The organism is Eubacteriaceae bacterium Marseille-Q4139 (genome assembly GCA_018223415.1).
Taxonomy (GTDB): Bacteria; Bacillota; Clostridia; order Lachnospirales; family Lachnospiraceae; genus CABSIM01.
This window is the reverse complement of sequence record JAGTTQ010000001.1, coordinates 2,751,177-2,808,044: the sequence shown is the minus strand read 5'-3', so window position 1 is coordinate 2,808,044 and position 56,868 is coordinate 2,751,177. Positions and strand designations below refer to the sequence as shown.

57 protein-coding genes (2 of these 57 running past the window's edge) are annotated in these 56,868 nt (G+C 52.5%); 8 read left to right on the top strand and 49 right to left on the bottom strand.

What is annotated here, in order from left to right; translation table 11 throughout:
• Positions 1 to 361, top strand: partial view of a flavodoxin gene (locus KE531_13270; protein MBR9954567.1) — the 3' portion only. The gene continues 140 nt to the left of window position 1, outside the view; only the last 361 of its 501 coding nucleotides appear in the window; the start codon falls outside the window, past its left edge; it ends in the stop codon at positions 359 to 361.
• A gap of 133 nt (positions 362 to 494) precedes the next feature.
• Here KE531_13270 and dcd read toward each other — a convergent pair whose 3' ends face one another.
• The 5 genes from dcd to KE531_13245 form a co-directional block, all read right to left on the bottom strand.
• Entirely contained in the window at positions 495 to 1,040 is a 546-nt protein-coding gene (gene dcd, locus KE531_13265; protein ID MBR9954566.1) for a dCTP deaminase, read from the bottom strand.
• Between the two features lie 107 nt (positions 1,041 to 1,147).
• Positions 1,148 to 1,324: a hypothetical protein gene (locus KE531_13260; protein MBR9954565.1), complete on the bottom strand. Its 177-nt coding sequence runs from the start codon at positions 1,322 to 1,324 to the stop codon at positions 1,148 to 1,150.
• 234 nt (positions 1,325 to 1,558) lie between these two features.
• The gene (locus KE531_13255; protein MBR9954564.1) at positions 1,559 to 1,978 is read right to left on the bottom strand and encodes a TIGR04076 family protein; all 420 of its coding nucleotides are present in this window, start codon (positions 1,976 to 1,978) and stop codon (positions 1,559 to 1,561) included.
• A 10-nt stretch (positions 1,979 to 1,988) separates the two neighbouring features.
• Positions 1,989 to 2,972, bottom strand: coding sequence for an NADH:flavin oxidoreductase (locus KE531_13250; GenBank protein MBR9954563.1), 984 nt, complete (start codon positions 2,970 to 2,972; stop codon positions 1,989 to 1,991).
• Entirely contained in the window at positions 2,969 to 3,511 is a 543-nt protein-coding gene (locus KE531_13245; GenBank protein ID MBR9954562.1) for a flavodoxin family protein, read from the bottom strand. Before KE531_13245 ends, KE531_13250 begins: the two co-directional genes overlap by 4 nt.
• 94 nt (positions 3,512 to 3,605) lie before the next feature.
• On the opposite strand from KE531_13245, the gene KE531_13240 reads away from it, so the two are divergent.
• Positions 3,606 to 4,277, top strand: coding sequence for a Crp/Fnr family transcriptional regulator (locus KE531_13240; GenBank protein ID MBR9954561.1), 672 nt, complete (start codon positions 3,606 to 3,608; stop codon positions 4,275 to 4,277).
• Between the two features lie 391 nt (positions 4,278 to 4,668).
• Here the strand turns inward: KE531_13240 and KE531_13235 are convergent, their stop codons facing one another.
• Both KE531_13235 and KE531_13230 read right to left on the bottom strand, forming a co-directional pair.
• Positions 4,669 to 5,163: a GNAT family N-acetyltransferase gene (locus KE531_13235; GenBank protein MBR9954560.1), complete on the bottom strand. Its 495-nt coding sequence runs from the start codon at positions 5,161 to 5,163 to the stop codon at positions 4,669 to 4,671.
• The gene (locus KE531_13230; GenBank protein ID MBR9954559.1) at positions 5,163 to 5,612 is read right to left on the bottom strand and encodes a winged helix-turn-helix transcriptional regulator; all 450 of its coding nucleotides are present in this window, start codon (positions 5,610 to 5,612) and stop codon (positions 5,163 to 5,165) included. Before KE531_13230 ends, KE531_13235 begins: the two co-directional genes overlap by 1 nt.
• 189 nt (positions 5,613 to 5,801) lie before the next feature.
• On the opposite strand from KE531_13230, the gene KE531_13225 reads away from it, so the two are divergent.
• Positions 5,802 to 6,974, top strand: a complete 1,173-nt coding sequence (locus KE531_13225; GenBank protein MBR9954558.1) for a class I SAM-dependent methyltransferase — start codon at positions 5,802 to 5,804, stop codon at positions 6,972 to 6,974.
• 92 nt (positions 6,975 to 7,066) lie between these two features.
• On the opposite strand, the gene glpK is transcribed toward KE531_13225, so the two are convergent.
• Genes glpK through trxB form a run of 6 tightly spaced genes read right to left on the bottom strand, consistent with a single transcriptional unit; the run spans position 7,067 to position 13,263 of the window.
• Complete coding sequence (gene glpK, locus KE531_13220) at positions 7,067 to 8,557, bottom strand: glycerol kinase GlpK (GenBank protein MBR9954557.1); 1,491 nt, start codon at positions 8,555 to 8,557, stop codon at positions 7,067 to 7,069.
• A 12-nt stretch (positions 8,558 to 8,569) separates the two neighbouring features.
• Complete coding sequence (locus KE531_13215) at positions 8,570 to 9,136, bottom strand: glycerol-3-phosphate responsive antiterminator (GenBank protein ID MBR9954556.1); 567 nt, start codon at positions 9,134 to 9,136, stop codon at positions 8,570 to 8,572.
• A 42-nt stretch (positions 9,137 to 9,178) separates the two neighbouring features.
• Positions 9,179 to 10,069, bottom strand: coding sequence for an L-serine ammonia-lyase, iron-sulfur-dependent, subunit alpha (gene sdaAA, locus KE531_13210; GenBank protein MBR9954555.1), 891 nt, complete (start codon positions 10,067 to 10,069; stop codon positions 9,179 to 9,181).
• Between the two features lie 13 nt (positions 10,070 to 10,082).
• Positions 10,083 to 10,763 carry an L-serine ammonia-lyase, iron-sulfur-dependent subunit beta gene (sdaAB, locus tag KE531_13205; protein MBR9954554.1) on the bottom strand — a complete coding sequence of 227 codons (681 nt, stop codon included), beginning with the start codon at positions 10,761 to 10,763 and terminating at the stop codon, positions 10,083 to 10,085.
• A 20-nt stretch (positions 10,764 to 10,783) separates the two neighbouring features.
• Positions 10,784 to 12,283 carry a C40 family peptidase gene (locus tag KE531_13200; GenBank protein MBR9954553.1) on the bottom strand — a complete coding sequence of 500 codons (1,500 nt, stop codon included), beginning with the start codon at positions 12,281 to 12,283 and terminating at the stop codon, positions 10,784 to 10,786.
• Between the two features lie 20 nt (positions 12,284 to 12,303).
• Complete coding sequence (gene trxB, locus KE531_13195) at positions 12,304 to 13,263, bottom strand: thioredoxin-disulfide reductase (GenBank protein MBR9954552.1); 960 nt, start codon at positions 13,261 to 13,263, stop codon at positions 12,304 to 12,306.
• Between the two features lie 261 nt (positions 13,264 to 13,524).
• On the opposite strand from trxB, the gene fabG reads away from it, so the two are divergent.
• Positions 13,525 to 14,253 (top strand): 3-oxoacyl-ACP reductase FabG, encoded by a 729-nt coding sequence (gene fabG / locus KE531_13190; GenBank protein MBR9954551.1) that lies wholly within the window; start codon positions 13,525 to 13,527, stop codon positions 14,251 to 14,253.
• 10 nt (positions 14,254 to 14,263) lie between these two features.
• Here the strand turns inward: fabG and KE531_13185 are convergent, their stop codons facing one another.
• A complete protein-coding gene (locus tag KE531_13185; protein MBR9954550.1) occupies positions 14,264 to 15,442 on the bottom strand; it encodes an AlkZ family DNA glycosylase in 1,179 nt (392 codons plus the stop codon).
• Positions 15,443 to 15,445: 3 nt separating this feature from the next.
• A complete protein-coding gene (locus tag KE531_13180; GenBank protein ID MBR9954549.1) occupies positions 15,446 to 16,819 on the bottom strand; it encodes an MATE family efflux transporter in 1,374 nt (457 codons plus the stop codon).
• A gap of 246 nt (positions 16,820 to 17,065) precedes the next feature.
• Between KE531_13180 and KE531_13175 the strand changes: the two genes are divergently transcribed.
• Positions 17,066 to 18,505: a D-alanyl-D-alanine carboxypeptidase gene (locus tag KE531_13175; protein ID MBR9954548.1), complete on the top strand. Its 1,440-nt coding sequence runs from the start codon at positions 17,066 to 17,068 to the stop codon at positions 18,503 to 18,505.
• Positions 18,506 to 18,562: 57 nt separating this feature from the next.
• On the opposite strand, the gene KE531_13170 is transcribed toward KE531_13175, so the two are convergent.
• The 5 genes from KE531_13170 to KE531_13150 form a co-directional block, all read right to left on the bottom strand.
• Positions 18,563 to 20,302 carry a recombinase family protein gene (locus tag KE531_13170; protein ID MBR9954547.1) on the bottom strand — a complete coding sequence of 580 codons (1,740 nt, stop codon included), beginning with the start codon at positions 20,300 to 20,302 and terminating at the stop codon, positions 18,563 to 18,565.
• Complete coding sequence (locus KE531_13165; protein MBR9954546.1) at positions 20,299 to 20,691, bottom strand: hypothetical protein; 393 nt, start codon at positions 20,689 to 20,691, stop codon at positions 20,299 to 20,301. Before KE531_13165 ends, KE531_13170 begins: the two co-directional genes overlap by 4 nt.
• A gap of 300 nt (positions 20,692 to 20,991) precedes the next feature.
• Positions 20,992 to 21,339, bottom strand: coding sequence for a plasmid mobilization relaxosome protein MobC (gene mobC, locus KE531_13160; protein MBR9954545.1), 348 nt, complete (start codon positions 21,337 to 21,339; stop codon positions 20,992 to 20,994).
• A 44-nt stretch (positions 21,340 to 21,383) separates the two neighbouring features.
• Positions 21,384 to 22,073, bottom strand: coding sequence for an HNH endonuclease (locus KE531_13155; protein ID MBR9954544.1), 690 nt, complete (start codon positions 22,071 to 22,073; stop codon positions 21,384 to 21,386).
• 197 nt (positions 22,074 to 22,270) lie between these two features.
• Positions 22,271 to 22,516, bottom strand: a complete 246-nt coding sequence (locus KE531_13150) for a hypothetical protein (protein MBR9954543.1) — start codon at positions 22,514 to 22,516, stop codon at positions 22,271 to 22,273.
• A 203-nt stretch (positions 22,517 to 22,719) separates the two neighbouring features.
• Here KE531_13150 and KE531_13145 point away from each other — a divergent pair, with 203 nt between their 5' ends.
• Positions 22,720 to 23,265, top strand: coding sequence for a rhomboid family intramembrane serine protease (locus KE531_13145; GenBank protein MBR9954542.1), 546 nt, complete (start codon positions 22,720 to 22,722; stop codon positions 23,263 to 23,265).
• A 39-nt stretch (positions 23,266 to 23,304) separates the two neighbouring features.
• Here KE531_13145 and KE531_13140 read toward each other — a convergent pair whose 3' ends face one another.
• The 18 genes from KE531_13140 to KE531_13055 all read right to left on the bottom strand — a co-directional run bounded on the left by KE531_13140 (position 23,305) and on the right by KE531_13055 (position 42,200).
• Positions 23,305 to 23,727, bottom strand: coding sequence for a TIGR04076 family protein (locus KE531_13140; GenBank protein ID MBR9954541.1), 423 nt, complete (start codon positions 23,725 to 23,727; stop codon positions 23,305 to 23,307).
• A 273-nt stretch (positions 23,728 to 24,000) separates the two neighbouring features.
• Positions 24,001 to 25,161, bottom strand: a complete 1,161-nt coding sequence (fliB, locus tag KE531_13135; protein ID MBR9954540.1) for a flagellin lysine-N-methylase — start codon at positions 25,159 to 25,161, stop codon at positions 24,001 to 24,003.
• 99 nt (positions 25,162 to 25,260) lie between these two features.
• The gene (locus KE531_13130; protein MBR9954539.1) at positions 25,261 to 28,380 is read right to left on the bottom strand and encodes a glycosyltransferase; all 3,120 of its coding nucleotides are present in this window, start codon (positions 28,378 to 28,380) and stop codon (positions 25,261 to 25,263) included.
• Positions 28,377 to 29,309, bottom strand: coding sequence for a hypothetical protein (locus KE531_13125; protein MBR9954538.1), 933 nt, complete (start codon positions 29,307 to 29,309; stop codon positions 28,377 to 28,379). Before KE531_13125 ends, KE531_13130 begins: the two co-directional genes overlap by 4 nt.
• On the bottom strand, positions 29,306 to 30,682 hold the full coding sequence (locus KE531_13120; protein ID MBR9954537.1) for an ABC transporter ATP-binding protein: 1,377 nt from the start codon (positions 30,680 to 30,682) through the stop codon (positions 29,306 to 29,308). The genes KE531_13125 and KE531_13120 overlap by 4 nt, the downstream gene beginning before the upstream one ends.
• An 8-nt stretch (positions 30,683 to 30,690) precedes the next feature.
• A complete protein-coding gene (locus KE531_13115; protein ID MBR9954536.1) occupies positions 30,691 to 31,509 on the bottom strand; it encodes an ABC transporter permease in 819 nt (272 codons plus the stop codon).
• A gap of 8 nt (positions 31,510 to 31,517) precedes the next feature.
• A complete protein-coding gene (gene rfbC / locus KE531_13110; protein MBR9954535.1) occupies positions 31,518 to 32,093 on the bottom strand; it encodes a dTDP-4-dehydrorhamnose 3,5-epimerase in 576 nt (191 codons plus the stop codon).
• An 81-nt stretch (positions 32,094 to 32,174) separates the two neighbouring features.
• Positions 32,175 to 33,641 (bottom strand): DUF2142 domain-containing protein, encoded by a 1,467-nt coding sequence (locus KE531_13105; protein ID MBR9954534.1) that lies wholly within the window; start codon positions 33,639 to 33,641, stop codon positions 32,175 to 32,177.
• A gap of 122 nt (positions 33,642 to 33,763) precedes the next feature.
• Positions 33,764 to 34,138: a DUF2304 domain-containing protein gene (locus tag KE531_13100; protein MBR9954533.1), complete on the bottom strand. Its 375-nt coding sequence runs from the start codon at positions 34,136 to 34,138 to the stop codon at positions 33,764 to 33,766.
• A gap of 19 nt (positions 34,139 to 34,157) precedes the next feature.
• Positions 34,158 to 34,850 carry a glycosyltransferase family 2 protein gene (locus tag KE531_13095; GenBank protein MBR9954532.1) on the bottom strand — a complete coding sequence of 231 codons (693 nt, stop codon included), beginning with the start codon at positions 34,848 to 34,850 and terminating at the stop codon, positions 34,158 to 34,160.
• Positions 34,843 to 35,799: a glycosyltransferase family 2 protein gene (locus tag KE531_13090; GenBank protein ID MBR9954531.1), complete on the bottom strand. Its 957-nt coding sequence runs from the start codon at positions 35,797 to 35,799 to the stop codon at positions 34,843 to 34,845. The genes KE531_13095 and KE531_13090 overlap by 8 nt, the downstream gene beginning before the upstream one ends.
• Positions 35,796 to 36,638 (bottom strand): glycosyltransferase family 2 protein, encoded by an 843-nt coding sequence (locus KE531_13085; GenBank protein ID MBR9954530.1) that lies wholly within the window; start codon positions 36,636 to 36,638, stop codon positions 35,796 to 35,798. The genes KE531_13090 and KE531_13085 overlap by 4 nt, the downstream gene beginning before the upstream one ends.
• Complete coding sequence (locus KE531_13080; protein MBR9954529.1) at positions 36,635 to 37,915, bottom strand: lipopolysaccharide biosynthesis protein; 1,281 nt, start codon at positions 37,913 to 37,915, stop codon at positions 36,635 to 36,637. The genes KE531_13085 and KE531_13080 overlap by 4 nt, the downstream gene beginning before the upstream one ends.
• Positions 37,881 to 38,639, bottom strand: coding sequence for a phosphocholine cytidylyltransferase family protein (locus tag KE531_13075; protein ID MBR9954528.1), 759 nt, complete (start codon positions 38,637 to 38,639; stop codon positions 37,881 to 37,883). The genes KE531_13080 and KE531_13075 overlap by 35 nt, the downstream gene beginning before the upstream one ends.
• Entirely contained in the window at positions 38,636 to 39,685 is a 1,050-nt protein-coding gene (locus KE531_13070) for a histidinol-phosphate aminotransferase family protein (GenBank protein MBR9954527.1), read from the bottom strand. Before KE531_13070 ends, KE531_13075 begins: the two co-directional genes overlap by 4 nt.
• A 21-nt stretch (positions 39,686 to 39,706) precedes the next feature.
• A complete protein-coding gene (locus KE531_13065) occupies positions 39,707 to 40,558 on the bottom strand; it encodes a LicD family protein (GenBank protein MBR9954526.1) in 852 nt (283 codons plus the stop codon).
• Positions 40,551 to 41,657 carry a UDP-galactopyranose mutase gene (glf, locus tag KE531_13060; protein ID MBR9954525.1) on the bottom strand — a complete coding sequence of 369 codons (1,107 nt, stop codon included), beginning with the start codon at positions 41,655 to 41,657 and terminating at the stop codon, positions 40,551 to 40,553. Before glf ends, KE531_13065 begins: the two co-directional genes overlap by 8 nt.
• Before the next feature lie 72 nt (positions 41,658 to 41,729).
• Entirely contained in the window at positions 41,730 to 42,200 is a 471-nt protein-coding gene (locus KE531_13055) for a signal peptidase II (GenBank protein ID MBR9954524.1), read from the bottom strand.
• 143 nt (positions 42,201 to 42,343) lie between these two features.
• On the opposite strand from KE531_13055, the gene KE531_13050 reads away from it, so the two are divergent.
• The gene (locus tag KE531_13050) at positions 42,344 to 44,053 is read left to right on the top strand and encodes a S8 family peptidase (protein MBR9954523.1); all 1,710 of its coding nucleotides are present in this window, start codon (positions 42,344 to 42,346) and stop codon (positions 44,051 to 44,053) included.
• Here KE531_13050 and clpX read toward each other — a convergent pair.
• The 5 genes from clpX to KE531_13025 form a co-directional block, all read right to left on the bottom strand.
• Positions 44,036 to 45,478 (bottom strand): ATP-dependent Clp protease ATP-binding subunit ClpX, encoded by a 1,443-nt coding sequence (gene clpX / locus KE531_13045; protein MBR9954522.1) that lies wholly within the window; start codon positions 45,476 to 45,478, stop codon positions 44,036 to 44,038. The genes KE531_13050 and clpX overlap by 18 nt on opposite strands.
• A gap of 441 nt (positions 45,479 to 45,919) precedes the next feature.
• On the bottom strand, positions 45,920 to 47,581 hold the full coding sequence (locus KE531_13040; protein MBR9954521.1) for a trypsin-like peptidase domain-containing protein: 1,662 nt from the start codon (positions 47,579 to 47,581) through the stop codon (positions 45,920 to 45,922).
• 149 nt (positions 47,582 to 47,730) lie between these two features.
• Positions 47,731 to 48,570, bottom strand: a complete 840-nt coding sequence (locus KE531_13035) for an undecaprenyl-diphosphate phosphatase (protein ID MBR9954520.1) — start codon at positions 48,568 to 48,570, stop codon at positions 47,731 to 47,733.
• 11 nt (positions 48,571 to 48,581) lie between these two features.
• Entirely contained in the window at positions 48,582 to 49,259 is a 678-nt protein-coding gene (locus KE531_13030) for a uracil-DNA glycosylase (GenBank protein MBR9954519.1), read from the bottom strand.
• 46 nt (positions 49,260 to 49,305) lie between these two features.
• Positions 49,306 to 49,824 (bottom strand): hypothetical protein, encoded by a 519-nt coding sequence (locus tag KE531_13025; protein ID MBR9954518.1) that lies wholly within the window; start codon positions 49,822 to 49,824, stop codon positions 49,306 to 49,308.
• A 480-nt stretch (positions 49,825 to 50,304) separates the two neighbouring features.
• Between KE531_13025 and KE531_13020 the strand changes: the two genes are divergently transcribed.
• The gene (locus KE531_13020) at positions 50,305 to 51,585 is read left to right on the top strand and encodes a glycosyltransferase family 2 protein (GenBank protein MBR9954517.1); all 1,281 of its coding nucleotides are present in this window, start codon (positions 50,305 to 50,307) and stop codon (positions 51,583 to 51,585) included.
• A 212-nt stretch (positions 51,586 to 51,797) separates the two neighbouring features.
• Here the strand turns inward: KE531_13020 and KE531_13015 are convergent, their stop codons facing one another.
• From KE531_13015 to KE531_12990, 6 genes are all read right to left on the bottom strand, one after another.
• A complete protein-coding gene (locus KE531_13015) occupies positions 51,798 to 52,439 on the bottom strand; it encodes an HD domain-containing protein (GenBank protein ID MBR9954516.1) in 642 nt (213 codons plus the stop codon).
• A 129-nt stretch (positions 52,440 to 52,568) separates the two neighbouring features.
• A complete protein-coding gene (locus KE531_13010) occupies positions 52,569 to 53,429 on the bottom strand; it encodes an AAA family ATPase (GenBank protein MBR9954515.1) in 861 nt (286 codons plus the stop codon).
• 7 nt (positions 53,430 to 53,436) lie between these two features.
• Entirely contained in the window at positions 53,437 to 53,799 is a 363-nt protein-coding gene (locus KE531_13005) for a YolD-like family protein (GenBank protein MBR9954514.1), read from the bottom strand.
• A gap of 37 nt (positions 53,800 to 53,836) precedes the next feature.
• On the bottom strand, positions 53,837 to 55,102 hold the full coding sequence (locus KE531_13000; protein ID MBR9954513.1) for a DNA repair protein: 1,266 nt from the start codon (positions 55,100 to 55,102) through the stop codon (positions 53,837 to 53,839).
• Between the two features lie 115 nt (positions 55,103 to 55,217).
• Positions 55,218 to 56,108, bottom strand: coding sequence for a haloacid dehalogenase-like hydrolase (locus tag KE531_12995; GenBank protein MBR9954512.1), 891 nt, complete (start codon positions 56,106 to 56,108; stop codon positions 55,218 to 55,220).
• Between the two features lie 254 nt (positions 56,109 to 56,362).
• Positions 56,363 to 56,868: the 3' portion of a GNAT family N-acetyltransferase gene (locus KE531_12990; protein ID MBR9954511.1), read on the bottom strand. The gene runs 25 nt beyond the window's last position; the window shows 506 of its 531 coding nt (coding positions 26-531); its start codon lies off the right edge, out of view; the stop codon is at positions 56,363 to 56,365.

Sequence of the window (56,868 nt, the reverse complement as noted above, 5' to 3'; positions counted from 1 at the left end):
CTACATAGCCGCCTTAAACGAATCCGTCGGCGTCCTGTTCGGAACGCCGGATTACTATGCTTCTGAGGCATGGCAGATGAAAAAATGGCTGGACACCTGCCCCTGCAAGATGGCCGGTAAGCTGGGCGGCGCTTTCGCAACGGCCAACATGCCCCAGGGCGGCCCGGTCATGACCATCGAGAGCATTCTCGTTCAGCTTCTCGTAAAAGGCATGCTCATCTACTCCGGCGGCACCAGCCTCGGAACCCCGTTCATCCACCTTGGCCCCGTCTGCTTCGGCCCGGAGATGACTGGAAAAGAGCTGTTCCCAATTTTCGGGACAAGATTTGCAGAGAAGGCGAAGGAGCTGTTTGGCCGGTAAACGGGATTCTGGCATTATAATAGGGAAGTGAAAAAGCCCACGCCTGCGTTTTTGCGGGTATGGGCTTTTTGCTGTGTTGATCGGTTCCGAATTCAGACGTTTTTCTGGTTCAGCATCAGATGGGGTGAGACGTTTACCTGTTTCCTGTGCTGTCGTTATCTAAGAATACCCTCGATCCTGTTGCGCCTCTTTGCCCCTGGTACTTCCCCTGATAGGGATTTAAGGCGTGATCGTCAAGCTGTGCAAATACCAGCTGCCCGATACGGCGCCCTGCCGTCAGTTCAATGGCACATCTGCTGGCATTAAACAGCTCCAGCGTGATTTCTCCCTTGAAACCAGGATCCACCCAACCGGCATTTTGAATGAACAATCCCAGGCGTCCGAGGGAACTGCGCCCCTCGACAAATGCTGTCAGATTATCGGGAAGTTCCACAAACTCCATTGTCGTAGCCAATACGAACTGCCCTGGAAGAAGGATATACTTGTCAGCAGTAATCTGCCTGTATGCGGCTTCTTCGCTTAAGCGTATGATCCCGGACGGGGAGTCCTCTGCAATGCTGTACGTGTTCCCGATCCGGATATCAATGCTGGCAGGCTGTATCTGTTCAGGTTCCAGAGGGCTGACAGAGAGCGTCCGCTCCTTAAGCATTTTTATCAGTGTCCTGTCTGAAAGTATCATGTTCTTCTCCTCCTGTTTTTTATCTTCCGGCACCATTTCTTTACCGTATAAATTTCACCATGATATCTTCTTAATGGGGTGTATATTGCACGGTCTCGATGCAAAATCTAATCTTTTTTCGCGGCCCCAATTGCTTCTTCCCCTAACTTGCCGGCTTCTAGTGCCTGATATTCCTGATTTAATTCCCGCAATAGTTCCTCCTCGCTCGGCAAATATAATTTATATTTTGAGGCAAAAATCTGTGTTTCATTTTCAGGCAATGTATATTTAACCACAGATTCCAATAAAAATTGCCGCCCTGCAAACCGGCGTAAACTTTAATTTTTATTACATCCCATGCCGCTACGCAAAAGTTGTTTTCATATGGAAAATTATTGTAGTTTTCGCGTGTAACAAGAAACGTTTGACCTTCTTGAAAAACAGGACACTTACCTGTTTGGGGATTTTCCAAAAAGCTCTCTACCAGTTCTTTTCATACCCGCGCTTTAGAACGGTAATTTTTATCTTTATGCTCATAGCTATTCCTCTACATCTATACGTTCGACTTTGAAAATGACCGGCCTGGTACCATCGTTGCAGCATGCAATCATAACTTTATCGTCATTTGTCCATCCACGCATAATTGCTCCGCCTTGTAACGCAGAATAAATATATCTGCTGATGGCGTCCCATGCTTCCGAACAAAACGGAACCCCCTGCGAGCCGCAGTGCATCGTCCCAGGGGATTGCAGTACGCCATCATCCGTTTTTCCGCTTTTTATAAGCGTACCCGCTCCCATGTGCCAAAAATCATCCCGTTCATCGTTGCGATAAAACAGAAACTCATCGCCCACATTATAGCAGGGGCATTTGCCACTATCCGGTACAGCGCAATACTGCGCCTGTAATTCAGGAAACAATTTTTTGTCTAATACAGTAACCTTTACTCTATGCTCCATTTTCTAATCCTCACCTTTCTTTACATGCGGGACACTTTCTACTATCCACATACCACATACATCTGCGGCAATTTCTACACAGCTTTGGCTGTTGGCCTGCAAACTCTTTATTGGCCCACGCGGGATCACATAAATGCCCCCGTCCTACGGCAATCATATCGGCATATCTCTTTTCCAAAATTTGTTCTGCCTGTTCTCCCGTAAAAATATTTCCGACACCAATCACGGGTATGCGCGCTTGTCGTTTCACAAGAGAAGCAGCATATATTTTTGCATCAAATCCAAAATCTGACGGAACGCCTTCATACCCTTTGCAGCCGGTAGAGACATCCAACAGGTCACCTCCTGCTTCTTCGATTGCAGCAGCGATTTGGAGCAATTCTTCATAATTTGGATTGCCAAATCGAACCGCAACGATGAAGTTTTTGCCGCAGAGCTCCTTGATTTCCTGTATCAGTTCTCGAATAATACGCACCCTGTTTGCAAAGCTACCACCGTATTCATCGGTACGGGAATTACGCTCTAAAATCTGATTTAAGTAAAAGCCGTGGGCAGCGTGTAACTCCACTCCAGCAAAGCCAGCTTTTTTGCAGCGTAGGGCGGCATCTATGAACATCTGCTTATACCGCAAGAAATCAATATGGCTGATTTGTGCGATTTCGTTCTCTTGCAAGATATATAGCCCGTCATGTAAGAGCTGTATCATCGGCACAGCGCCCGCAGAGGAAATGACTTCTGCCAATTTAGACATACCATCAATGCATGAGTCATCATAGACTGACAGAACATCAGGAACAGAAATCACTGTACAGGCTTCCACAATAACAAGCCCTGCGCCACCGGATGCATAAGCCCCATAGTATTGCAAATGCCCCGGTTTGACAAATCCATCTCCCGCCCGTAGGGCAAAGTTCGCCATAGGCGGAACAACAATTCTGTTTTTGATGATATGGCCGCAAACTTTTAATGGGGTTCCAAGATATTCAAGGCTCATTCTTCAAGGTTCCTCCCCATTTTATGTGCTTGTTCCGGATAATCCGTTTTTTCTATATCAGACCTCGTATTGCATCCAAGCGCAAGTAGCTGTCCGTCATCGCTCCATTTCAGATGCTTTAGCGTTCTTTTATGGCTGAGGATTGCTCCATCCGCAACACTGGGAGCTGCCGCAGCAGCAGTAAGAATAAGCATGGCTTTCTTGCTATGGTGCTGCAAATCAATTTCTATCCCATGGAATCGGTCGATTGCCATTTTTATTTGCGCAGACAAGGCATGATAATAAACAGGGGAAACAAACACCACCATATCGGCTTTTTTCAGCTCATCATATAATGGCATCATTCCGTCCTTAAAAACACAAGGCTTTTTTCCGCACTCGCAAGTTTCACAGCCAATGCAGGGGTGAACGCACTCAAATGCGGTATCAAAACGGTAGACACGGTGCCCAGCTTCTTCCGCACCACGTATGAACTCGTCCGCCAACAAAGCGGAGGTGCCTCTTTTGTGTGGGCTTCCGGTAATTACAACAATTCTCATAGGTATTTTCTCCTCGTATCTTGAATTGAAAAAGCTACCCATAATGGTACAATTATAGTGACAAAACCAAATTGGTAGATTGTGAGGTGATAAATTGCTAATACCACGCTATTTTTTCACAGATGACTTCCGGCAGTTCTATGAATACTTCCTTTCACAGCCCCATGCCACAAGGACTTTTCACAAAGGGGACTATCTGTGGAAACCCGGACAGCCCTACGAAAAAATCCACTATATCATTTCTGGGGCGGCCATTCATTTTGCAGACCATGAAAACGGACGCAGAAAAATAATCAGCTTTCACGGAGCCGGTACAGTATTTCCCGGTTATCGCCAGTATGACTATAGAATCGAGCTTTCATTGATTACAGCCGCCTTGTCCGATATGAAAGTTCTGGAATTTACGAAAGACCAATTTCAAAAAATGTTTGAAACGAATACTGCATTGAGCGAACAGGTCGTAAACTGGAACTCTATGTATATCAATCGTTTCCTTTTTGAAATCATCCATCAAGAGTACAATCCATCTTTCATAAAAATCTGCAATCTCCTTTATTTGCTTACTATCAATCAGCCCGCCTGTTCCGGCCTTGTGATTGATATGACGCAGGAAGAACTTGCGGAAATTCTCGGGCTTAGCCGTATCCAGCTTACCAGAGGTCTGGCTGACCTACGAAAACAGAACATTATTTCAACGACTCGCGGAAAAGTTCATGTAATCAATCTTCCAGATTTGGCAAAATTCTGTACATCAGAGATACTTTAAGCCATCCTCGTGATAAATTATACAGTTTCAGCCTGTACATCATCTGCTTCAAATGATATACAGGCTGAAATTTTTAGCGGAATAGTGGTCTGCTGTCTATCAAATTCTTTCACGTCACTTTATGGCACATGAGCATTGGTTTCAGGTATATTATAATGCGCTGCCGCAGAATATTCCATTACTATTTCATGTTTGCTTCAGACATAATCAGTCTGAGGGGAGCTGTTCTGCCAATACAGAAATCTGTCAGATATGATATCCTGTCCCCGATATATGATCCGTATAGGGCGGGGGCAGTTTATATCGAAATGATATGGAAGTCAGTTGCCGGAGGCAATTAGAACCGGAAATGTAAGCCTATACACACGAACAGCGTGTGCATAGGCTTATTTTATCCCTGCCCCAACTCACACTCCCATGTTTCATGGTACATCTCCCGGCTTTCATCCCACTCATTATAAGGTTCGCTCTCTGTCCTGTGAAAGCCGAATTTTCCATAAAGGTGCCGCGCCGGCTTTAAAATATCCAGCGTTCCAAGATAAAGATGGACATACCCCTTTTGGGCACAAAAGTCCATGGCGGTTTTTAAAAGCCGGTTTCCAAGGCCCTGCCCCTGCTCGTCTGTGTCGACGCCGAACCAGCGAAGCTGCGCCCGGTCATCGCCTCTTTTTATGACGGCAATATCTCCCACAATCCTGCCGTCTGCCTCTGCAATCCACATCTGGTTTCCTTCCGGGTCATCATAAATCTCCGCCATTCCGCCCAGCATTTCCTTTTCGTAAAGCCCATTGAAATGGTACTGCTTTTCATAGAGCCGATACTGGAACCAACATACTAGACTCGGGTCACCTGGCTCAAAGGTACGGATTATAATTTCATGTTTCATCACTTTTTTATCTCCTTCGCCTCATTTTCCCGCAGGGTCTTTTCAATAAATTCCATCGCCCTGCAAAGTTCCCGGCATGTTTCCGGGGTCATGTCCTTTAGCTTTCCGGCAATCTGGCAGTTTCCGCTCCGGTCGATCTGCTCCGCCGTCTTTATTCCGTCCTGCGTAAGATGCAGCCTCTTCTGGCCTCTCGTTCCCGGTATCAACTCACGCTCCAGCAGGCCTTGTTTTTCAAATTTAGCCAGGATCCTGCTGACATAGCTCTTGTCCATGCGAAGATGCCCGCACAGACCCGTTGCACTGATCTCCGGATACATATAAATTTCAAACAGTACCCGGGACTCCGGCCACGTCAGCTCTGTTCCCAGATATGCTTTGTTCATCACATCCAGCCAGGCCGTATAGTACCGGTTAAAGGACCGTATCTTCTGAATCCAATCGCTGTCCATGTTTTTCCCTCCTGCATATGAGTTGATTTTATCAACTCAATAATAGCTCTTTTGGTTGAATTTATCAACTCTTATTTCGCATAGTTCTCGCATGGGCTTGCATATTCCCGCAAAAATATGGAAAACTATCCATAAGTCCGGGACTTTCCGTTCCCGACATCATCTGCAAACCGGAAGGAGTCATGCTGAATGCTGGAAAAACTGGAAGAAAAAGCGATGGTACAGTTCCTGTCAAGATTTGACGAGTATCCATTCCTTGTAAAATTTAACGACAAGTCCTATCAGGTGGGCCGCGGCGCCCCGGTCTTCACTGTCCACTTTAAAAAGGCTCTGCCGGTACCGGAGCTTTTAACCAGCACCTCCCTTGCCCTGGGCGAAGCCTACATGGACGGCGATCTGGAAATCGAAGGCGATCTTTACGACGCCCTCGACCATTTTCTCGGGCAGATGGGGAAATTCTCCACAAACGAGCGGGCTTTAAAAAAACTGATCCACACGCCGGTCACGAAAAAAGTACAGGAGAAAGAAGTCACGAGCCATTATGACATCGGAAATGATTTTTACAAGCTCTGGCTGGACGATACCTTAAGTTATTCCTGCGCCTATTTTAAAAATCCCGATGACAGCCTTTACGCGGCACAGGTCAATAAAGTGGGGTATATTTTAGAAAAGCTTCATTTAAAGGAAGGCATGACCCTCTTAGACATCGGCTGCGGATGGGGCTTTCTCCTCATCGAGGCAGCGAAAAAATACAAGGTCAAAGGGACGGGCATTACCTTAAGCAGAGAGCAGCATGCGGAATTTCGGAAACGGATCAAAGAAGAAGGGCTCCAGGACATGCTTGATGTGAAACTCATGGATTACCGGGATCTCCCGAAGGAAGGACAGACCTACGACCGCGTCGTCTCCGTCGGCATGGTTGAGCATGTGGGACGGGAAAATTACCAGCTTTTCAACGACTGCGTCCGCGACGTCTTAAAGGACGGCGGACTGTTTCTCCTGCATTTTATCAGTGCATTAAAAGAATACCCGGGAGATGCATGGATTAAAAAATACATCTTCCCGGGCGGTGTCGTCCCAAGTCTCAGGGAAATGATCGCAGACATGGCAAACGACGGCTTCCATGTCCTCGACGTGGAAAACCTGCGGATGCACTACAATAAAACCCTGCTCTGCTGGGAAAACAATTATAAAAAGAACCTGGACGAGGTGAGGAAACGGTTCGACGAGCGGTTCGTCCGCATGTGGAACCTGTATCTTGCGGCCTGCGCGGCCACCTTCCACAACGGAATCATCGACCTGCACCAGATTCTCGCCACAAAGGGCGTCAACAACGAGCTGCCCCTCACCAGGTGGTACTAAGGCTTCCATCAAATGAAAAACAGCCGGGAAATCCCGCCGCGCCGCCGAACCTCTCCGGCGCCGCAGCGTGCATCTCTTCCCGGCCATTCTCTCTATTCGGCCCATCCAAAGGCATACTTGACCGCCTTTTTCCAGCCTCTTACCTTTTCATCTCTCTCCTCCTCGGAGATCTCCGGCAAAAATTCCCGGTCTACCGACCAGTTTTTCAGCACCTCGTCCTTGTTTTTCCAGTATCCGACTGCAAGCCCCGCAAGATACGCAGCTCCCATGGCCGTCGTCTCCACACAGCCGGGGCGCTTCACCGGGACACGGACAATATCCGCCTGCATCTGCATCAGAAGGTTGTTGGCGCTGGCGCCGCCATCCGCCTTTAAAGACGTAAGCTTCATGCCGGAATCCGCCTCCATGGCCCTTAAGACGTCGTTTGTCTGATACGCCAGGGATTCCAGAGTCGCCCGGATGATATGGTATTTATTGACGCCGCGGGTAATCCCGACAATGGTACCCCTGGCGTACTGATCCCAGTAAGGCGCGCCAAGGCCCGTAAACGCCGGCACCACATAGCAGCCGGCCGTGTCCTTCACCTTCCCGGCCATGTACTCCGAATCTGCCGCTGAGTCAATGAGCCGCATCTCGTCCCTCAGCCACTGGATCGCCGCACCGGCCACGAAAATCGAACCTTCCAGGGCATAATTCACTTTGCCGTCAAGCCCCCAGGCGATAGTCGTCACGAGGCCGTTTTCCGAAAACACCGGCGTCTCCCCCGTGTTCATCAGAAGAAAACAGCCTGTCCCATATGTATTTTTTGCATCCCCCGGCTCAAAGCAGGTCTGGCCAAACAGCGCCGCCTGCTGATCTCCGGCCGCGCCGCCGATGGGAATGGGGCCGCCGAAATAAGACGGATCCGTCTCCCCGTAAACCATGCTGGAGGGCTTCACCTCCGGAAGCATGGAAGCCGGAATGTCAAGGAGGGCAAGGATTTCCGGATCCCAGGAAAGCGTCCTGATGTTGAATAACATCGTCCGGGAGGCGTTGGAATAGTCGGTCACATGAACCTTTCCTTTTGTGAGCTTCCAGATGAGCCAGGTCTCCACAGTACCGAACAAAAGCTCGCCGTGTTCGGCCCGCTCCCTGGCTCCCGGCACATTGTCTAAGATCCATTTTAACTTTGTCCCCGAAAAGTATGCGTCGATCACGAGCCCTGTCTTCTTCCGGATCATATCCGTAAATCCCCTGGCCTTCAGTTCATCACAGTAAGCCGACGTCCGGCGGCACTGCCAGACGATGGCATGGCAGATGGGCTCGCCTGTCTTTTTATCCCAGACAACCGTCGTCTCCCGCTGGTTTGTGATCCCAATGGCCGCAATATCGGCGGCAGACGCCCCGGCCTTCGTCATGGCTTCCACTGCGACGCCAAGCTCTGTCGACCAGATTTCATCGGCGTCGTGCTCCACCCACCCCGGCTTTGGGAAATACTGGGTGAACTCCTTCTGGGCCACGCTTTTCATGGCCCCCGTCCTGTCAAACAAAATGCACCGGCTGCTGGTGGTACCGGCATCCAGAGCCATAATATACTTTCCCATGTTCCGCACCCCTTACATAAACCAGACTTCCTCGTCTGTGGTGGAGATGGAGACAGCCCCCGCCTCCAGCGCCGCCGTCACGTCGCTTTTCTCCGAAATCAGGCCGCCTGCAATGACCGGCACCGAAAGCTCCGAGGAAAGCCGCGCAATGATCTTCGGCATCAGCCCCGGCAGGATTTCCACCATATCGGGACGGCAGATGCCGCACTGTTTTCTGATATTCAAAAGGGCCATGGAATCAATGACGAAAAACCGGAATACCGCGTAAATCCCCAGCTCCTTCGCCCGGTGGATTAACGGAAGCTTCGTGGAAATAATCCCGTTCGCCCCGGCTTCTGTCTTTAAAAAGTCCACGGCCACCTCTTTCGGAGCCAGCCCGCCGATCAGATCCGCATGGACGATGGCCAGCTTTCCGGCCGCCTTCACTGTATCCACGATCTGCCGGATCGTACAGATATCGCCGTACAGGATAAATACGACGGAGCTCTCCGATTCCAGGCACCGCCTAAGGCCCCGGTCATCCTTTACGGCAGCGATGACCGGACAGCCCTCGGCGATTTCATATAATTCCTGCTTCATACTTTGCCTTCCGCCGCGCATATTTTATGCCGCGGCATCGTTTTAACTCTTCCCGTGCCGTTTCGCCGCGCATGCCATGCACGCCTCGCAGGCGCTCTTTGCCACGGCCATGCCGCCGAGGGACGTCTCACGAAGCTCCGACGGCAGGGATTTTCCGACTGCATACATGACGCCGACGGTCTCGTCGATGGGCGTAATGCTCTTAATTCCGGCAAGGGCCAGCTCGGCGCTGATTAACGCGTTGGAGGCGCCCATGGCATTCCGGTTCTGGCAGGGATTCTCCACAAGGCCGCCGATGGGGTCGCAGACGAGGCCCAGGATGTTGACGATTGCAAAGGACGCCGCATCCAGGCACTGCCTCGGACTTCCGCCCATGAGCTCTACGGCCGCAGACGCCGCCATGGCGCTGGCAGAGCCCACCTCGGCCTGACAGCCGCCCTCTGCTCCGGCCGTCGTGGCATTTCTCGTAATCAGGTAGCCGATGGCCGCCGCATTGAAAAGTACCTGGCAGATCTCCTCATCGGAAAATCCGTACTGCTCCTGAAGGGAACAGAGGACGCCCGGCAGGACGCCGGAGGAGCCGGCCGTCGGGGCCGCCACAATAAGGCCCATGGACGCGTTGACCTCCAGAACGCCGACCGCGTAGGCGATGGCCTTTGAAATCACGTCTCCGCAGATGTTTTTCCCGTCTTCCCGCAGGGTATGGAGCTTTTTGCTCTCCCCGCCGATCATGCCGCCCATGCTGACGATGTCTTCGTTCATGGGCTTTCTTGCCGCCGCCTTCATGATGGAGTATGCCTTTTCCATCCTGGCCCGTGTCCTGGCCGGATCCTGCTCCAAGTGGGTCGTTTCCCGCTCGAACATGGCGTCGGAAATCCTTTTATTTTCTTTTTCGCAGTATTCCAATAACTGTGCACCGTTTACAAAATTCATACCGTTCCCCTCATTACTCCAGTTTTATGGCCGGAACCAGAACCACGTTCCGAACAGCTTCAAACCCGCTCAGCGCGCTCACCACGGATTCCTTTACGTTTGTGTCCACCTCGATAATCGCATAGGCGATCTTTCCCTTGCTCTCCCTGTAAAGACGCAGGGAGCCGATGTTCAAGTCGTAGGCGCTTAAGACCGTCGTCACGAAGGCCAGCGTTCCCTTCTTGTCGATGTGCTCCACGATCATCGTCGTGTAGTTGCCGGACAGCTCCACATCCACGCCGTTGAGCTTCGTAATCACCGCGTTGCCGCCGCCGATGGATTTTCCCTGGAGCGACATGGTTGCGCCTTCCTCGTCGGTCACATAGATGTCCACGGTGTTCGGGTAGATTTCCTTGTCCTCGAAATCCTCGACAAATTCAAAGGACAGCCCGGCCTCTTTTGCATGGTCGAAGGAATCGCGGATCCTCTCATCGTCGGGATGGTACCCTAAAATTCCGCCCACCAGGGCCCTGTCCGTACCGTGGCCGTGGTACGTTCTTGCGAAGGAGCCGTAGAGGACAAATTTCACCTTCACCGGCTTTGCCTTCACCATTTTTCCTGCGATAAACGCAATTTTCAGCGCCCCGGCCGTGTGGGAGCTGGAGGGACCGATCATATTTGGCCCCAGGATGTCAAATGTTCCGATCTCATTCATTCCGATTTTCTCCTGCTATTTTAATTTAAAAATGTTACCGCCTTGCAAGGTGTCCTGTAATTGGACGAAGTAATGGTAATTCCTGTGGCCGGCGTGCTGGAGTGGATAACCTGACCGCCTCCGATGTACATGGCCACATGGTTGATATAGTCGTCGCTTCCATAGAACAAAAGGTCGCCCGGCTGCACGGAATCAATGGGAATTTCTTTTCCGTTGGCAGCCTGATCCCTGGAGGTCCGCCCGGTGTCGATGCCGAAATGTTCATAAATCCGCATCGTAAAGCCGGAGCAGTCTGCGCCGTTTGTCAGGCTTGTCCCTCCATATACATAGGGATTTCCAAGGAACTGCTTTGCATATGCAACAATCGCCGTCCTGGTTGCCGTCTCCACGGTGTTTCCGGAGCTGGTGCCGGTATTGGAGCCGCCCGGGCCCATGCTGCCGCCGGGGCCGATCTCCTGGTACGCGCTTAAGGTGCCCTCCGCCGCCGTCGTTGTCTCAGGCGCGGCTGTGGTTGTCTCAGGCGCTGCCGTCGTCGTTGGGGCCGCCGTGGTGGTTTCCTCCAACGGATTTCTTGCGATGGTGCCGATCTCTGCCGTCTGGGTTTCTGTTTCCGGCGCTTTGGTGGTTTCCGGCGTCTCCGTCTGGCTTTCGGTGCTCTGGCTTCCTTCGGTCACGGCTTCCGACGTCTGGCTCTGGCTTGCCTGGGCCTCAGCCTCTTTTTTCACCTGTTCCAGGTTTGCGATAGCGTCGGCCGCTTCCTTTTTAAGCCGCTCCTCTTCTTCCTTCTGCGCCTGCTCTTCCGCCAGGCTCACCGCCTGCTTGAATTCCACGCGAAGATTCACATAGTCTTTATGTACATAGCCGGTCAGGTCTGCGTCCACCTGGATTTTTACGAAATCCCCGGTTTCTTCCAATGCCACATACTCGGCGTCCTCGCTTAAAAGCGTCAGCGTCCGGCTTGTGAGATTTGGCTCCTCCCTGAGCCGCAGCGTGTCGGCGTTGGCGATTTTCGCGTACATGGTGCCCACCTGCTTTGCAATCTTCTCCGCGTCGGTGCCGGTGATGAAATACTCTGCCTTGATGTAGCCGTTTACGGTACCGGACTGGATCTGGTACCACTGGCCGTCTTCACCGTCAACCGTCGCCAGGATCGTCGCCGCACAGTTATTATAGATTTTTCCGACGATTTCGCTTGATGTATTGGGCTCTGTCCGCACGTTGACGTAATTGCTCACATGGGAAATCGCCACATTGGAGTAGGCCGAAGCCGTCGACATCACAAGGGGTGCGTCTTCCTTCGGGCTTGTGAAAACCTCGGCTTTAAAGACGCCGCTCTCCTCGATGGCCGACGCAAAGTCCTCCTCCGGCTTTAAGCTTGCCGCATAGTAGTTGTTCAGGGCAACGGCTGCGCCTGCCACCGATGAATCGGTTTCCCATGAGACAGAGGCGTATGCCGTGGACGGCAGGGCTGCCAGCGCGAGCAGGCAGCCGGCAGCCAGTATTTTTATGGTCTTCTTCATTTGGGTCCCTCTCTTTTTTGTCACTGTCCGTTCAAATACCGTTCCACGCCTGTCACACAGTTGGCGCCGTCGGCCACAGCCGTCACGATCTGGCGGAGCGCCTTGGTACGCACGTCGCCTGCCGCAAAAATTCCGGGAACCGAGGTTTTTCCGTCTTCCCCGGCCTCGATATAGCCGCCCTCATCCATGGAAACCGTTCCTTTGTATGCCTCGCTGTTGGGCGAAATTCCCACGGCGATAAACACGCCGTCCACGGAGAGTTCTTTTTTCTCTCCGCTCTTTTTATTCTGAAGTTTCAGGGACTCCACCTTTTCTTTTCCGTCGATGGACTCCACCACCGTATCCCAGAGGATTTCCACATTTTCCATGGCCATGAGCCGCTTCTGGAGGCTCTTCGCCCCGCGCAGCTCGTCACGCCTGTGGATCAGGTACACCTTTTCACAGAGCCTTGCTAAGAAAATGGCGTCCTCGATGGCAACATCGCCGCCGCCTACGACTGCCGTCGTCTTGTTCCGGAAAAATGCGCCGTCGCAGGTGGCGCAGTAGGAAACGCCCATGCCGGAAAATTCCTCTTCTCCAGGCGCCCCTAACTTCCTGTGATGGGCGCCTGTGGCGATGATGACGGCCTTTGTGAGATAGGAGCCGTTCTCTCCCACTACGTTTTTAAGCTTCCCGGAGAGTTCGGCGGCCTCTAAAAGCCCTTCCTTTCCTTCTGCCTCTTCGATGCGGACGACCGTATCTTCTGCGAACTGGGCGCCGAGCTTGTCGGCATGCTCCCGGAATTTCATGCCCAGGTCAAAGCCCCCGATGCCGGGAAGCCCGGCATAATTGTCGACCTCGTAGGTCGTAAGCACCTGGCCGCCGCTCATCATCTCCTTTTCGATGACAAGCGTCTTTAAATCAGCCCTCTGCGCGTATATGGCGGCCCCAAGCCCGGCCGGGCCGGAGCCGATAATTACAAGATCATATATCGTTTCCATAATTACCTCCTGAATCAGGTGAAAGACAGCCTCTGCCGCGGGGTTTGGGCGGCGGCGCGGGCGTAGTGTGGCCCCGCAGTGTGGCCCGATTCCGCTTCGCTCCATCGGGCTCACGCTGTTAACATTATACCATAACCGCCCGAAATAATACAGACGTTTTTCGGGATAAATTCCCGGCGTAAGAAAGTCTTAAGGAATCCAGGTTCCTGCTTTTAAAATCGGGCGTTTGATGATATACTTGGCGGGAAAGGAGAAATTCCCATGAATAAAACAGTGCTCATCACCGGCTCTTCCCGCGGAATCGGCCGTGCGGCGGCCCTTGCTTTCGGGGGAGCCGGTTACAACGTCGTAATAAATTGTATGTCGCAGACGGAAAAAATGCTGGAGCTGAAAAGAGAAATAGAAAAGACAGGTGCCGCCTGCCTGGCTGTACAGGCCGATGCAGGCGATCCGGACGGATGCGAACTGATTTTTTCTGAGGCAGAGGCCCGCTTCGGCTTCGTCGACGTCCTGATCAACAACGCCGGCATCGCCCACATCGGGCTTCTCCAGGACATGTCCATCGAGCAGTGGGACAGGCTTTTAAAGACCAACCTCACGGCAGTCTTTCTCTGCTGCCGCCGCGCCATCCCCGGCATGGTAAAAAAACAGGCCGGAAAGATTTTAAACATCTCCTCGGTCTGGGGCGTCTGCGGTGCTTCCTGTGAGGCGGCCTACTCGGCTTCCAAGGGCGGCGTCAACGCCATGACCCGTGCCCTCGCAAAGGAGCTGGCGCCGTCCCATATCCAGGTAAATGCCGTAGCCTGCGGCGCCATTGACACGGAAATGAACGGATTTTTAGATGCTGAAGAAAAAGAAATGTTATTGGAGGAGATCCCGGCAGGCCGCATGGGGACGCCAGAAGAGGCCGCCGCTCTCCTTCTTAAGCTGGCAGAGGCCCCGGAGTACCTGACGGGACAAGTCATCGGTCTTGACGGCGGCTGGATTTAGGGCGGTGCAATCAAAGTTCAAACGACGCCAGAGGTTCTCCCCGGAAGGCCGCGTATTCTTCGGCCAGCCGCAGAACCTCTTTTTTCTCCACCTCTTCGTTCCAGAGCTCGCCTTTTACTTCCAGGCCTTTCGCCGTCTTTTTCCCTGTCCAGACGCCGGCAGCCTCTCCGCGAAGCAAAATGACGCCGGGATTGAAGACGAATTTCCAGATTTTTTTATGGAGCGACTGATCCGGCTGGAGAACGAGCCGGTCCCTCTGATCGAGAAACGGGTCATGGCCGCCAAGAAGGACAAGCTCCCGCTCCGGAGACGGCGCAGAAACCAGCGCGTCCATGTCTTCTTCCAGGACATATTTCTTTTTCCCAAGGAAGGTGACGCTGCAAAGCCCGTCCGAAACAGTGCCCCACATGCGTCTTGCCTGCTTTCTGGAACAGCCCAGGAACGCCGCAAGCATGTCCGGCGATGCCGGGCCGTAGCAGTGCAGAAATTTCGTCACAAGATTTCGGACGGCGTCTTCGTCCGTCCTCATTTCATGGCCGAGCCAGCCTTTATACGACGTAAACGAGGGGCTCGTCTTTTCCCGCTCCCCGAACACCGCAAGTCCCAGAAACGAACAGGGTCGCAGCAGAAACGAGACGGCCGCGCCGCCAACCGTCTGCTTATCCGGGCTCCCGTACATGGACGGGCTGTCCCAGAGGGCTCTTTTTCCCTCCGGGATATACGGCCGCATCCAGCCGGCCAGCATCTGATCCAACGCTGCCTTGCTGACAACCGTCTTTCCGTCCAACCCGGTAATCACCTCTTTTAAGATTTCAAACACCTCTTCAAATGAAAGCCCCAGAAAATCCAGCGCCAGGCCGATCCCATCCGTATAAATCCACGGTTCTTCTCCCTGCGCCGCAAGGGCGCCGAGAAAGACGCTGCTCTCACCGGCAGGGAAAATGACGGGCAGGCCGCGGAAGCTCCATGCCTGAAGAAGCGTTTTCTCCCGGTACAAAAGCCGCTCCATCTCTTCTCTGCCGCACTCCGGGATCCGGTTATAAAGCGCCGTCTCCCAGGCCCCCGGCGGCGAATTCTGGAGACCGCAGGCGCCCGCCGCCCGGTAAACTTCTGTTTTCCCGTATTCCCGGTCAAGATGGTGGGCGCGCAGCCTGAAACTGCGTACCTGGTTCAGGGTGACTTCTGTCATTGGCTACTCCCTCTTTGCCATGGTTTTTTCTAATTTCTTAAACAGCCGCACAAGGACGATCACTGCCGCCGCAGACAGGATTAACTCTGCCGTAAGCTGTGCGTAGGCCAGGCCGTAAAGCGGGAACAACTGATTTAAGATATACAGGGCCGGAATTTCCAGCACAATTTTCCGGAGCACGGCAAACAGGAACGCATATTTTCCAAGGCCCGTCGCCTGGAACACGGCCACCGCGATAAAGTCCATGCACAGGAACGGAAGGCCCAGGCAGAAGCCTCTGAGGAACCGGCTCCCGTATGCGATGATGCTCTCGTTCTTCATGAACAGCCGCACCATCACGTCTGCGCCCAGGAAATAGCAGACGGAAACGGTCGTGATGAACGTAAGGGCAACCTTGATGGAGAAGGTCAGCGTCCCTTTCATGCGCTTAATGTTTCCGCTGGCGTAGTTATAGCTGATGAGCGGCATGATGCCCTGGGAAAGGCCCAGGGATATGTAAAGGGGCACCTGGTTGATTTTCTGGGTGATGCCCATGGCCGCAACGGCATCGGAGCCGAAGGCCGACGTAAAGTTGTTTAAAACCGTCATGCCGGTTACGTTAAGCAGGTTCTGGATCGAGGCCGGAATCCCGACGCCGCAGACGCCGATGACGATAGCCTTGTCCAGCCGGAACATTTTCGGGTTGATGCAGACATAGGTTTTCCCGCGCTTTACAAACAGCAGCACGAAGAAGTACAGGCAGGCCACGCAGTTGGAGAGGAAGGTGGCGAGACCGGCACCCTCTGCGCCCATGTTGAGCCCCCACGGGAGGATGAAAAACGGGTCAAGGACGATGTTTAAAAGGCAGCCGCTCATGGTTCCGATACTGGCATGGAGAGCGGAGCCCTCGGAACGAACCAGGTATGCCATGACGACGTTTAAGATTGCAGGCGTCGCACCGAAGGTCACTGTCCATTTCAGATATCCGGCTGTCTGGACAGACGTCTCGGCGCTGGCCCCAAGAATCACAAGGAACTGTTCCTTAAATACGGTAAAGCCGACGGAAAACAGGATTCCAAAGAAGACGGCGCAGTAAAAACCGAAGGCAGAGCTGCGGTACACCGTATCGTAGTCTCTCCGGCCGAGGGCCCGGCTCATCATGCTGGAGCTGCCCACGCCGAACAGGTTGTTGACCGCATTGAAGGCCAAAAGCACCGGCGCCGCTAACGTCACGGCTGCGTTTTCGATGGGGTCGTTAAGCATGCCTACGAAATAGGTGTCGGCCAGGTTGTAAAGCACCATGACCAGGGAGCTTAAAATTGTCGGGACTGCAAGCTGCATGACGGCGCGCGGAATCGGCGTCTGTTCAAACAGCACGAGTTTCTGTTGATCTTCCATGTTTTCCTCTCTTTCTGAAGCCTCGCTTCGTTCTCGTTTTTTCGTGGAAATGGCGGCCGAAAAGGCTTCTGGCCTGCCGGCGGCATTTCTTTTTGGCGTATCTATTATTGTACTACAAACCAGGGCACAATTTCCAGTCCTTCTTCCGTTTTTCTTTCCTGACCAGAAAATTCACTTGAATAATGAAAACAAATACGGTACGATAAACTTCAGGACTTTTATGGAATGAATCAGGAGGATTTCGCATTGAAGCAGAAGATAAAGAAACTGATCTGTGTTTTGCTGGCCTGCCAGCTTTTCGTCATTACCGCATACGCCAGGCCCGCCTGGCCGTCCGACACCGGCATCCAGGCAGAGGCCGGCATTGTCATGGACATGGATTCCGGCGCCGTCCTTTTCGGCCAGAACATCCACGTCGCCTATCCCCCCGCAAGCATCACCAAGCTTTTGACGGCCCTTGTCGTGCTGGAACACTGTGCGCTTGACGAGACCGTCACCTTTTCGGAGACGGCCGTAAACAGCGTGGAACCCGACAGCGGCAATAAACTGGGAAGCGTGGCCGGCGACCAGCTCACCGTGGAGAACTGCCTTTACGGGATGCTTTTAGTCTCCTCCAACCAGGCGGCCAACGCCCTGGCGGAGCACACGGCCGGCTCTATTTCTGCCTTTGTGGATCTTATGAATGAAAAGCTTACGGAGCTGGGCTGTGAAGAAAGCCATTTTGACAACCCCTCCGGCTTAAACGGCGACACCCAGTATGTGTCCGCCTACGACATGGCCCTGATTTCCCAGGCGGCTTTCAATAACCCGGATCTGCTTTCCATCAGCTCCACCTTAAGCCATAAGCTTGCCGGAACCACCAACTATCCGGGCGGCCTGACCGTCACCCAGGAACACCGGCTTTTAAAGCCTGACGACGACTATTACTATGCGCCGGCAAAAGCCGGAAAGACCGGCTATCTCATCGCCGCAGGGAATACGCTTGTGACATACGCCGAGCAGGACGGGCGGCGTCTCGTCTCCGTGATCCTGAAAGGCTCGCCGCGTCAGTATTTCTTAGACAGCACAGAGCTTCTCTCCTTCGGCTTCCGGAGTTTTCAGAACGTGGACATATCCGAGACGGAAGAGCGGTACGTGACAGGAGATGAGACCCTTGAGCTTCCAGGCGGCTCCTTTAAAGCCTCGGAGCTGATGATCGAGCCGGGAAGCCAGATCACGCTTCCGCTGGAGGCGGCTCTGGAAGACGCCGAGCTTACCGTCGGAGAGCTTCCGGAAAATCATCCGGAGCGGGCTGTCGCCCTGATGACCTATACTTACAACGAGCGGGTGGTGGGAACGGCGTTCCTGCTCACAAAGGAAGCACCGGCCGCACCGGCTGAGGCGCCGGAAGAAACTGTGCCGGCCGGAAACGAAACTCCTGGCGCTGAAACGGAACCGGCCATGCCGGCTTCTTCTGATGCCGCGGCGCGCGGTTCCATTTCCGCCGGTACCATCGCGCTTATCGTGCTGGCTGCCGTTGTCCTTGCGCTCCTTGGCGGCGGCGCATACTGGATCATACAGAACCGGAAAAAAGAGGCCGAAGCACTCAAAAGGCGCCGGGAACAGCGCCGCGAGAGGTTAAAGGCGGCCGGGGAGGAAGAGGAATTTGAACGGCTCCTGGCCGAGGCGAAAAAGAAGCGGAAATAATGCTCGGTGGTCGTAAAACAGTAATATGTGAATTTCTTGGAACAGGCATGATTTCGGTCATGCCTGTTCCGCTTTTATCAGTTCATCCACAGGAATGTAGCCCACAAGGTCATATTCGATATGTACCCTCTGTTTGCGCTTGCCGCTGGACTTATCCGGTGCCTCCACATAAACCGCTTTTACAAGCTCTCTGAGAGCATATGGCGTAAGTTCCGTGAGGTCGGTGTATCTATGTGCCCGCTGAATAAACTGTTCAAGATCTTCTATCTGTCGTTCCTGTACTTCGACTTCTTTTTGCAGATTTATGATTTCAACTTTGAGCTGCGCCTGCTCGTCCTCGTAGGTCTTGCTCATCATGGCAAAGCGATCATCGTTCAGCTTGCCCTTGGCGTTGTCCTCGTAGATTTTGATAAACAGGCGGTCAAGTTCCCCTATACGCTTTTCTGCCTGTGCCAGACGCTTCTTATATACCCTTATGGTTTCCTCGCTTTGCAGACGGAGTTTTTGCTCCATTCCCTCCCTGAAATGTGCTTCATATCGGGTCACATACGAGATAACCTCTTTCATGTGATTCCAGACCAAATCCTCCAAAACTACGGCACGAATATAGTGTCCACTGCACTTGTCCTTGTTGGCACGGTGAGTGGAACAGATAAAAAAGTCCTGTCGCTTTTCAAAGTACTTGGTGGTGGAATAGTAGAGCTTCTGCTTGCAATCAGCACAGAACACCAATCCCGAAAACGGACTGCTCTTGCCTGTTGCGGTTCGCCTGTGTCGCTGCTGACGAATTTCCTGTACCTTGTCAAAGACTTCCTGCTCGATAATGGCAGGATGAGTGTTGTAGAAAATCACTCGATTTTCTTCGGGATTCTCCCTCTGCTTCTTGTCCCAAATAGAATTGGTGTAGGTCTTGAAGTTGACCGTTGCGCCAATGTACTCTTTTCGTTCAAGAATATTGACAATGGTGCTTTCGTGCCAGCGATAAGGGTTCTCCGGCTCAGTGTGCGGTGTTTTCACACCTTGCTTGTTTTTGTATGCAGTAGGTGTGAGAACTTTATCTTTTTCAAGCTGGTCTGCAATTTGGCTTGGTCCACGCCCGTTCATACAGAGCGTGAAAATCTTCTTGACCACCTGTGCAGCTTCCTCGTCAATAATCCATTCCTTTGGATTTTCGGGATTTTTCATGTAGCCATATGGCACATGGACGGTCAATCGTTCACCACGCTCACCCTTTGCTTTTTGCACCGCACGAATCTTTCGGCTTGTATCTTTGGCGAAAAATTCGTTGAACCAGTTTTTAATACCGGCAATGTCACTGTCGGTGCTGTTGGGGTTGATGCTGTCAAAGTGGTCGTTGATGGCGATGTAGCGGACATCGTTCTGAGGGAAAGTGTAGTTGATATACAGTCCCGTCAAAGCGGAGTTTCGCCCAAGCCTTGACAGGTCTTTCGTAATGACCGTACCCACATGACCGGCTTCAATTTCATCAAGCATTTTCTGAAAACCAGGACGATCATAGGTCACACCGCTGTAGCCGTCATCAATGAAAAATGTCGGGTGGGGGAAGCGATGATCTCGTGCGTATTGAAGCAACATAGCCTTTTGATTTTGGATGGAATTTGACAAATCCTCTTTGCCGTTTTTCTTCTCATCCTTGGTGTCCTCTACGGACAATCTGCAATAAAGTGCTGTGATTTTGTCGGTTGCCCTTAACATTTCGTTATCCTCCTTCGGTTGGGCAACTGTCTGTACAGGATTGGAATTGTTGTTTATATCAAGAGAGGTGTCGTTATTCATTCGCCATCCTCCGTGATATCGGATTTATCATCGGCAGCGTTCTGCTCCATAATGCGTTTGAGCTTTTTATCAAGAGTTTCCGTGCCCTCATAGCTGCCTGTAACGGTATATTCTGCGCCGCCGATTTCATCCACGATTGTCAATTCGGGCAGCCAAAAGGCAGACAGATTTCTTACAACAATGTTACCGTTCTCATCAAACTTGATGTCACGCTTTGGTGCATCATCGGGGCGAGACTCGACCTTGGCATACGGGTCGGGATTGGAGAAGTAGTATTCGGAAACTTCCTCGTCATACTCTCCACTCGCAATCTGTTCTTCAAGAATCATATCGTCTATTTCTTCGGGAGTAAGCTCACGAACTTCTTCCTCTTTTTGTTTCTCATCCATCCTGTCGAGCCTCCTTTTCATTCGCTTTGATTCTAAAGTATCTCTGGGATAGCAAGCACAGCAGGTGTAACTGCACACTGTGATTTTTCAGAAAATACAGCCTTGCCGATTTTGCGAAAAATGTAAATCTTCCATCTGCGTACAAAGGTCAAAACAAAATTGGCAAGCAGTGCACGTGTGTACACACATCGTGCGTTTTGCAAATTTCAGCGAAGCTGACTTTTGCAAAAGCTTGTTGGGAAGCATCCCAAACCCTTTGACGATTTTTTCAAAATCGGCTACGCTCCTACGGAGCTGACATCATTTCAGATGGGAAAGAGAAAGCAGGATTTTTTTAATGCCTTCGTAAATTTCCTCCTGATTCTTTTTGATTTCTTCAATGTCAGCTTCGTAGATGTTACCCGTTGTGTTGAGCTGTTTGGCAATCTGGTTTTCGCTGTTGGATATCCGTTTCATTTTGGAAGTCAGCTCACGGAGTTCAGGCATATCCAAATTTACAACATACCCGTCGATTGCCATTTTGCGGAGATAGGCACTCATGTTGTCTGTTCCCATCTGTGCCATTTTCTGTTTTATTAGGTCAAGCTCTTTTTCGTTCACAAAGAATTTTACCTGTATCGGGCGCTGACGATTTCTGTTGTCTGGCATTATTAGCACTCCATATTTTGTTAATAAGTTTTAATGATTTCCTTTTATTTTTCTTGAGTAAGGTTGCTCTTTCCTAAATTGCATTTTGAGCACAACGTTTGCAAATTGTCAATAACCGTTTCTCCTCCCTTAGACCAAGGAATAATATGGTCAACCTGCAATTCAACAGCCTGGTCTTTTGCAGGGGAAGCTCCACATTTACAGCAGCAGAAATTATCTCTTTGTAAAACAAGAAACCTTAGTCTTAGGTTTATCGTTCGAGATGTTTTATGTTGATAGTTTAGGCTGTTCTGAGTAGCTGATGCATCAAGCGGTAATTTATCAACAGAATCTTCATGTTCGTCTCCATTTATATAGGTTACAAATGCCTTTAATGTATTCCGCCATCCGTTGAATCTTTTCTCATATGTTCCAATCGAAAAACGAGACATATCCCGCATTTGTGTATACGACGGCTGTCTGCCAAGTATTGTCCATATACGCTCAAGTTCTTCAAATAATTCTTCATTAGATATTCCAATTCTCGACCTTGATGCAGAAAGTCCAGCCATCTCTAAGCACTTAAACCATGAACCAAATCTTCGTGTTAACGTCGTAGAGTGAAAACTTCCATAATCATTATATTCATCTAAGGTAACAGTGTCTTTTTTTATAATTTCGGCCACATGTTTAAGATCGTCAATCAGTTCACTATCAGAAGAGTATCTATGATAATCAGTCACTTCAAACTTCATACTTACCTCACAATCCAGATCAACTTATCGTTTGTGTGTACACACTCCATTGTACCCACAAACGAGCGCATTTTCAAGAGATTGGTCAAAATTTATTGTGCTAAAGTAAAACTTTTCATGAACAAATCCTTGCCAAAACAAGAGCTACCCCGCTGAATGACAGGGTGGCTCTTGTTTGATAACTTTGATAACGAAAATCAATCAAGCGGCTTGTACTGTGTGACTGCTTTGAGATAGGCTTCTGGATCGCCGTTAAGGATTAAATCAGCATATGCGGCAGGGTCATTGTAGATAAGATAATCAAGTTCTGACCGCTGATACATATTGTTGGCTACCTCATTTTCAACGGCGATAGTATTAATAGAAACCATGCTGCCATCTGAAAAGCAAAGCTCTACACAAGCGGTATCAAGGTTAAATTCGCAAGATAACAGGTGTTTCATGGTGAATACCTCCGTATTTTTATATTTTGTTACAAAAAAGAACGATGCCGGTCATGCGACTCGACATCGTTCTTTTCATTGTTGTTTCCAACCCTGTCAGACAGATGCCGTAAAATAGTAATTTTTTAGAATTACTGTCTTACGAGCACCCATCTAAGGATGTGGGGTTCCTTAGAAAAAATCATAAGAAAAGGAGACTGAGTATGAAAACGGGATATTTATGGATCGCTGCCTGGCTTGTGTTTTATGCCTTGGGCTTTCGGACGGACATGCAGAAGCTTTTCGCAAACCGCGGGCTTCATATAATCGGAAAGGAGTATTACCGGCTGTTTACCGGGCTGCTTCTCCATGTAAATCTGTTCCACCTGGCTGTCAACGCCGCCGGCATGTACTTTGTCACCGGCTTTTTAAACGGACAGACGGAAGGATGGAAGCTTACGGTCTTTACTATCCTCTCCGGTACCCTCGCCAATCTCCTGTTCTCGGCCTTTTATCCCGAGAGCACCAGCATCGGCGGCTCCCCCGTCGTGTTCTCCCTGTTTGGGCTTCTTCTCGCGTTCCAGCTTCTGCGGCCGGAGCTTCCGCGGTTTCAGACGGGGACGGTGTATGCCTCCTGGATTCTCGGGATTGCCGTGCTTGGAAACATTCCCATCTTTTCTAAAAACCTTTCGACGTTCGTGATTCATCTGATGGCGTTTGGGTGCGGCTTTCTTTTTAGCGCTGCGGGAACTTGGGCGGGGATGTTTTAAGGGCGGCGTTTTAACAGGCCGCCCCTCTTTCTTTCGATCTTATGATTCACTTACGTCAATTCTCTCAATTTTAAAGATCACAGGCCTTGTACCGTCATTGCAGCAGGCAATCATGACTTTATCATCTTTTGTCCAGCCACGCATGATCGCCCCGCCCTGAAGAGCTGCATAAATATATCTGCTGATCGCATCCCAGGCTTCCGCGCAAAAGGGAACTCCTTCCGTTCCGCAGTGCATTGTTCCGGGGGACATCAGCACTCCCTCATCCGGCTTGCCGCTCTTTACCAGCGTTCCTGCGCCCATATGCCAATAATCATCCCTCTCATCATTTCGATAAAATAGAAATTCATCGCCGACATTGTAACAGGGACATTTTCCGCTGTCCGGGACGGCACAGTACCTGGCCTGTAACTCCGGAAATAACTTTTTGTCCAATACCGTAACCTTTACCTGATATTCCATTTTTGTATCCTCACTTTCCTTTGATTGCCGGATATTTTCAAACGCCATATTGAAACGGAACGCGTCGTTCCCAGCCTCCATGGCATCCTGTATCAATTTATCTGCCAGTTCTGACAAATTCTGTACTTCAGAAATATTCTGCATTTTTCACAGTAGATTATATGGTTTCAGCCTGCATATCTTCTGCTTCAAATGATATGCAGGCTGAAAGTTTTACGAAAAAATATATCTCGATTTATCAAACCCCTGTGTATTGCTTTGTGGGATAAAAGCTTAAAAACGCACCGGCACCCCCGCAGCCGCCTCGCCGATCCCGAACCGTCCCGCCGTCAAAGCTTCCGCCAGAACTTTCCGGTTCTCATCCGAGTTTTCCACCTGCCTTGCAAACACATGGCAGATTTCTGCCTGTTTGCCGTCCCATCCGCCTGCCGGGCGGCCGGACGTGCGCCACTCGGCAAAGTCCAGTTCCATCACCGCGAACGTGCAGTAAACCGCCAGCCGGACATTTCCGTACACATCCCCGTCATAGAGCGACGAAAGGAAAAACGAATAGATAAAGTATCCGAAGAGCCTCTCCCAATGGAGCGTAAGCTCCGGATTTTCCAAAAGGAATTTCTCCCGTTCCCCATCATACCGTGCCCGGCAGCCCGGCTCATGATAAAGAGTCTTCCGGCAGCGTTCCAGCATGTCCGGCCATTTGGGGCTGATGGGCGAAAGCCCGGAGAGAACTTCCATGAAATCTGCCATGAAAGCAAACCGGCTCTCTGCCTGCTCCCGCCTGTTTAAAAGACGGAGGAACTGCTCCGGCGCCGTATCGGCTTCATAGCGGGAAAGAAGCGTCAAAATCTCCTCCGGGCGTCCGGCGCGAAGCCGGCGCATGGCGTCATGTCCGAGGGAAAGAGCCATTAAGAGCCGCCCGTCCATGGAAAGCTTCCTGTTTTTCCCGATGCGCCAGAGCGTCTCCCGCATGGAAAGGAGAAGCGAAAGGAGTCCCTCGTCGATCCCCGCCATGGAAACCGGGCGGTTTGGCCTTTTCTTTACCAGATATTCCCCCTTTCCCTCAGAAATCACAAGCCTTGCGGCCTCCGGGCAGGAAAGAAGAAGCAGGCGCTCATGAAGCCTCCCGTAGTCCTCTTCGTGCCGCGGGTACCGCCTGCACGTTCTGCACATGGCGTCCTCGCCAAGCTCCGTGCAGATGCTGCAAAGCCCGTGGCCGTCTAAGAATGGGCAGAACCCGTCCGCCGGGACAAGATGTCCGTTTTTCGCATATTTTCGGAATTTTTTGCCTATTTCATCCCGGCGCATGGCTTCCCGCCGGTACCGCTTTCTCGTTTCCTTATCCAGCCGGATCTCCCAGCCTACGCAGCAGGTATCGGGACAGTCCCCCGCCAGACAGCGAAATTTTCCGTAATAATCCGGATACCGGATTTCCATACGCACCTCCTGATTCCCCGGCCGCAGACCAAAAAGCCTGTGTCCGGCCATTCTCATCATGCACGAAGGCCGGCCGTTTTGTGCCGGCCGGCCCGTCTCTTAGCTTTCTTTTGTAAAGTCCTCTTCGATCACCTTCCAGGCGGCATCCACGCTGAAATGTTCCCGGATGTAGCTCTGGGTCGCCTCGCTCATGGAAAGGCAGGTCTCAGGCGACTCGTAGATTTCCGTCACAGCCGCCGCGAACGCCTCCGGCTCATCGGCGATCCGCATGACATGCTCTGCCTCGGGAATTCCCTCGGCGCCTACGGACGTGGTAACGATGGCCGCGCCGTTATAGACGGCCTCTACCACCTTTCCCTTGACACCTGCGCCGTAGCGGAGCGGCACCACCACAACGCGGCACTCTGCATAAAGTCTCGAAAGCTCTTCCTCGGTCACAAAGCCTTTGACGATGATGCCGCTTCCCGGCTGTTCCAACGCCTTAATCTCCTCCGTTACCTTGGAGCCAACAACATAGAAGTTTACGGAAAGTTTTTCCCGGATTTTCGGGAATACCTCCCTCGCAAACCAGAGGACGGCGTCGGCATTCGGCGGATGGGCAAAGCCGCCCACGAATAAAAGCCCCTCCCGCTTTTCAAAGTCACGGTCAATGTTCTCCAAAAAGCTCTCATACACATACGCCGTGATGGCCTTCACAGGGATTTCCGGCTTCACCGCATGGATGGCTTCCTCTTCCACGTAGGACGGGTAATAGGAGACGGCCGCCTTTTCCATCAGCGAAAACTCGATGGATTTCCAGTAATCGGACTCCCGCTTTTTCTGGATATCCCCGGTCAGCTCGTATTCCCGGTATTCCCGCAGAAAATGCAGGTCATGGCCGTAGTAGATGATCTTGATATCCGTGTTTTTCTTTAAGAAATCCACGTATTTTGTGGCAATATGCGGCCTGTTTAAGTAGGCGAAATCAATTTCATCCTTATTTTTCATGATCCAGTCCCAGATGCCGGACTGGTACTCCGGGCCGTATAAAATTTCGATCCCCATCTGCTGAAGCGTCGTGGAATACGGCTCCTCGTGAAGGAAATTGTCGCCTAAGAACTTCACTGCATATCCCTTTTTGAGAAACATTTTCAAATACTGGAACGTGGTTTTGGAACCGGCGTCCTTATCGTAGGTGGGCACATAATGGTCAACCACAAGAATCACCGGTTTCCCCATGCTCCGCTCCCTGGCACGGAACGGGTTGGGATTTCCCGTGTTGACGCACTGCTTTTTGAATTCTTCGGCCCATTTTTCTTTTAATTTTTTGCTGTTTTCCACCTGGTACCGTTTTAAGCCTGTGCCGTTTACGTCGGTGCCGTTGGAAACGCCCTCAAAATGGATGACCTTGGAGAGCGGCTGGTAAACCACCCGGTAGCCAGCCTTTCTCACCTCGAACGCCAGGTCGGAATCCTCGCAGTAGGCCGGAGCAAACCGGTCATCGAAGCCGCCGATCTCCTTCCAGAGCTTCACGGATAACAGGATGGCCGCGCCGGAAATATAGTCCACGTCCTTCACATAGTTGTACTCGGCCTTGTCCGGATCATCCAACCTCCCGTAATTCCAGCCGGAGCCGTCGCTCCAGATGATGCCGCCGGCCTCCTGGAGCCGTCCGTCCGGGTACACCAGCTTGGAGCCTACCATGCCGATGGTATCGTCCGACTCGATTAAATCCACGAGGGACGAAAGCCACCCCGGCGTCACCTGGGTATCGTTATTTAAAAACATCACATACTTGCCGCGGGCTGATTTAGCCGCATTGTTGCAGTTTCTTAAAAAGCCCTGGTTCGTCTGATTCCGGCAGACGGTCACATTTTCCACATAGCGGAACAGTTCCTTCGTGGCGTCGGTGGACACGTCGTCGGCGATGATGACCTCGTAGGGCACGTCCTTCGTGTGCTCTAAAATCGAAAGCAGGCAGGCGTAAGTATAATGAATCTGGTTGTACACCGGAATCACGATGGAGACGATGGGCGCCTCTTCTTTCACAAACCGGAGCTTCCCATGCTCTAAGTATCCCTCGCCGATCTTAAAGTCGCCGCGGATGCGGTTCCTTCCGTCGGCGGAAAAATAGAGCTTCCCATATTTTCCGGGATGAAACATGGTGTTTTTGCAGTATTCCAGGATTTTCCGCTTCCTGGTGCCCTTGGGCATGACCTTATCCACTGCCTGATGGATTTTTCTTAACACCTTCCACATGACGGCTTCGTGTTTTGCAAGGTACTGAAGGGTCTTTGCAATCTCCGCGTTCTCCCGGCGCAGATCGCCGATGATGATGTCCAGGTTCGCCACGTGGTTGTTGGTGAGGCGCTGAACCTCCTGCTGTTTTACGATGGTGACATCCTTTTCTTCGATTTCCTGCTTTAAGGCCTCGCACCACTCCTTGACCTTATAAAGCTCGCTCTCACGGTCGAGAAGGAATTCCAAGGTCTTCGTCTCCTGCTCGTACTGCTTCATGTACTGGAAGCTGCCCTCGCCGTGGACGTAAGACTGGAAATGTTCCTCCATGGAAGCGAAAATTTCCTGAAGCTCTGGCCCGATGCCGAAGCGAGAAAAGATTTCCTCCTGTCCCGCCTTTAAAATCCCCTCATAGCGGCGGTAAAAATATAAAAGATTCCGGTAATGAAGGAACTTTGCCGGAATCGGAAAGTCGAACACCCACTCGTAGTCGATGCCGTAAACTGTCCCGTCCGAAATCATCAGGTTTTCAAAAAGCCCGTCCACGTTGGAAACCGGCACAGCACGATCCGAAAATTCCGGCACCTCACCGAAGACGGAAACAAATTCCGGCGACGGATGGAAAACCTTTGCGTCACCGTCCTCCGTCCCCGAAAAATCCTCCGGAAACACCAGCCGCATAGCCTCAAAAAGCGCCTCATAGGGCACCTCACCCATACGGATTTCTTTCCCCAGGCGGTCTCCTACGGTCTCTCCCTCAAGGTACGGGAACCCGACGGTTCTCCCGTCTTCGGAAAACCGCGGCTCTAAAAACCGAATCCCCGGATTCAAATCCCGGATTTTCTCATATTTATCACGAAACGAACGGATATGGGCGGCTCCCGCCTCTGTGAGCGCCGTCTTTTCCACGAAAAGCACGCCGTCCTCCCGGATGATTTCCGTCTTTAACTGGAATTTCTCCGCCCGCGTTCTGTTATATTTTACATACTCAATCCGTCTCATAGGTTCCCTTTCTCCCAGACGCCAAGGAATGAATTGGCAAATTTCGTGAACTCCCCGTTCTGGCACGCCTTCGCCATGGCCTCCTCCTCGCTTCCGAACCAGAAGCCGGGCCCGTCAAGCCGCGCTGAAATATTCGTCACGTCGCCGGTCTTCGGAAGATAGGCGTCCGAGTAAAGCGTCACCGGGTACCGGTAATCCGGCACAGGATAATAAATCAGGTAATCCCCGCCGTGCGCTGCCTTCAGTTCTTCAAACAGTCCTCGGAATTCTGCCTCCAAAAACGCTTCTTCCGTGTGTCTCGCTCCCATCCAGTAGCGGACGCCTGCCTCGTTTTCCGCCGCCGCAAAAAGCGTCCCGCCGGGGCGGAGGAAGCCGGCCGCCCAGGAAAGGATCCTGGATGCCCATTCCTTTTTGTTCTGTCCCAGGTATCCGATGAGAATCACATAGTCAAAGGGCGCCTTCATGAGCTCGGAGACCGGCATTTTTTCATGCCGCCTACCGGTTTGATGAGTCTCCCCTTCTCCGGCGCCGCCGCCAAAGTACTCCCGGTATTCCTGCTCCCCGAACCCGTCTGCAATCACGGGAAGCCCCGCTCCATCTGTTTCTTCGCCTGCCATCCGCCCGCGCACGTACCGGATATTTTCCCTGTCCTTATGGCGGAGCCGGTTCACTTCCAGGTTCTCGTCGCGGCCATCCAACACCACGACCTCCCCGGCTTTTTTAGAAAGAAGTCCCGTGAGCGCCCCGTAGTCAGAACCGATCTGGAGCACCCGGTCTTCCTTTTTTATCTCTGCCCACTCAAGCAGGTTTTCCCGCAGGGGCGAAAACGCATAAAGGCACTGCGGGCTTTTCTCGCCCGCCAGTGCCGCCTGCTCGTCCCCGTCATATTTCTTTAACAAATCCAGAATTTCATAACTGTAATCCATCATGACTGTCCTCTCGTCAGCTTCGCCTCCACCTGGGATTCCATGTCGTAGACGCCCACGGTGTTTTTATTGGAAATCACCGTAATATTCGCCACGTCATAAAGCCTATGGTACACCACAAGCTCCTCGCCCTCAAAGCCGGTACAGCTCATGGAAAGCAGGTATTCCCCGCCCTGAAGCGTCATTTTCTGGGTGAAGGAAACGTCGTAGATATCGCCGGATTCCACCGGCTTCACGTCCGTCCCCTCGTACATGGTGTTGGTGCCGGAAAGCTCCGTACCCTTTTTATCTTTAATGGTGTACGTAAAAATCGGGTTCTTTAACGGCGCATGGAAGCGGATCCGCTCCCGGATCGTGAACATCTCGCCTTTTAAAAGGAGATTCGTTAAGTTCCCCCGCGCGTCCAAAAGCCCAAGGTCAAAAATCTCCGCCCGGCCGTCGCCGTACTCAGTGCGGTTCTCGTTGATGGTGATTTTCTCCTTCATAAGCCCGCCGCCGTCGGCTGCCCCGTTTCCGGCTGCTCCCCGGCCATTGGCCGCACCTTTATCTGCGTCTGGCTGGCTGCCGTCACCGGCCGTATTGCCGTCTTCATCCATCCCGCCGGAATAGTCGTTTTCCAGCTCTTCCCTCAAAGAATCCATCTGGTTTGCCAGAATCTTCTTATATAAGTCCACCATGCGCCCGGCCGGCCCCTCGGCGATGAACTCGCCGCGGTTTAAAAGCACCACCTTGTCGCAGTATTTGATGATGCTGCCCATGTCGTGGGTCACCATGAGGATCGTCGTGCCGCTCTTTCGGATTTCCTCCATCCGGCGGTAGCATTTGGCCTGGAAGAACACGTCGCCGACGGAAAGGGCCTCGTCCACAATCAGGATTTCCGGCTCCACGTTGATGGCGAGGGCAAAGGCCAGCCGCACAAACATACCGCTGGAATACGTCTTCACCGGCTGGTAGACGAAATCCCCGATATCAGCAAAGTCCAGGATTTCCTGAAGCTTTTCATCCATCTCCTTTTTCGTGAAGCCCATCATAGTGCCGTTCATGTAAATGTTCTCGATGCCGGTATAATCCATGTTGAAGCCGGCGCCTAACTCTAAAAGGGCCGAAATCTTCCCGTCCACCATGACTGTGCCGGTGGTCGGCGTCAGGACTCCGGTGATAATCTTTAAAATCGTGGATTTCCCCGAGCCGTTTGTCCCGATGATGCCGACGGTCTGGCCCTTTTTCACGTCAAAGGACAGCTTGTTTAAGGCGAAGAAATCCTTGTGATATTCCTTGTGGGTAAGACTCAGGGACTCCTTCAGCCGGTCAATGGGCTTTTCGTACAGTCTGTATATTTTTGTCACGTCTTTTACTTCAATGGCATTTTCAGACATGGTCCCTCCTAAAGTACATCAGAAAAATGCGGGCGCAGCCGCTTAAACACCTTGAGCCCCACAACCATCATCACCAGGGTAAAGCCCCAGAAATAGACGGTCAGAGTCGGCCTCATGAAAAACCAGTCGCCGGTCAGCATGCTGTCCCGGTAGCCGGCCGCAATGTAATAAAACGGGTTCAGCTTTAAGATAAACGGCGCCATCGTAAAGCCTTTGTCCACAAAAAGCTGCTCGCTGTACATGATCGGCGTCAGCCACATGCCGAACTGGAGGCAGATGCTCACAATCTGCGCCATGTCCTTAAAAAATACCTGGATGGCGCTTGTAAAATACGAAATGGCTAACGCCAGCATGGACGCCGCAAAGGCGTAATAAACGATCTGGAGCCAGGAAACCATCGGCATTTTCCCGCTGATTAAAAACACCACAAACATGATCGCCACGAAAAAGCAGTGGACGAACAGGCAGGAAATGAGCTTGATGACCGGCAGAATCTCCACCCGGAACACCACCTTTTTCACCAGGTAATTGTATTCCTGGAGACAGCCCGTCCCGCAGTTTAAGGCCTCGGAGAAGAAAAACCACGGCGCAATGCCCGGCACGAGCCACTGGACATAGGACGCATTTGGCACCGGCGGCGCGCTCTTAAAGCCGATGGGGCCGAAAATCAGCCAGTAAATCAGCACAGTGACGATGGGCTGGACAAACATCCAGACGATGCCGAAATAGGAGCCGACAAACCGCTTCTTAAAATCCGCCTTCGCCAAATCCCAGACGAGGCGGTGCTTCTTCACCAGTTCCTTTAAAAGTGATACCGTATAATTCACGCGTCAAACTACCTCTCAAACTTGAATGTGTCGCCGAAGCCGCCCCACTTTTTGTCTTTCTCGGAGATGATAAGCTCCATGCCCTCCGGGATCGGCCATTTCACGCCGATGGTCTCATCGCTCCATAAAAGGCCGCCCTCGTCGCCGGGGTGGTAAAAATCTGTGCATTTATAGGCAAATTCCGCCTCGTCGGAGAGGACAAGGAAGCCGTGTGCAAAGCCCTCGGGAATGTAGAACTGCTTTTTATTCTCCGCAGACAGTTCCACGCCGAACCACTTCCCGTAGGTTTTGGAATTTGTCCGAAGGTCGACGGCCACGTCGAACACCGTACCGCGGACGGCGCGCACCAGCTTTCCCTGGGGGAACTGCTTCTGGTAGTGAAGGCCGCGGAGCACGCCTTTTACGGACATGGACTGGTTGTCCTGGACGAAAACCATGTTAAGGCCAGCCTCCTTAAAGTCGTTCTGGTTGTACGTCTCCATGAAATAACCGCGCTCATCCTTAAAAACCGTCGGCTCAATCACATAGAGCCCCTCAATCGTCATTCCATCCGCCTCGCATGGCGTTACTGTAATTTTTCCCATTTTTTTACCTCTCTTTATCTGTTTTTCATCAAAAATCCTTTTAAAGCTCCGGCATGGCCGGTTTTCCAGTCCATGATACCACTATAACCGCATGCTGACAATACTAAATAGCCTGAGAAGGGCATATGCGTCCATGGCGCAGATGTAAAAAAGAAGCGTCTCGTCGCTCCCTGCCGTCCGCACCAGCCTCTCACTTTTCACCGTCATAAGCACAAACGGAAGAAACGGAAGCAGATACCGCCCCTGGACGCCGGCGATGACCTGGGAGCTTAACGGCGTCCAGCCCACGAGCATCGCCGCCATGAGCCCGAGAAGGCAGGCGGCCGCCAGAAATAAGATCCACACCTTCTGCGCTGTTCTAAGATACAACGCCTCCCCGGCCTTTCTCACGGAAAGACCGAACAGGCAGGCCGTCATGCCAGCCACGATATAAAACGGGACGGAAAGCACCGGGTCAAGGTTCCCAAGCTTTCCCCCGATCATCGTCACGTACCACTCCTCCGCCTGAACGGCCGCCGTCCGGTAGAGAATCGCAAGGAAGTCCGCCGGATTATGGAGAATATAGGGAATCGAATATCCCTCTTCCGCCGCCCAGGACACATACGTGTCGCTTCCGGCCGCGTATCCGGCGATGGTGCCGCCGTTTACAAGCGCCATAGCCGCCGCAAACACGAGAAATACGGCCGCCGCCGAGACGGCCCAGTTTTTCACACTCCCGAATTTTTTCACGGGAATTAAAAGCGCAAAGCCCATGACAACGGCATAAATCATCTTGCATGGCCCCACCGCCGCCATGACGGCCGCCAAAACGGCCGCGTCCCGCCGCTTTACCTCCGGCTTTACAAAGGCCAGGTTCAGACAGTAAGCGCCGTAAAAAAAGCAGAGCCCCATGACGAATGCGTCATAGGAATAGGATGCCGCCAGATGGAGCGCCATCGGAAGCAGGGATACGCCGAGAAACACCGGCTTTCCAAAGGGCAGAAACCGGATGGCCGCCGTTCCCATGGCCGCAAAAAATAAAAGGTTAAAGACACGTCCAAGATAGGAAAGCCAGACGCCGTTTAAACGAAGCAGCCTGGCAACCACAATCCCCAGCGCCTGCGGAAGGTACGAAAGCGGCGTCGTCTTCACCGAACGGTACACCGACGGCGTAAGCGCCTGCTCTGGCGCACTCACAAAAAGCCCGTCATTTTTCTCCCTGAGAATCCGGTAGGTTTCCTCATCAAGCTCCCGCCCCAGAGAAATCCGCTCCTCATCGCCTTCTGCGCCGTAGATGTTCTGGAGGAAATCGTCGGCCTGCCGGATCAGCACATACCCGTTTTCATCGGCCGCCTCCGTTCCCAGAAGACAGCTGGAAAGCTCATAGGCACTGACAAAATGGGAAATCTCATCCGGCGCCGAAAGCGGCGGAAGCACAAATAGATACAAAAGCCCAAAGGAAACAACGGCCGCCGGGTACCGCCATTCCCACCTGACGTCTTTCTTAAAAAGAAGAAATCCGGCCAGAAAAAGCGCTGCGGCCGCCGCCGCAAAAAGCAGCCAGTACATCCCTGTAAGCCAGAGATCCCCGGAGCCGGAAGCCCCGGCCGCCGTATCAAAAAAATGCCAGAGGCCAGCCAAAATCACAAGAAGGGCCGCCGCAGACGGCCCCGCAAAACACCGCAGATGTTTCATTCCCCGTCCCTCCGGCCGCCGGCCTTTTCTTCCTTCTCTCTCTTGGCATGATCCTCAATCGCCAAAAGCTGTACCAGTTCCCGCACTTTTGCTTCCAGTTGGGAAATCTTCACGGTCATCCGGAACATGCGGACAATCAGGACGAAGATTACAAACAGAAAGATAAAGTTGACCGGCGTCTGGGTTCCCGAAAGATCCGACATCCAGTAAACAATCTGCGGGAACAGGCTGAAAAGCGTCAAAAGCCCAAGGAACCCGATCCAGAAAATCGAATCCTCAATCCGCATCTTCGCCTGCCGGATCTGCCGCATCACCGTAAGGGCCGTAAGGACAGACGCCGCAATCAGCACAATACGAAGCATTAACGTCATAACTCTCCATTGCCTCCCATCACATTTCCCGCTTCCTGAAATTCTGGATTAACAGGATCGAAACCAGCATCTGAATCATATATCGTGACGCATTGACCGGCGTCAGGTAGCTTACGCCGCTCGTGCGCTCATCCATGATAACGGGCACCTCTGCCACCTTTGCCCCCTGCTTTAAGAGGTAAGAGATGGTATCCGGTTCCGGCCCGTAGTTTAGGCCCCTGGAAAACTCCTCGATCATCCGCCTGTTGAACATCCGGAGCCCTGAGGTGGGATCCTTGATATCTGTTCCGGTCGTGAGCCGTATGGCCGCCTCGATCAGATTGCTCCCGAGCATCCGCATGGAGCCTGGCTTTTTCGCGTGGACGAACCGGGAGCCGATGACGATGTCATAGCCCTCTTCCATCTTGTTTAACATTGCCTCCAGATACTCAGGCCGGTGCTGGCCGTCCCCGTCCAGCTGAACCGCATACGCGTAGCCCTTGCGGTGCGCGTAGCGCATCCCTGCCTGAAACCCGCCGGCAAGGCCCAGGTTCACAGGAAGCTCCAGATAATTGTAATGCCGCTTTCTCAAAATCTCCCCCGTCCGGTCTTTGGAGCCGTCGTTCACCACCACATAATCGTACTGGGGAAATTCGGCCGTCAGCCGGTCTACCACCCGCTCAATGTTCTCCGCCTCGTTGTATGCGGGAATGATAATCAGCAAGTCAGACATTGCTTCCTTTGTATCCTTTCCAGTAATTCTTGTTCATCGTAAAAAGCAGGATCAGCCGCCGCGGAAAACTCCGGTACCGCTTCCCGGCCAGATATCCCATGTATTTAAAACCGCTGTTTACTGCCAAATACGGTACCATGCAAAGCTTTCCGTTTTTCACAAGCCACACAGCCGTCTGCTTCACAAGCCGGATCCCCTCGCCCTCGGACTTAAGCCCCGAGAACACCTCCGGGTGGTCGGCCTGGGACACGGCCAGGTCAAAATTTCTGCGAAACTGCTCCATGCAGGAATAATTGTGGGAATGGATTACCTTCGCTTCGGCCACATAGCAGACGGCGTAGCCATGTTCCATTAGCTTCGCCGCAAAAATCATGTCCTCGTTGAAAATCGTCTTCTTAATAAAGCCGCCGGCCTTCAGATACCTGTCCCGCCGGTAGGCCGCGCAGACGTTGGAGCAGAAATACGTTTTAATCCCCAGCTCCTCTTTGTCAGCGATGGTCTTTATGCGGCTCTCCTTCGGATAATTAAAGCTCCTGGTGTACCGCTCGATGGCCCGGCAGTCCTCAGAGGGAAGCTGCCTGGCGTAGGCTGCCGCAATGTCGTCACGGGAAAAGAGCGCCGCCGTAAGCCGCTCAAGGAGGTGTCTGTCGGCCGGAAGAGCGTCGTCGGTCATGAAAACCACGGCGTCCCCGTCTCCCTTTCGCAGGCCTTCATCCCTGGTACCTCCATGGTCGAACTCGTCCTTTGTCACATGGGACAGCAGAACGCCGTCTGTAACCAGCTTCTTTTCCTTTTCAGAAAGTCCGGAAAACCAGCCGTCCCAGAGCGCCTTTTCCGTATTCATGAGAATGATTTTCGACGGCGCCGCCGTCTGGGCTTTTATGCGCCTGATGAGCTCTAAAAACTGCCCGTCCGGCTTATAAACAGGGATCACAACGTCAATCTTCATTGCTCTTCTCCGTAAGCGCCGTATGCGCCCTTATAAAAAAACATCAGGATCTTTGCCGCCCACGCCGGCCAGAGCTTCCCAAACATGGCGGCTTCCTCCCTTGCCCGCCGGTTGTCCTCGATACACTGCTTCGTGGCCGCCCCGTCATGGACACGGTAGGCGATTAACGGCTTTTCTTCTATAACAAAACGCCCCGGCCGCAGCGCCAGCTCATAGAGATTATCCCAGTCCAAGGCAAATTCCAGATCAGAAGCGAACATCCCATCCCCGATCAGGTCATAATTATAAGTGCAGGACGGGCAGCAGACGGAATTTCCGAAAACCAGCGCGCTTTTCTTCACTGCCTGTAAATGGGCCAGGAATTTCGCCCGCAGCGGGAGCCGCAGAATGAGCTTCACGAACCGCACGAAATCCGCCGCCTTCACACGCGTCTGCACCGGGTAGAGCGTCCCGTCGGAGAGCCTGGCCTCCTTCGTCTTTAAAACCACGTAATCGCTGGCAAACACCGTCATGTCCGGGTATTTTTTATATGCGTTTAAAAGCGTCTTCACATAGTCCCTGTGGTACCGGTCGTCCTGATGGGCCAAAGTCACGAGGCTGTGGCCGTTCCCCGCTGTCTTAAGGGCAAACAGCCAGTCCTCCTTAAGCCCGCTCTTTCCGTCACGCGAAAACACCGGAATTCCATACTTTTTCGCCAGCTTTTCGATGTACCGGCAGGGCGTGGAGGTGGCGAGAAGGACATCGGTCTTCACACTCTGCGCTTTTAAGGAGCGGATGCATTCCTCCAGATACGGGCTCTCTCCATAGGCGCAGATCACAAACGCATGCACATGCTTCACTGTCCGTCCCTTCCTTTCCTGTGGATAAAGTACATAGCCAAAATGCCAAACAAAGCCGCCAGCACAGCCATCAAAACCACGTAAGCGGCTGCCCCGCCGAAAATCCCCATGGCACGGACAAAGGGCTCCGAGAGAAACAGGGCCAAAAGCGCCGTAAGGCCGTAACCGGCGAAAATGAACCGCTGCTTTTTCATGATGATGAGCGAATAATAGAACAGGTTCATGAACGCATTTAAGGCGCCGCCGACAATAATTAACACAAGGGCCGGCCGGCAGTCCGAAAGCGCATACCGGATGTTGGAATATAAAAGCCCAAGCACCGGGATGCCGAGGAGCCAGGCGCCGCCCACGGCCAGAACCGTAAGGCCGGCAATCACTGCCGCCAGGCGTGCGATAATTCCCTTAAAATGACCCATGCGGTTCATCTCCCATGCAAAAGCCAGCTTTGTAAGGTACGGCCGGATCACAAAGCCGGCCACCAGATTGATGACGCTGGTGGGCATGAATATGGCCCCGTACACCGCCATATCCCTGTCCGCCATGCAGGCTTCGATGGCGTATTTTGACGCGGAAAAAATGTAAAAATCCAGGATTACCGAAAAGAAAAGGAGCGTGTTGTTGAGAAAAAGAAGCTTCATCTTCCCTTTTCCCCGCCTCCAGTCGATGTCCGGAAGCGCTCTTATCACGGCCGCATCAAAAATCACAAAGCCTGCGATCTGTGCTGCCACAGCCGCCGCGCTGGAGACGACGAGATCCTTTGTGGCCGCAAGCGCCGAGAGGAACACCGTCACCGAGAGAATCGTCCGGAAAGCGTTGGACTTTCCCGTCAGGTACAGCCGCCCGCACCGCTGGAACTCCGCCTCGTAGGTATCCGCCAGGGCGTCGATGACCTTATAAACTACCATCAAAAAGACCGTCGCACCCTTTTCAATGGTATAGCCATTGATGCCGGCATAGACGGCGCCGATAGCAAGCGCAAACAGGCAGGTGAGAAGCCGCAGTCCCAGGTAATCGCCGAAGGAATACTGGTTTCCCGTGTCTGTGATCTGGAACGGCCGGATGCCGAAATAGGCCACCATGAACATGTGCTGGCCAAAGGTGGTGTAGGCGAAGGTGAAAATCCCGCCTGCGTCCTCACCGGCAATCTGGATGACAGCGATGGATAACACCATGGACGCCAGCGCATAGAGAAAGCTCCCGGCCATGTTCCAGAGAATATTCCGTTTTTCCGTATTTTTCCTGTCATCCCCGATGATCAGGCGTGATAATGCTCCCATTGGTCCGAATCCCTGTCTTTTCTGAAATGTAGTCCAGGATCCTCCGGTAATCCTCGATGAAGTCCACCTCGGCCCAGAAGTATCCCCGGATGTCCTTGACGGCGATATCCCGCTCACCGCTTAATGAGTAGATGGCGTCCTCCCACCATTTTCCGTGGAACTGGGCGTCCACCAGCTCGTCCATCCGCGAAAGGAACGCCGGAAGGAACGATTTTTTCATGACGGCAATCCCCGTGTATTCGCAGTCCCGCTCCGAAAGGGTCAGCTCTTTCCCGTAGCGCCTTAGCATGCCGTTTTCCGTCCCGAAGAAATAGTCCCCGTCGGCGACCCGGTCGGAGTCAGCAAGAAGAAAGACGTCTTCTTCCTGGCGCATCATGAAATCCAGGATTTCCTGGCTCCAGTAAACGTCGCCGTTTGCCACGATGGCGTCGTCCTCAGCCGTCAAAAGCCCGACATTTTCCGCCATCCAGAGGGAGCCGATGCTGTTCGTCACGTCGTAAAAGGGATTGTGGACGATGTGGACGGAAAGCCCCTCAAGCGCCCGCTCGATTTCCTTGTGGCGGTAGCCGACGATCACCGTCGTCTCGATGCCGTTATGAAGGAGCATCTCCACGGTCTTTTTTATTAACGGCTTTCCGCCCACATCCACCGTGCATTTTGGGATATTCGGCAGATATTTGCTGATGCGGCTCCCTTTTCCAGCCGCCAGGATAAATGCTTTCATCGGTCTACCTCGTAAAGTGCCTCTGTAAACTGTTCCATGACACGCCTGCTTCCTGTGGAAATGCGGATATAGTCCTTTAACATCTCCTGGCCGTAGGTCTTAATGAGAATTTTCTTTTCCTCCAGCCGCTCCTTCACCTGGCTTACGGAGGTTTTTACACGGATAAACGCATAATTCCCGTTTTCCGCAAAATATTCATAGCCGTGTTCCCTTAAGGAGGCCTTCAAATACTCACGTCCTTCTCTCTCCACAGCCACCAGGTGCTCGCAAAGCCCCGGCTCCGAAAGGAAATGCTCGCCGAATTTCAGTGCCACGGCATTGGTGTCAAAGGTGGGACGCACGTTCCAGATATAGCGGATCAGCGTCTCGTTTCCTGCGATAAATCCGAGGCGGCAGGAGGCCAGGGAAAACAGCTTGGAAAAGGTGCGGATCAACACCACGTTATCGTACTCCGAAATTTTCGGAAGAAACGTCTTGTCATAAAAATAATGGTACGCCTCGTCCACAATCACCAGCGCGCCCACTTCGGCCGCCCGCCTTGCGATCTGGTCGAACTGTTCCTCGCTGTACACGGTGCCGATGGGGTTGTTGGGATTTAAGACGGCGACGATGCTGACGTCGTCGGTGATGGCCGCAAGCACCTTTTGAAAATCCAGGGTGAAATCCGGATTGTAGGAAACCGGCTTGTGGTGCAGGCCAAAAATCAGGCAGTTGATGCGGTACATCTCGAAGGTGGGAGAAACCGTCACCACCGACGAGCCGGGACGCCCGAACACCTCAAAGAGATACCGGATTGCCATGTCGGAGCCGTTTGTGACGCAGAGATTTTTCCGGCCGACTCCGAGATAATCGGAAAGAAGCCCGAGGAATTTTTCCGGCTCCGGATAGGTGGAGAAAAATTCCGGCGTCATCTCCGCCTTGACCTTTTCCACAAAATCCGCCGGAAGCCCCTCCGGGTTCTCATTCATATCGAGCCGCAGAAAATCAAGGCGTCCCTGGCGCCCGCCGATGCGCTCGATGTCCTTCACACATTCCTTCACATACATGCTGTTTTTCCTCTTTTCTCTTTACGCCTCGTCCCCGAATTCCAGCCGGTAGGGATAATGGGTTTTTCTCGCATCCTCCGGCGGCATCGTCATGTAGTCGCCGTACTGGCTCTCCATGATGGTTTCGATGTCGTTGGTGAAGTAAAGGTACGTGTCCTCATAGGGCAGGCGCCTTAAGGGGAACATTTTTTCTTTATTCACAACATTCCAGAACGGGTTCGTATCCGGCAGAAACGCCATGCGCTTCGTCTTTTTCCCCTCGTATTTCCGGCAGGCCGCCTCGCAGTGGGCGCGAAACAGCGCCGGACGTAGATGCAGTGCCCGGATAAGGCCGTGAACAGCGCGGCAGACGGCCCAGATAACCTCGGCTTTCATGCCCTTTTGGGCCAGATACGGCTTTTCCATACAGGAGAGCACGAGAAGCTTGCTCCAGAACCACGCCGTCCAGGCCTGCACCTGTAAGGCCAGTTTCCCGTCGGCGATGTTGTCCATGACATAAAGGTCTAAGAAAATGCCGAAGGGGCAGTCCACGTCCCGCATGACGTTTTCCTGGAAAACCGTGCCGCATTTGCAGAGCCTTGTGGTCATCATCGGGTAGTTTTCGTTTGTCTTATTGTTTAAGATGTAATATTTCCCCTGCCACTTTTTCTTTGCCAGGCGGAGAAACTTTTCAAAATCACGGCGCGGCATGGCGATGTCGATGTCGTCGTCCCAGGGGATGAAGCCCTGATGGCGGAGTGCACCGATCCCAGTGCCGCCGATGCCGAAGTACAAAAGCCCGTGGGAATCACAGAGCTCCATGAAATCCTTTAACATGGAAAGCTCCGTATCCTGAAGCTTTTTTAAGACCTCCGGCTCATAAAATTCATGCATGGCCAAACTCCTTCTTTACACATGCAAACGCGGACGCGATGACCTTGTCCATATCGTAATATTTGTATTCCGCCAGACGGCCGCCGAAGATCACGTTCTCCTCATTCTCAGCCAGGGCGGCGTACTGTCTGTAAAGCTCCTGGTTCTTCTCATCGTTTACCGGATAGTACGGCTCCATGCCCTCGGCCCACTCGGCCGGGTATTCCTTTGTGATAACGGTCTTTTCCTGGATGCCGAACTCAAAATGCTTATGTTCGATGATTCTCGTATAGGGCGTCTCCCGGTCCGTGTAGTTGATGACGGCGTTGCCCTGGAAATTGTCGGTGTCGAGGACTTCGGTCTCAAACCGCAGGCTCCTGTACTCCAGCTTCCCGAACCGGTGGCCGAAATAGCTGTCGATGGTGCCGGTGTAAACCACTTTGTCTGCCAGGCCGTCGAAATACTCCTTCTTTTCCAGATAATCCGTATTTAGCATCACGTCGCAGCCCTCGAACAGCTTTTCAATAATCTTATTGTAGCCGCCGATGGGGATGCCCTGGTACAAGTCGTTGAAATAGTTGTTGTCGTAGGTGTAGCGCACCGGCAGGCGCTTGATGATGAAGGCCGGGAGATCCTTGCAGTCCCTGCCCCACTGTTTTTCCGTGTAGCCCTTCACAAGCTTCTGGTAAATATGGGTTCCCACCAGGCTGATGGCCTGCTCCTCTAAGTTCTTCGGCTCGCCCTTGATGACCTTTCTCTGTTCCTTTATGATGGCTTTCGCCTCGTCGGGCGTGGAAATTCCCCACATTTTGCTGAACGTGTTCATGTTGAAAGGCATGTTGTACATCTCGCCCTTGTAGTTTGCCACCGGGCTGTTGGTGTACCGGTTAAATTCCACCAGGCTGTTGACGAAATCCCAGACCTCACGGTCGCTGGTGTGGAAAATATGGGCGCCGTATTTATGGACATGGATGCCCTCGATGTCCTCACAGTAAATGTTTCCGCCAAGGTGGCCGCGCTTTTCCACCACCAGGCAGGTCTTTCCCTCTTTTTTTGCAAAATACGCAAATACTCCTGCGAACAGGCCGCTGCCTGCCAGCACATAATCATACTTTTTCATGTGTTCCTCCGCTTCCGGTTTCTTCCGCTTATTTTACTATATCCCCCGAAAAAAGTAAACGCGTCCTTTTTCTTAGTTTTTCTTAAAGATTTCTGCCGCCTGGGAAATCACAAGGAGCGCCGAGCCGAGGAAAATGAACATGTCCCCAAGGTTAAACACCACTTTTTTGAGAGATTTCCACTGGATGCTAAAATAGTCCACCACATATCCGCGTTTTTTCCTGTCGTAAAAATTGCTGGCGCCGCCGGCAAGAAACAGCGTAAAAGCCAGCTTTTCCAGGAGGTTTCCGCGCTTTCCCTGCATCCAGGCCCAGGCTCCGGCCGCCGCCGAAAGCGCCGATAGCTGCACCGTCTCCACAAGCTCCCGGTTGTCCTTTAACACGCCGAAGGAAAATCCGGCGTTGTGATTTCTGTAAAGCTTTATTTTCCCTTTTGTCCCGGCAAGTTCCCGCGGAAACTCTCCGGGCTCCTGCGCTTCAATCTGATTTTTCACAGCCAGATCCAGAAATGCAAGCGTCGTGCCAAGTCCCAAAAATCCAATCATTGTTTGACTCCTTTCCGGTTATGGAAGCTTTTTCTATATCTTACACTATTTTCCCTGTCAAGTCCATGTTTTTCCATCGGATCCATGCACCCGACCGCCGATTTCTTCATATAGTATAAGCAAGTTTCTCTTGGAGTATCAAAATGGCATGTACGGAAAACGTGGCATCGGAAGCGTATGCCGATTTCATCACCCGCTATTACATACCCTCCAGGGACTTTTTAAACGGCTATCCCACCGACTGCATTGACTTCGTAAACGAGCAGTTTGCCGTCGTCTATCTTCCCCTGGAGCCTCTTCTCCCGCTGACGCTGTCCACTTATACCTATTCCGGAATCCCGAAGCTCTATTCCCTTCTGGATTCCACAAGCATGGAGGCGTCCGGCATCCTGACAGCCGCCCGCTCCCCGAGTCTTGGGAACCAGGGAGAAGGCGTCATCATCGGCTTCGTCGACACAGGCATTGACTATGAAAATCCCCTGTTTTTAAACCCGGACGGCACTACCCGAATCGAGGAAATCTGGGATCAGACGGCAGGATTTGGCGACGGCTTTGAGGGGACTTATTTCTCCCCGCTCTACGGGACACTCTACACAAGGGCCCAGATCAACGAAGCTCTCAGTTCCGATAACCCGTCCTCCATCGTCCCGGAAGCCGACACCATCGGCCACGGCACGTTCCTTGCCTCCATCGCAGCCGGAAACGTCTCCGAGGACGACGATTTCACCGGCGCTGCGCCGAAGGCCATCCTTGCCGCCGTCAAGCTGAAGCCGGCCAAGCGGTACCTGCGGGATTTCTTCCTGATCCGGGAGGATGCCCATGCCTATCAGGAAAACGATATCATGATGGGCGTATCCTATCTCGTAAACCTGGCCCGGCGCCTGGGCCGGCCGCTCGTCATCTGCCTTGGCATCGGCACCAACCAGGGGAGCCACGACGGGAAGGCACCTCTCGGTCTCTACCTGGAATCCATCAGCAACACCCTCGGCATCTGTGTCGTCACGGCCGCCGGCAACGAAACCGGCTTTGGCCATCATTATCTTGGGAACGTCACACCCGGTCAGGAATTTCAGGATGTGGAGCTTCGCGTCGGCGATGGCGAGCGCGGCTTCTGCATGGAGCTGTGGGCCTACGACGCCGAGGTGTATTCCGTCGGCTTTGTCTCGCCCACCGGCGAGGTAGTGGAACGGCTCCCTGTCTCCCCTTCGGGAGAAAACCGGATTTCCTTTCTCTTAGAGCAGACGGAAATTACCGTCTATTACCGGATTGCAGACATTGTCACCGGCAGCCAGCTTATTTTTATGCGCTTTTTGGACCCGCTCCCCGGGATCTGGCACATCCGGGTTTACAATACCTTGTATTTCCAGGGCGTGTTCCACATTTGGCTCCCCTGCCGCGGCTTCGTCTCCGACTCCACGTATTTTCTGAGCCCGGATCCCAACACGACGCTTACGGATCCCGGAAACGCCCAGTTTCCCATTACGGTCACGGCCTACGACCATTCCAGGCGCAGCCTCTATATCCACGCCAGCCGCGGCTACACGAGAAGCGGTCTCATAAAGCCGGATCTGGCGGCGCCCGGCGTCGACGTCCAGGGGGCGGCCGTCTCCGGCGTCCTTCCGACCACGCGGATGACCGGTACCTCCGTGGCCGCCGCCCATGTGGCAGGCGCCGCGGCCGTTCTCATGTCCTGGGGCATCCTGGAACAGAATGAGCCGTTCATGACAACGTCTGTCGTAAAGACCTACTTAACCCGCGGCGCACAAAGAAATCCAGCGATCCCATACCCGAACAGGGAGTTCGGATACGGGACGCTGGATTTGTACCAGGCATTTTTAAGTGTAAGAGCCTGAAGCCGTCTGCGCGGGGAGCTCTGCGCCGCGCATTTCAATACGCGGGCCGCCTCTGTTTTCCAGATAGGCGCGGGTAATCGTCACCGAACCGATGTCGGGGTCCCTCGGGATCTGGTACATGATGTCCAGCATGAATTCCTCGATGATTGCCCGCAGGGCCCTGGCGCCGGTTTCCTTTTTAAGGGCCTGCTCTGCGATCCATTCCAGCGCGTCGTCCTCAAATTCCAGATGAACCTCATCCATCTCCAGAAGCTTCTTGTACTGCTTTAAGATGGCATTCTTCGGCTCCTTTAAGATCCGCACCAGGAACTCCTTCGTGAGGCCCTGGAGCGTCACCGTCACGGGAAGGCGCCCGAGAAATTCCGGAATCATGCCGAAATTTCTTAAATCCTTGTTTGTCACTTTGGAGAGAATGTCCGGGTCGCTGTCATATTTGTCCTTTAAGTCAGCCTCAAAGCCGATGGAAGAATGCTCCGTCAGCCGCTCCTTGATGATATTTTCCAGATCCGGGAACGCCCCGCCGCAGATAAAGAGGATGTTGTCCGTGTTCACGGTCTCCATGGGCGTCATGGCGTTCTTCTGGTTCGTGCCCACCGGCACCTCCACCTTTGCGCCCTCCAAAAGCTTTAAAAGCTCCTGCTGCACCGATTCGCCGCTGACGTCGCGGGTGCTGGTGGATTTTTTCTTGGCAATCTTGTCGATCTCGTCGATGAAGACGATGCCCATCTCCGCCTTTTCCACGTCATTGTCTGCCGCGGAAAGAAGCTTGGAAATCACGCTCTCGATGTCGTCGCCGATGTAGCCGGCCTCAGTTAAGGAGGTGGCGTCGGCGATGGCGAGGGGCACGTGGAGAAGCTTCGCCAGAGTCTTTACAAGGTATGTCTTTCCGCTTCCCGTCGGGCCGATCATCAGGATGTTGGATTTTTCGATTTCCACATCTTTTCCGTATTTTTCGGCGTCCGGCGATGTCCGGTCGAAGACACGCTTATAGTGGTTGTAGACGGCCACGGAAATCACCTTTTTCGCCTTTTCCTGGCCGATCACGTATTCGTCGAGCTGTTCCTTTATGACATGGGGCGCCGGGATTTCACTGAGCTTAAAGAGCTCCTTCTTTTTCCCGCCGCTTTTCTTTTTTACGCGTTTCCTGCCGGGGATGCCGCCCAGATCAAGCTGGCCGAAGGGGATCCCCCATCCCATGTTCCCCCAGGGGATAGCTCCGGAAAACGGGCTCTGTTCTTCGCTTTCCTCTTTTTCTGTCTCCGCGGCGGTTTCTTCCTCCGGCACCTCACCTGTTTCGCTGCTTTCTGCAGCGGGAACCGGCTTTTTTTCCTCGGTATGTTCCGGCTTTTCCTCTTTGGCCGGAGTGCCTGACGGCGTCTGCCAGAACTGGCTGGCCGGGATTCCCGAGAATTTGGAAAAATCCATGCCGCTTTTCGTCACGGTGTCAAAGGCTTTCTGCATACAGTCGCGGCAGATGTCGATGCCGGGAGGCATCGTAATCATCTTTCCGGCCTTGCTTTCCGGCCGCCTGCACACATAGCAGACCTTCTCATATTCACTGTCGTCATGTCCTGATGTGTTTTTTTCTCTGTCGTCCAAATTTTTCTCCTTATTTTTCAGCCGCCGGGGCTTTCACATGGCAGTTTCCCGGCCGCAGGTGTTCACTTCTTTTCTCTGTTTCCATACAAGGAATTATTATATAGCATTTTACATGCCGCCGCAAGTGGCAGACGCGGAAAATGGGCCGGTCAATGATGAATTGCATGGCTGTGTTTCTGCGACGAAGCATGTCGTAAGCCAAAGCCCGGCAGACATGCCGTCTGCATGCCTGCCGGGCTTTCTGGATTTTTTGTTCCTTCCTGTCTTTTATCCCTGGATGCTTCCCGGATCCTGTTCGTCCACAGGACGGTTCATCAAAGTGATTTCTACCTCTTTTTCCGTGTACTCGCCATTTTCCAGACGCTGTACGGTCAGGGTCACGGTCGAGCCTGCCTTGTAATACGTCAGAAGCTCTGTCAGATCTGCGTAAGAGTGTACCGTCTCGCCGTCGAATTTCGTGATGATGTCCTTTTCCCTGAGATCCGAGTTGGCCGCCGCCGAATTCTCCGTGATCTTATAGACATAGACGCCTTCCGGCATCCCGTACATCTGGGAGGTCGCGGAATTGATGTTCTGGATCTGGATTCCAAGGTAGCCCTGTTCTTCTTCCGGAAGCTCTACCTTTGTAGTCTTATTCATCAGGTTTTCGATGGTGTCCTTCACAAGGGAAATCGGGATCGCATAGCCGACGCCCTCAACATCCGTAGATGCGTATTTGGCTTCGTTGATGCCGATCAGTTCGCCCTGGGCGTTTAACAGTGCGCCGCCGCTGTTGCCGGGGTTGATGGCCGCATCCGTCTGGATGACGGTCTTTGTTAAACCATCCACGTTGATTTCACGGTTCAGTGCACTCACATGGCCGACGGTTACGCTCTGGCCAAGTCCAAGGGCATTGCCGATGGCGATAACGCCCTGGCCCATTTTCAGGGAGTCCGAGTCGCCCATGGTCGCCGCTTTAATCTGGGACTTCGTATCGGCCGAAATGCTGTCAAGGGGAACGGCGATGACTGCCAGGTCGGATTCGGAGTCTGTGCCCTTTACGGCCGCATCTACGGTGCTCTCGTCAATGAATGTAACCTGAAGGCTTGTGGAATCTTCGATCACATGGTTGTTTGTCACAATCAGAAGTTCCGTATCGTTCTGCCCTACGATAATGCCGGAGCCGCTGCTCGGAACCTCGTAGGTCTGCGTCGCACCAAACCAGGTATTGTTCTGGTACAGCATTGTGTTGGTAATGGCAACGACCGACGGCATGGCCGCTTCTACAATCGGTGATACGTCCTCAATGATGACGCCATTGGAGTCAGCGGCGGAAGTGGACTGGGCCGGGGCAACGGTCTGCGTTGTCGACAGGCTCACCGGGGCCGTCTCCTCCGGCTGCGGGAACAGAAGCTCCGCCGCCCGGTTGACACCGAACATGGTGCCGCCGGATACGACGCCGAATAAAAGGGCCGCTGCCGTCACAAGGGCTGTCGTTTTTACATAGGATTTTTTCTTCGGCTGGCGATGACCGCCGTTATTGCTCCGGTTGTCCTGCGGCGCCTGGCCGTAATAATAATTCTGTCCCTGATAGGGATACGGGCCGGCATATGGATTCCGGTTCTGTCCGTTCTGGTTCTGATACGGATTTCTCTGATAGCCAGGCTGCGGATTGGATCCGGCGTTCTGGGCGTTCTGGCTTCCAGGGTAGGGCTGACTGCTGTTCTGAGTGCCCTGGCTTCCGGAATAGGGCTGGCTGCTGTTTTGGGTGCTCTGGCTTCCCGGATAGGACTGGCTGCTGTTCTGGGTGCTCTGTCCTTCCTGCGTCTCCTGGCTCCCGTATGAGAGCGTCCCGAATACCTGGTTTCTTCCGCTCTCCTCTGCTCCGGTATTCCCGCCTTCTGCGGTTTTATTTTCATTTTCCTGATTCCATTTATTTTCATCGTACATAAAAAAGTCTCCTTCCTTACGATTGCGTTAAATCTTTTTTCCTTCTTTCTGATGCATAGTCTATCAGGGAATTGTGACTAAAGTGTGATAAATCTCGCACCGATATGTGAAAAATGAAAAAAGCGCAGGAAAGAGACATTTTTTAGGATTTATGCAGCTAACAAGGCCGACAGGCCAAAGTAAACCATAACGATAATTCCCAGGATAATCCGGTAATAGCCGAAGAACCGGAAATCATGGCGCTTCACATAGCCCATCAGGAATTTGATGGAATACATCGAAACCACAAAAGCGATCACCATTCCGGCAATCAGATAGAAAATTTCGATGGCCGGGAAGTTCAGGCCGTAATGGATCACCTTTAAAAGGCTGGCGCCAAACATCACCGGAATTCCCAGAAAGAAGGTGAATTCCGCCGACGCCGTACGGGAACAGCCGAGCAGCATGGCTCCGAGAATCGTCGCGCCTGACCGCGAGGTACCGGGAATCAGCGCCAGAAGCTGAAACAGCCCGATGTAAAACGCATTCAGGTAGCTGATCTGGGAAACCTTTTTAATCGGAAAGTCCACATATTCGTTGTGCTTTTCCAGAACGATAAACAGGATGCCGTATATAATCAGCATCGCAGCTACCACATACGGGTTCATCAGGTATGTATCAAGAAACTCATCGAGGAGAAGCCCCACAACAGCCGCCGGAAGGCAGGCAACGATGATTTTAAACCACAAATGCCAGGTGGCGCGCCTCTGAGGCTCCTTTTTTTCCCTGTCCCAGGGGTTCAGCCTGCGAAAATAGAGGACAACGACAGCCAAGATGGCGCCGAGCTGGATCACGACGCGGAAGACGTTCATAAAATCTTCCGACACGTTCATGTTTACAATCTCTTCCACAAGAATCAGGTGGCCTGTGCTGCTGATCGGCAGCCATTCGGTAAAGCCCTCAACAAGGCCCATCACCACTACTTTCAGGAATTCAACAAACGCATTCATTCTTTTTCTCCTTATCCGATATTCTCAATCTGCCAGTCGATGGGCTCCAGGCCGTTTTCCTTCAGATATTTGTTCGTCTTGCTGAAGGGCCTGCTTCCGAAGAAGCCGCGGTAAGCGGACAGCGGGCTTGGGTGCGGCGCTTCCAGGATCAGGTGCTTCGGATTCGTCAGCATCACCTTCTTGCTCTGCGCCGGCTTTCCCCAAAGGATAAACACCATGGGTCTGTCCTGCTCGTTCAAAATCCGGATCGCCGCGTCCGTAAATGTCTCCCATCCGATATCCTTATGGGAATGGGCCGCATGGGCGCGCACCGTGAGAACCGTATTTAAAAGGAGGACTCCCTGATCCGCCCATTTTTTCAGGTAGCCGTTGTTGGGAATATAGCAGCCGCAGTCCTCGTGGAGTTCCTGGTAGATATTTACCAGGGACGGCGGAATCTGCACATCCGGTTTGACAGAAAAGCAGAGGCCGTGCGCCTGTCCCGGCTCATGGTACGGGTCCTGTCCCAGGATAACTGCCTTTACCTTGGAAAGGGGCGTAAACGCAAAGGCATTGAAAATATCATCCGGCGCCGGATAAACGGCCCTCGTTTCGTATTCGTGCTTTACCGTTTCGTACAGTTTCTTATAATATGGCTTCCGGAATTCCCCCTGTATGGGTTCCAGCCAGTCGTTGCTGATCGCTGCCATGTGTTTCCTCCGTTGTTTCTCTATTCTTATTCCGTTCCTTCTTCCGTCAGCCCTGCTCTTCCAAAAGACCGGCGGCAAACGCCGCAGAATCCTCCGGGACGGAGACAGCCTTTCCTTTCAGGGTTTCCGGGATCTGGCAGAACTTCTGATTGACCCGGAAAAGGAACGCCTTCTGATTCAGCATCGCCGTCTTTTCAAAGGGGAAGCGGATCAGGGACGGATGAGAAAAATCTTCTCCCAGTTCCAGAAGCAGCGTATTCCTGTTCAGCGTAAAAGACAGCCATTTCATATAGGCATCCCACTGTTCTTCCGTTAAAGATACGTCGAGAGGCGCCGCCATATGACCGGCGAAGGGTTCCAGGGCGTCCAGGGCATCGCCGCTTAACGTGGTAATTACATAACAATCCTTTCCGCCTGTCACTTTTTTCAACGATTCAGCCGCCGCTTTTACTTCATCCCGGCTCTTTCCGCTCCCGGTGTCCCACTCTTTTCCGATGCCGATGAGCACCTTTTCCGCCGTCTTAAGCCGTTCCCAAAATTCTCTTCTGATCTCTTCCTTTTCCATGAAATATCTCCTGTCTGCCGTTTTCTGGAAGTGTTCCCAGTATATCATAAAACTTGCCGGGATTCAACATGGTACCGCAGTCTGGCTCGGATTCGCATTTTATTCTCTGGCAGACACCGGGACATTTTAGGCTTCCTGCAATTTTTGTCTGTTTTTACTGATACAGTGCCAAAGGAGCCGCCGGATTTCTCACTTTTTGCGCTTGTATTCTGTTCGCCTGCAATTTATTCTTATGGTTTGCAAAAAAATACCACAATTTTTCCTTTACAATTTCTTACGAATTAGAAAGAATTCTATAAACTTCTTGAATATTTTGTGAACCCCGTTGAAATCATCCAGAAATATGCTATGATATGGGAACATCTAAATATGTGCTTTTGCTGTGAAAGGCTGTTTTTCACGGAATGCATTTCCCGCTCCCGCCGGACGGGGAACCGGCGTTTTGCCGGAAAGCTGAAACAATCATAAAAGGTGAGTATTATGAAACTGATTCAATTTACAGAGTGGTTTAACCTGGCGATTGCAGTCATCCTGACTGCCGCCTACTTTTACCAGCTCGTCTATCTGGTGATCGGGCTGGTGCACGGAAGAAGAACCAGGAAGGAACACGCGCCTTCCCGCTTCCATCGGTTCGCCGCCATTATTCCAGCAAGGAATGAGGAGGCCGTCATCGGCGAACTTGTCCGGAACCTGAAAAACCAGAATTACCCGAAGGGGCTTCTGGATGTCTATGTCATCGCAGACAACTGCACAGATGAGACGGCCAGGATCGCCAGAGAGGCCGGCGCCAGAGTCTATGAGCGCGAGAACCAGACACAGCGCGGCAAAGGCTATGCGCTGGATTATTTTTTCCACCATCTGAGCATGGACGGGCGCGATGACTACGACGGCTACTTTGTCTTCGACGCCGACAACCTGATTGACCCGGATTTCACGGCCGAAATGAATAAGACCTTCGATACCGGCAAATACGATGTCCTGACCTGCTACCGCAATTCCAAGAATTTCGGCAGCAACTGGATCTCCGCCGGATATTCCATCTGGTTCCTCCGGGAGGCCAGGCTTTTGAACCTCCCGCGGATGCTTCTCGGAACCAACTGCCACATTTCCGGCACCGGCTTCCTTGTTTCCGGACGCGTGATCCGGGAAAACCGCGGCTGGCCCTTTTATCTTCTCACGGAGGACATCCAGTTTTCCGTGGACAGTGCCATCAAGGGCTACCGAATCGGATACTGCGGTAAAGCTGTGGTCTACGACGAACAGCCCACCACCTTCCGCCAGTCCTGGGATCAAAGGCTGCGGTGGTCCAAGGGCTTTTATCAGGTGGATGCCAAGTACAGCCTGGCACTTTTAAAAAACTGCCTGCGCTTTGACCGCCAGGGCTGGTCCTGCTATGACATGTTCATGACGGTGGCTCCCGGAATGCTGCTGACGCTTTTAACCATTGCCTTCAACGGCTTCCTCTGCCTTGTCTGCCTGACACAGCCGCCGCACATTGCCGCCAGGATCCTTGACATGTCCTTTGGCTTCATATTCGCGGCCGTATGGAAATTTTATGCCGGCCTTTTTGTCTACGGCCTCATTACCGTGCTCTGTGAATGGCGGCAGATTCAGGCGCCGGCGTGGAAAAAACTGGTTTACCTGTTTACTTTCCCGCTTTTCATGTTCACGTATATCCCGATTTCTCTGTCCGCCCTCGTCCGCAGGGTGGAATGGAAGCCGATCTATCACTCGGCTGCCACGGGAATGATGAAATTGTAAACCAAATCACTTTTCCCTGCGGCCCCGGGAGCGCCCGTTTCGGCGCTTTCCGGGGCCGTGCTGCGTTATCGCAGCCCTGTCCCGGAATATTGATTCCGTCCATTGACACAGCGCCAAAGATACAAAAAAACGCCGTCACGCCTTTCTTTTGATTTTTGCGTTTCGCCGCTTTCGTATCGTTTGCCTGTATTTTCTTTTGTAAGCTTCCGTCCTTAGACGACCTTGCTTCCGTTTGCCGTCATCTTAAATTTGACGCCCAACATTTCTGCCGCTCTCCGGCACATCAGCATCCGTCCCAGGAAAATTTCAAAATACTCCAGCATGGAACAGATTTCCTCGTCAATTTTCAGGTTCAACGTAATCACCTGCTTTTCCGCATTGACCTTCAGCTTCGCCTCTGTCACGGCGTAATTGACCCGGTCGTGGATATCAAAGCTGCCTTTTTCCTTGGTACGCACCCGGTTCCTTCGCACATCTGTTTTATCAGCCAGAATTAACGCCGCGGAAATGGCATCCACTGCCCCTCCTGTCGATTCATCGTGATTGCCGATGGCCGCCACGATTGTTACCCTGTCCTCCACGGGCATATCCGTCCCGGATAAAATCCTGTCTGCTAAAAGTGCGCCGTATTCCGCATGGCGGCTCCTGTTAACGGCATTTCCCATATCGTGCATAAAGCCGGCGATCTTTACAAGTTCTGCATCATGCTCCGAATATCCAAGTGACCGGAGAATCAGCTCCGCCCGCTCTGCCACTACGGTGCAGTGCGCCTTGGAATGATCGGTAAAGCCCAGGACTCCCAGGTTTTCATTTCCTTTCTTTAAATATGCAAGAACTTCTTCATTCTTTTTCATTTCCTTATACGTCAACGAACTCCTCCTTTATTTTCCATATTTTTTCTGTTCATTGCTACCTTACTCCTTTTTTCGGCTTTTTTCTATCATTCAGGCGTAAAAGAAATCTATAATCCACGTAAAACCGCTTTATTTCTCAAATTCCTTTTCATGTTCCTTAAAAAATGAGAAGTATTCCCGCACGTTTCCAAGCTCTGTCCACCGCTTCACATCCACCGGATTCTCATCCAGGTCATAGATTTTGGCTCCCTTCATTGACAGCATAAACGGAGAATGGGTGGAAATCACAAACTGGCAGCCGAAGAATCTGGCCGAATCTTCGATAAACCGGGATAGCTCCCTCTGCCGCTCTGCCGACAGGCTGTTTTCCGGCTCGTCCAGCAGATACAGGGCGTTCTCCCTGATCCGTTCTGAAAAGTAAAGAAACGCGCTCTCTCCGTTGGAACGCTCCCGCACATTGTCCATCAGGTTCTCCCTGACATATTTCGACTGGGTTTTCCGCCGCGCCAGGTTCACCTGCTTCAGCCGGTCGTAATCTTCCATGGAGCGGAAGCGAAATTTGGAATATTTTGCATCAAGGTACTCCTCAAACACTTCTTCCCGCTTCCGGTCGATCCCTTCGTTTAAGGCCCGCATATCCAGCATATAGTCAAACACATCGTCGCTTGTGATAATCCGGCTTTCTTTTGGAATCACAGAGCATGTCTCGTACTCGCACAGATCTGCATAATCCTCGAAAAAATTGGAGCGGTTGTAAGGCGCATCGCGCTTCAGGTTCAGCTTTTCCGCGATAACATTGAGAGCCGTGCTTTTTCCCGTGCCGTTTCCGCCGTATAAAATTGTCACCGGCTCGAAGTCGATCCGCGCGAATCCAATCCTGGAAAGCACCTGGAACGGATAATAGCTGTCGTAACACGTCCTCCGGATTCCCATAAAGAAATTAAATTCCTGCTCCTGCCTCACAAAGCAGAAGGATTTCAGATATTTCATCTGCCTGTCAGCCTCCCGAAGATTCTCTCGGCTCTGCGCCTGCTTTTTCCACGGCAATATCGTAAATATCGTCAAACGGGATCCTGGTATTGACGACTTTTAAAATCCTGGCCGTCTGATCCATGCGGGATACCATTCCCGTCACCTTCAGATACTCTTCCCGGCAGAAATAGATCACCGACACCATATCATTTTTTTCCACACAGCGCAGCTTCCTGTCCAAAAGGCCTGCCTGTTCCTCGGAAAGCTCTGCTTTGGGAACGACAATTTTCTCTTTTTTCCGCAGGGCTGCCGGATATCCCTTTAACGCCGCAAAAGGCATAAACTGCTTTGCCCGCTCCTCTCTCGTCATCTGCGGCCGTCCAGGCACCCGCTCCGGCCTTATATAGTATGTGTCTTTTTCTGTCTCACTCACCACTTTTATGCCCTCCGATCTGCCGGTTCCTTTCCCTGGCCGTCGCGCCCTCCTGGAGATTCATGCCTTTTAAGATTGCATTTTTTCCAAACTTTTCCTTAATATCAAGCATGGCCTTCTGGAGGCGGTTCTCCCGCTCCAGTTCCGCCGGATCCGTAAACATGTCGTACTGGCGGAATTCCTCATCCACCACGTTATTAAAGGTCAGCGTAATCCGGTGAATCGGGAGCTCCCTGTCAATGATCCTGTCGTACAGCCGGCCGGCGTACTCCATCAGCTTCTTCGCAGAGCTGGTTGTCACCGTCATATGGATGGTTCCATGGGCCGGTTTTGCCGCCAGGCGGCTGTTGTAGCCGACATGGAGCGTCAGGGAATCCGTCACCAGCCCCTTTTCCACCAGCTCCAAGCTCATCATATCAGCCATTTCCTTCACAAGGAGCCGCCCGCCCTCATAATCGGCATCGCATCCCAAAACCTGACCGCCGCAGATCGAGTTTGTCCTGGACTTATAGGCCTTGATGTCTTCCATCCGCGCCGTTTCCTCTCCCCAGGCATGGTCAATCATCAGCTCCGCATCCACACCGAACATGCGGTACAGCATATCCTCGTCTGCATGGGCAAGCTGTCCCATTGTAGAAATGCCGCACTGTTCCAGGCGGCCTGCAATCCCCTTTCCGATCCGCCAGAAATCCGTAATCGGCTTATGGTCCCAGAGCGTCCTGCGGTAGGAATCCACATCCAGGATCCCGATTCTGTCCGGCGTATGCTTTGCCGTAATATCCAGGGCCACCTTCGCCAGATACATATTCGTTCCAATCCCGCAGCTTGCGGTAATTCCGGTGTTTTGACGGATGTCTTCCATGATCGTCATACCAAGTTCCCGCGCCGTCATGCGGTACATTCCCAGATACTCCGTCGCATCGGCAATGATCTCGTCGATGCTGTACACATGGATGTCTTCTTTTGCGATATATTTTAAGTAGATACTGTAAATTTCGGCAGAATAGTCGATATAGAGCTGCATCCGGGGCGGCGCCATAATGTACGGGATATCCGCCGGAATTTCAAAGACACGGCAGCGCCCGGGCACTCCAAGACGCCTCATGGCCGGGGAGACGGCAAGGCAGATTGTCTTTTCCGTCCGCTCCGGGTCGGCAACCACAAGATTTGTCGTCAGCGGGTCAAGCCCCCGTTCAAGGCACTCCACGGAGGCATAAAAGCTTTTCAGGTCAATGCAGAGATAGCTTCTTTCTTCCATAGAACCTCCTGTGAAATCATGGGCGGCAGTCGTTTTCAGGCTCTTATTCAGAACATATGTTCTATTTTTATTATATGCTGTGACAAGTGAAAAGTCAAGAAAAATTTTCCGGCCTTTACGTTTCTCCCCTCGCGGCGCTTGCCTCATTCAGATTCTTAAAATGCTGGTTCTCCAGCACCTCATAGGCGGCCGTCTTGTCGATGATGGATTTCACGAGGCCGTCTAATTCCGTGCCTTCCGAGTAGTCGGCCGGGACAAAATAACGGATCCTGTTGTCCCGCAGCATCTTGAACACTTTTTTCTTATCCCTGGTATCCGGGTCATAGACGCCGATGGAATGGCCGCCGTATGCGTTTACCAGCTTCATGCACGGGATATCCGTGTCACTGTCGCCTATGTACACAATGTTCCGGAACGGCACCCGCATCTTATCCGGCGGAAAATATTCGTTGACGCCGGGATCGTTGATGTCCAGCACGCCTTTTTCAATGCGGAACAAAAACTGGGTCTTGCTCGTGTAGTTGATCACCTGGGCCGGCCACTTCGCCACGCCGCGCTCATTATAATAGAAGGAACTGGCATAGATTTTTTCAAAGGCGCCGCTCTTTGCAATGTCCGTCCCCTCGATCATCTCTTTGAGTCCTGAGGAAATAATATAGTGCTCGACGATCACGTCCCGCTCCCGCCCGTAGGCGCGGATCCGCTCAAACCATTCCGCAGCGCCGCGGTACAGCTTGACATGAGAGCCGTATTCCGCCAGCTTTTCTCTGTTGAAAATAATTTTCCCTTCCGATTCCTGCACCATTTTATACATGTAAGCCAGATTGTTGTCCATATCATTGTCCACAGCCATCTGGTTGGATTCGCTCCAGAACTGGCTCACGTCATAGCCCATAGATTGAATGTAGCCCTGTGCCTGCATGTCATCGGGCGACAGGGTCTTGTCAAAATCATAGCAAATCGCCAAAACCGGATGCGCTTCCTTGTGCCTGCGCTCGTATTCCATGAAGATGCCCCCTTTTTATATTGCAGCGGCCGCAGGAATCCAGCCGGTCTGCGGCCGCCGTGCGGATGCCGCGCGGTGCGGCAAATGTATTCCTGCGTGTTGTTTTCTCCTTAATATTTTACCACAAATATCACACACCGTACACCTGGTTTTCCTGCGCGGGAGAGTTTCTGTGTCTGCGTGCAGACTTACAAAAGTCTGCCCAGAACATAATCGCCCGGACAGGCCGCATCTTCTCCTGTCCGGGCATTTTTTCACACAATCAGTTTTTCAAAGACATAATACCATTTGAGACCGTAGATCTCCTCCAGCCCCAAATCAATCCGGCCCATGCGTTTAAAACCGCATTTTTCATACAGGCGGATGGCCGGGAAGTTTTCCTCATACGTGTCCAGCCGGATGGCCTTCTTTCCATGCCGCCGCCCCCAGCCGGCCGCAAAGTCCAGAAGTGCCTTTCCGACACCCTGCCCGAAAAAATCCGGATGCACCGCCAGAATATGAACCACCGCCACCGGCACATCAAAATCTGTCTGCCAGCGCACCTGACGGTAAACCTCCCCCTGTTCCTGGAGTAAAATCACAGAGCCGGCCAGCCTCCCGCCGGATTCCGCCACATACAGGCTCTTTGACGCCAGCCCTTCTTCGGCATGGGAACGGAGCGGATACACCTCCCGCCGCCACCGCGGGCCGTTATCGTGGACGGCCAGGTAGTCATTTAACTCATTATAAAGCGCCTCCACCCGGTCCAGGTCGTCATCTC

Bases quoted from the DNA above. Each gene is read 5' to 3' on its own strand.
- dcd (MBR9954566.1), bottom strand. From the start codon at position 1,040: ATGATACTTTCAGACAGGACACTGATAAAAATGCTTAAGGAGCGGACG.
- KE531_13255 (MBR9954564.1), bottom strand. From the start codon at position 1,978: ATGGAGCATAGAGTAAAGGTTACTGTATTAGACAAAAAATTGTTTCCT.
- KE531_13250 (MBR9954563.1), bottom strand. From the start codon at position 2,972: ATGAGCCTTGAATATCTTGGAACCCCATTAAAAGTTTGCGGCCATATC.
- KE531_13245 (MBR9954562.1), bottom strand. From the start codon at position 3,511: ATGAGAATTGTTGTAATTACCGGAAGCCCACACAAAAGAGGCACCTCC.
- KE531_13235 (MBR9954560.1), bottom strand. From the start codon at position 5,163: ATGAAACATGAAATTATAATCCGTACCTTTGAGCCAGGTGACCCGAGT.
- KE531_13230 (MBR9954559.1), bottom strand. From the start codon at position 5,612: ATGGACAGCGATTGGATTCAGAAGATACGGTCCTTTAACCGGTACTAT.
- KE531_13225 (MBR9954558.1), top strand. From the start codon at position 5,802: ATGCTGGAAAAACTGGAAGAAAAAGCGATGGTACAGTTCCTGTCAAGA.
- glpK (MBR9954557.1), bottom strand. From the start codon at position 8,557: ATGGGAAAGTATATTATGGCTCTGGATGCCGGTACCACCAGCAGCCGG.
- KE531_13215 (MBR9954556.1), bottom strand. From the start codon at position 9,136: ATGAAGCAGGAATTATATGAAATCGCCGAGGGCTGTCCGGTCATCGCT.
- sdaAA (MBR9954555.1), bottom strand. From the start codon at position 10,069: ATGAATTTTGTAAACGGTGCACAGTTATTGGAATACTGCGAAAAAGAA.
- sdaAB (MBR9954554.1), bottom strand. From the start codon at position 10,763: ATGAATGAGATCGGAACATTTGACATCCTGGGGCCAAATATGATCGGT.
- KE531_13200 (MBR9954553.1), bottom strand. From the start codon at position 12,283: ATGAAGAAGACCATAAAAATACTGGCTGCCGGCTGCCTGCTCGCGCTG.
- trxB (MBR9954552.1), bottom strand. From the start codon at position 13,263: ATGGAAACGATATATGATCTTGTAATTATCGGCTCCGGCCCGGCCGGG.
- fabG (MBR9954551.1), top strand. From the start codon at position 13,525: ATGAATAAAACAGTGCTCATCACCGGCTCTTCCCGCGGAATCGGCCGT.
- KE531_13185 (MBR9954550.1), bottom strand. From the start codon at position 15,442: ATGACAGAAGTCACCCTGAACCAGGTACGCAGTTTCAGGCTGCGCGCC.
- KE531_13180 (MBR9954549.1), bottom strand. From the start codon at position 16,819: ATGGAAGATCAACAGAAACTCGTGCTGTTTGAACAGACGCCGATTCCG.
- KE531_13170 (MBR9954547.1), bottom strand. From the start codon at position 20,302: ATGAATAACGACACCTCTCTTGATATAAACAACAATTCCAATCCTGTA.
- KE531_13165 (MBR9954546.1), bottom strand. From the start codon at position 20,691: ATGGATGAGAAACAAAAAGAGGAAGAAGTTCGTGAGCTTACTCCCGAA.
- mobC (MBR9954545.1), bottom strand. From the start codon at position 21,339: ATGCCAGACAACAGAAATCGTCAGCGCCCGATACAGGTAAAATTCTTT.
- KE531_13155 (MBR9954544.1), bottom strand. From the start codon at position 22,073: ATGAAGTTTGAAGTGACTGATTATCATAGATACTCTTCTGATAGTGAA.
- KE531_13150 (MBR9954543.1), bottom strand. From the start codon at position 22,516: ATGAAACACCTGTTATCTTGCGAATTTAACCTTGATACCGCTTGTGTA.
- KE531_13145 (MBR9954542.1), top strand. From the start codon at position 22,720: ATGAAAACGGGATATTTATGGATCGCTGCCTGGCTTGTGTTTTATGCC.
- KE531_13140 (MBR9954541.1), bottom strand. From the start codon at position 23,727: ATGGAATATCAGGTAAAGGTTACGGTATTGGACAAAAAGTTATTTCCG.
- fliB (MBR9954540.1), bottom strand. From the start codon at position 25,161: ATGGAAATCCGGTATCCGGATTATTACGGAAAATTTCGCTGTCTGGCG.
- KE531_13130 (MBR9954539.1), bottom strand. From the start codon at position 28,380: ATGAGACGGATTGAGTATGTAAAATATAACAGAACGCGGGCGGAGAAA.
- KE531_13125 (MBR9954538.1), bottom strand. From the start codon at position 29,309: ATGATGGATTACAGTTATGAAATTCTGGATTTGTTAAAGAAATATGAC.
- KE531_13120 (MBR9954537.1), bottom strand. From the start codon at position 30,682: ATGTCTGAAAATGCCATTGAAGTAAAAGACGTGACAAAAATATACAGA.
- rfbC (MBR9954535.1), bottom strand. From the start codon at position 32,093: ATGGGAAAAATTACAGTAACGCCATGCGAGGCGGATGGAATGACGATT.
- KE531_13105 (MBR9954534.1), bottom strand. From the start codon at position 33,641: ATGTACTGGCTGCTTTTTGCGGCGGCGGCCGCAGCGCTTTTTCTGGCC.
- KE531_13100 (MBR9954533.1), bottom strand. From the start codon at position 34,138: ATGACGTTAATGCTTCGTATTGTGCTGATTGCGGCGTCTGTCCTTACG.
- KE531_13095 (MBR9954532.1), bottom strand. From the start codon at position 34,850: ATGTCTGACTTGCTGATTATCATTCCCGCATACAACGAGGCGGAGAAC.
- KE531_13090 (MBR9954531.1), bottom strand. From the start codon at position 35,799: ATGAAGATTGACGTTGTGATCCCTGTTTATAAGCCGGACGGGCAGTTT.
- KE531_13080 (MBR9954529.1), bottom strand. From the start codon at position 37,915: ATGGGAGCATTATCACGCCTGATCATCGGGGATGACAGGAAAAATACG.
- KE531_13075 (MBR9954528.1), bottom strand. From the start codon at position 38,639: ATGAAAGCATTTATCCTGGCGGCTGGAAAAGGGAGCCGCATCAGCAAA.
- KE531_13070 (MBR9954527.1), bottom strand. From the start codon at position 39,685: ATGTATGTGAAGGAATGTGTGAAGGACATCGAGCGCATCGGCGGGCGC.
- KE531_13065 (MBR9954526.1), bottom strand. From the start codon at position 40,558: ATGCATGAATTTTATGAGCCGGAGGTCTTAAAAAAGCTTCAGGATACG.
- glf (MBR9954525.1), bottom strand. From the start codon at position 41,657: ATGAAAAAGTATGATTATGTGCTGGCAGGCAGCGGCCTGTTCGCAGGA.
- KE531_13055 (MBR9954524.1), bottom strand. From the start codon at position 42,200: ATGATTGGATTTTTGGGACTTGGCACGACGCTTGCATTTCTGGATCTG.
- KE531_13050 (MBR9954523.1), top strand. From the start codon at position 42,344: ATGGCATGTACGGAAAACGTGGCATCGGAAGCGTATGCCGATTTCATC.
- clpX (MBR9954522.1), bottom strand. From the start codon at position 45,478: ATGGATTTTTCCAAATTCTCGGGAATCCCGGCCAGCCAGTTCTGGCAG.
- KE531_13040 (MBR9954521.1), bottom strand. From the start codon at position 47,581: ATGTACGATGAAAATAAATGGAATCAGGAAAATGAAAATAAAACCGCA.
- KE531_13035 (MBR9954520.1), bottom strand. From the start codon at position 48,570: ATGAATGCGTTTGTTGAATTCCTGAAAGTAGTGGTGATGGGCCTTGTT.
- KE531_13030 (MBR9954519.1), bottom strand. From the start codon at position 49,259: ATGGCAGCGATCAGCAACGACTGGCTGGAACCCATACAGGGGGAATTC.
- KE531_13025 (MBR9954518.1), bottom strand. From the start codon at position 49,824: ATGGAAAAGGAAGAGATCAGAAGAGAATTTTGGGAACGGCTTAAGACG.
- KE531_13020 (MBR9954517.1), top strand. From the start codon at position 50,305: ATGAAACTGATTCAATTTACAGAGTGGTTTAACCTGGCGATTGCAGTC.
- KE531_13015 (MBR9954516.1), bottom strand. From the start codon at position 52,439: ATGAAAAAGAATGAAGAAGTTCTTGCATATTTAAAGAAAGGAAATGAA.
- KE531_13010 (MBR9954515.1), bottom strand. From the start codon at position 53,429: ATGAAATATCTGAAATCCTTCTGCTTTGTGAGGCAGGAGCAGGAATTT.
- KE531_13000 (MBR9954513.1), bottom strand. From the start codon at position 55,102: ATGGAAGAAAGAAGCTATCTCTGCATTGACCTGAAAAGCTTTTATGCC.
- KE531_12995 (MBR9954512.1), bottom strand. From the start codon at position 56,108: ATGGAATACGAGCGCAGGCACAAGGAAGCGCATCCGGTTTTGGCGATT.